This window comes from Martinezella sp. CNPSo 3959 (assembly GCF_057784355.1).
This window is the reverse complement of record NZ_JBXSOV010000007.1, coordinates 1-56860: the sequence shown is the minus strand read 5'-3', so window position 1 is coordinate 56860 and position 56860 is coordinate 1. Positions and strand designations below refer to the sequence as shown.

Annotated in this window: 50 protein-coding genes; 23 read left to right on the top strand and 27 right to left on the bottom strand. The window is 58.9% G+C overall.

Annotation, left to right across the window (positions count from 1 at the left end; all coding sequences use genetic code 11):
- The first annotated feature begins 35 nt into the window (after positions 1-35).
- The gene (locus tag AC13RE_RS16610) at positions 36-425 is read left to right on the top strand and encodes a hypothetical protein (RefSeq protein ID WP_041678188.1); all 390 of its coding nucleotides are present in this window, start codon (positions 36-38) and stop codon (positions 423-425) included.
- A 143-nt stretch (positions 426-568) separates the two neighbouring features.
- Here the strand turns inward: AC13RE_RS16610 and AC13RE_RS16605 are convergent, their stop codons facing one another.
- The 3 genes from AC13RE_RS16605 to AC13RE_RS16595 form a co-directional block, all read right to left on the bottom strand.
- The gene (locus AC13RE_RS16605) at positions 569-1012 is read right to left on the bottom strand and encodes a VOC family protein (RefSeq protein ID WP_488563743.1); all 444 of its coding nucleotides are present in this window, start codon (positions 1010-1012) and stop codon (positions 569-571) included.
- Between the two features lie 188 nt (positions 1013-1200).
- The gene (locus AC13RE_RS16600; protein WP_112422300.1) at positions 1201-1422 is read right to left on the bottom strand and encodes a hypothetical protein; all 222 of its coding nucleotides are present in this window, start codon (positions 1420-1422) and stop codon (positions 1201-1203) included.
- 277 nt (positions 1423-1699) lie between these two features.
- Positions 1700-2803: a helix-turn-helix domain-containing protein gene (locus AC13RE_RS16595; RefSeq protein ID WP_488563742.1), complete on the bottom strand. Its 1104-nt coding sequence runs from the start codon at positions 2801-2803 to the stop codon at positions 1700-1702.
- Between the two features lie 667 nt (positions 2804-3470).
- Between AC13RE_RS16595 and AC13RE_RS16590 the strand changes: the two genes are divergently transcribed.
- A complete protein-coding gene (locus AC13RE_RS16590; protein ID WP_488563741.1) occupies positions 3471-4508 on the top strand; it encodes a dipeptidase in 1038 nt (345 codons plus the stop codon).
- Between the two features lie 49 nt (positions 4509-4557).
- Here AC13RE_RS16590 and AC13RE_RS16585 read toward each other — a convergent pair whose 3' ends face one another.
- Genes AC13RE_RS16585 through AC13RE_RS16565 form a run of 5 tightly spaced genes read right to left on the bottom strand, consistent with a single transcriptional unit; the run spans position 4558 to position 10599 of the window.
- On the bottom strand, positions 4558-5955 hold the full coding sequence (locus AC13RE_RS16585; RefSeq protein ID WP_488563740.1) for an LLM class flavin-dependent oxidoreductase: 1398 nt from the start codon (positions 5953-5955) through the stop codon (positions 4558-4560).
- Positions 5956-5991: 36 nt separating this feature from the next.
- Entirely contained in the window at positions 5992-6969 is a 978-nt protein-coding gene (locus AC13RE_RS16580; protein WP_488563739.1) for an ABC transporter permease, read from the bottom strand.
- Between the two features lie 3 nt (positions 6970-6972).
- On the bottom strand, positions 6973-7992 hold the full coding sequence (locus tag AC13RE_RS16575) for an ABC transporter permease (RefSeq protein ID WP_488563738.1): 1020 nt from the start codon (positions 7990-7992) through the stop codon (positions 6973-6975).
- Positions 7982-9532 (bottom strand): sugar ABC transporter ATP-binding protein, encoded by a 1551-nt coding sequence (locus tag AC13RE_RS16570; protein ID WP_488563737.1) that lies wholly within the window; start codon positions 9530-9532, stop codon positions 7982-7984. Before AC13RE_RS16570 ends, AC13RE_RS16575 begins: the two co-directional genes overlap by 11 nt.
- Before the next feature lie 59 nt (positions 9533-9591).
- Complete coding sequence (locus AC13RE_RS16565; RefSeq protein WP_132718176.1) at positions 9592-10599, bottom strand: sugar ABC transporter substrate-binding protein; 1008 nt, start codon at positions 10597-10599, stop codon at positions 9592-9594.
- Between the two features lie 428 nt (positions 10600-11027).
- Here AC13RE_RS16565 and AC13RE_RS16560 point away from each other — a divergent pair, with 428 nt between their 5' ends.
- From AC13RE_RS16560 to ftsZ, 3 genes are all read left to right on the top strand, one after another.
- Positions 11028-12071: a substrate-binding domain-containing protein gene (locus AC13RE_RS16560; protein WP_488563736.1), complete on the top strand. Its 1044-nt coding sequence runs from the start codon at positions 11028-11030 to the stop codon at positions 12069-12071.
- Between the two features lie 73 nt (positions 12072-12144).
- A complete protein-coding gene (locus AC13RE_RS16555) occupies positions 12145-13350 on the top strand; it encodes an acyl-CoA dehydrogenase family protein (protein WP_488563890.1) in 1206 nt (401 codons plus the stop codon).
- Between the two features lie 373 nt (positions 13351-13723).
- Complete coding sequence (gene ftsZ, locus AC13RE_RS16550) at positions 13724-14731, top strand: cell division protein FtsZ (protein ID WP_488563735.1); 1008 nt, start codon at positions 13724-13726, stop codon at positions 14729-14731.
- Between the two features lie 82 nt (positions 14732-14813).
- Here ftsZ and AC13RE_RS16545 read toward each other — a convergent pair whose 3' ends face one another.
- Positions 14814-16031, bottom strand: coding sequence for an SfnB family sulfur acquisition oxidoreductase (locus tag AC13RE_RS16545; RefSeq protein ID WP_488563734.1), 1218 nt, complete (start codon positions 16029-16031; stop codon positions 14814-14816).
- 415 nt (positions 16032-16446) lie between these two features.
- On the opposite strand from AC13RE_RS16545, the gene AC13RE_RS16540 reads away from it, so the two are divergent.
- Entirely contained in the window at positions 16447-16911 is a 465-nt protein-coding gene (locus tag AC13RE_RS16540; protein WP_488563733.1) for a hypothetical protein, read from the top strand.
- A gap of 461 nt (positions 16912-17372) precedes the next feature.
- Here the strand turns inward: AC13RE_RS16540 and ampC are convergent, their stop codons facing one another.
- Together ampC and bla are read right to left on the bottom strand one after the other, a co-directional pair.
- Positions 17373-18560, bottom strand: a complete 1188-nt coding sequence (ampC, locus tag AC13RE_RS16535; RefSeq protein WP_488563889.1) for a class C beta-lactamase — start codon at positions 18558-18560, stop codon at positions 17373-17375.
- A 99-nt stretch (positions 18561-18659) separates the two neighbouring features.
- The gene (gene bla, locus AC13RE_RS16530; RefSeq protein WP_488563732.1) at positions 18660-19553 is read right to left on the bottom strand and encodes a class A beta-lactamase; all 894 of its coding nucleotides are present in this window, start codon (positions 19551-19553) and stop codon (positions 18660-18662) included.
- Between the two features lie 169 nt (positions 19554-19722).
- Here bla and AC13RE_RS16525 point away from each other — a divergent pair, with 169 nt between their 5' ends.
- Together AC13RE_RS16525 and cml are read left to right on the top strand one after the other, a co-directional pair.
- Positions 19723-20601, top strand: coding sequence for a LysR family transcriptional regulator (locus AC13RE_RS16525; RefSeq protein ID WP_488563731.1), 879 nt, complete (start codon positions 19723-19725; stop codon positions 20599-20601).
- Between the two features lie 280 nt (positions 20602-20881).
- On the top strand, positions 20882-22078 hold the full coding sequence (cml, locus tag AC13RE_RS16520; protein WP_488563730.1) for a CmlA/FloR family chloramphenicol efflux MFS transporter: 1197 nt from the start codon (positions 20882-20884) through the stop codon (positions 22076-22078).
- Positions 22079-22181: 103 nt separating this feature from the next.
- Here the strand turns inward: cml and AC13RE_RS16515 are convergent, their stop codons facing one another.
- Positions 22182-23204, bottom strand: a complete 1023-nt coding sequence (locus AC13RE_RS16515) for an LLM class flavin-dependent oxidoreductase (protein ID WP_488563729.1) — start codon at positions 23202-23204, stop codon at positions 22182-22184.
- Positions 23205-23564: 360 nt separating this feature from the next.
- Between AC13RE_RS16515 and AC13RE_RS16510 the strand changes: the two genes are divergently transcribed.
- The 8 genes from AC13RE_RS16510 to AC13RE_RS16475 all read left to right on the top strand — a co-directional run bounded on the left by AC13RE_RS16510 (position 23565) and on the right by AC13RE_RS16475 (position 32793).
- On the top strand, positions 23565-24065 hold the full coding sequence (locus AC13RE_RS16510) for an invasion associated locus B family protein (RefSeq protein ID WP_488563728.1): 501 nt from the start codon (positions 23565-23567) through the stop codon (positions 24063-24065).
- Between the two features lie 179 nt (positions 24066-24244).
- Entirely contained in the window at positions 24245-25174 is a 930-nt protein-coding gene (locus AC13RE_RS16505) for an ArsR/SmtB family transcription factor (RefSeq protein WP_095436627.1), read from the top strand.
- A 218-nt stretch (positions 25175-25392) separates the two neighbouring features.
- Positions 25393-26901, top strand: coding sequence for an arabinosylfuranosidase ArfA (arfA, locus tag AC13RE_RS16500; RefSeq protein WP_488563727.1), 1509 nt, complete (start codon positions 25393-25395; stop codon positions 26899-26901).
- A gap of 193 nt (positions 26902-27094) precedes the next feature.
- Entirely contained in the window at positions 27095-28996 is a 1902-nt protein-coding gene (locus AC13RE_RS16495) for an ABC transporter substrate-binding protein (RefSeq protein ID WP_488482713.1), read from the top strand.
- Positions 28997-29113: 117 nt separating this feature from the next.
- Positions 29114-30118, top strand: a complete 1005-nt coding sequence (locus tag AC13RE_RS16490; protein ID WP_113390417.1) for an ABC transporter permease — start codon at positions 29114-29116, stop codon at positions 30116-30118.
- A 3-nt stretch (positions 30119-30121) separates the two neighbouring features.
- The gene (locus AC13RE_RS16485; protein ID WP_015342901.1) at positions 30122-30979 is read left to right on the top strand and encodes an ABC transporter permease; all 858 of its coding nucleotides are present in this window, start codon (positions 30122-30124) and stop codon (positions 30977-30979) included.
- Positions 30980-30982: 3 nt separating this feature from the next.
- Positions 30983-31972 (top strand): ABC transporter ATP-binding protein, encoded by a 990-nt coding sequence (locus tag AC13RE_RS16480; protein WP_488563726.1) that lies wholly within the window; start codon positions 30983-30985, stop codon positions 31970-31972.
- Positions 31969-32793 carry an ABC transporter ATP-binding protein gene (locus AC13RE_RS16475; RefSeq protein WP_488563725.1) on the top strand — a complete coding sequence of 275 codons (825 nt, stop codon included), beginning with the start codon at positions 31969-31971 and terminating at the stop codon, positions 32791-32793. Before AC13RE_RS16480 ends, AC13RE_RS16475 begins: the two co-directional genes overlap by 4 nt.
- Before the next feature lie 10 nt (positions 32794-32803).
- Here AC13RE_RS16475 and AC13RE_RS16470 read toward each other — a convergent pair whose 3' ends face one another.
- Complete coding sequence (locus AC13RE_RS16470; protein ID WP_488563724.1) at positions 32804-33235, bottom strand: Lrp/AsnC family transcriptional regulator; 432 nt, start codon at positions 33233-33235, stop codon at positions 32804-32806.
- A gap of 138 nt (positions 33236-33373) precedes the next feature.
- On the opposite strand from AC13RE_RS16470, the gene AC13RE_RS16465 reads away from it, so the two are divergent.
- Positions 33374-34477 carry a saccharopine dehydrogenase family protein gene (locus AC13RE_RS16465; RefSeq protein WP_488563723.1) on the top strand — a complete coding sequence of 368 codons (1104 nt, stop codon included), beginning with the start codon at positions 33374-33376 and terminating at the stop codon, positions 34475-34477.
- 81 nt (positions 34478-34558) lie between these two features.
- On the opposite strand, the gene ydiJ is transcribed toward AC13RE_RS16465, so the two are convergent.
- Entirely contained in the window at positions 34559-37594 is a 3036-nt protein-coding gene (ydiJ, locus tag AC13RE_RS16460; RefSeq protein ID WP_488563722.1) for a D-2-hydroxyglutarate dehydrogenase YdiJ, read from the bottom strand.
- Here ydiJ and AC13RE_RS16455 point away from each other — a divergent pair.
- The gene (locus AC13RE_RS16455; protein WP_488563721.1) at positions 37593-37733 is read left to right on the top strand and encodes a hypothetical protein; all 141 of its coding nucleotides are present in this window, start codon (positions 37593-37595) and stop codon (positions 37731-37733) included. The two genes, ydiJ and AC13RE_RS16455, sit on opposite strands and share 2 nt — an antisense overlap.
- Here the strand turns inward: AC13RE_RS16455 and AC13RE_RS16450 are convergent.
- Genes AC13RE_RS16450 through hglS form a run of 3 tightly spaced genes read right to left on the bottom strand, consistent with a single transcriptional unit; the run spans position 37730 to position 41957 of the window.
- The gene (locus tag AC13RE_RS16450) at positions 37730-38965 is read right to left on the bottom strand and encodes a pyridoxal phosphate-dependent aminotransferase (protein WP_488563720.1); all 1236 of its coding nucleotides are present in this window, start codon (positions 38963-38965) and stop codon (positions 37730-37732) included. The genes AC13RE_RS16455 and AC13RE_RS16450 overlap by 4 nt on opposite strands.
- Before the next feature lie 5 nt (positions 38966-38970).
- Positions 38971-40503: an L-piperidine-6-carboxylate dehydrogenase gene (gene amaB / locus AC13RE_RS16445; protein WP_488563719.1), complete on the bottom strand. Its 1533-nt coding sequence runs from the start codon at positions 40501-40503 to the stop codon at positions 38971-38973.
- Between the two features lie 59 nt (positions 40504-40562).
- A complete protein-coding gene (hglS, locus tag AC13RE_RS16440) occupies positions 40563-41957 on the bottom strand; it encodes a 2-oxoadipate dioxygenase/decarboxylase HglS (RefSeq protein ID WP_488563718.1) in 1395 nt (464 codons plus the stop codon).
- Between the two features lie 104 nt (positions 41958-42061).
- Between hglS and AC13RE_RS16435 the strand changes: the two genes are divergently transcribed.
- Positions 42062-42964 carry a LysR family transcriptional regulator gene (locus AC13RE_RS16435; protein WP_488563717.1) on the top strand — a complete coding sequence of 301 codons (903 nt, stop codon included), beginning with the start codon at positions 42062-42064 and terminating at the stop codon, positions 42962-42964.
- 73 nt (positions 42965-43037) lie between these two features.
- Here AC13RE_RS16435 and AC13RE_RS16430 read toward each other — a convergent pair whose 3' ends face one another.
- Entirely contained in the window at positions 43038-43955 is a 918-nt protein-coding gene (locus AC13RE_RS16430) for an ornithine cyclodeaminase family protein (protein WP_488563716.1), read from the bottom strand.
- A gap of 37 nt (positions 43956-43992) precedes the next feature.
- Positions 43993-45240 carry an argininosuccinate synthase gene (locus AC13RE_RS16425; RefSeq protein ID WP_488563715.1) on the bottom strand — a complete coding sequence of 416 codons (1248 nt, stop codon included), beginning with the start codon at positions 45238-45240 and terminating at the stop codon, positions 43993-43995.
- Positions 45241-45367: 127 nt separating this feature from the next.
- Between AC13RE_RS16425 and AC13RE_RS16420 the strand changes: the two genes are divergently transcribed.
- From AC13RE_RS16420 to AC13RE_RS16405, 4 genes are all read left to right on the top strand, one after another.
- Complete coding sequence (locus AC13RE_RS16420; RefSeq protein WP_488563714.1) at positions 45368-45838, top strand: Lrp/AsnC family transcriptional regulator; 471 nt, start codon at positions 45368-45370, stop codon at positions 45836-45838.
- A 129-nt stretch (positions 45839-45967) separates the two neighbouring features.
- Entirely contained in the window at positions 45968-46717 is a 750-nt protein-coding gene (locus tag AC13RE_RS16415) for a nucleotidyltransferase family protein (RefSeq protein ID WP_488563713.1), read from the top strand.
- Between the two features lie 127 nt (positions 46718-46844).
- Positions 46845-47930: an LLM class flavin-dependent oxidoreductase gene (locus tag AC13RE_RS16410; protein WP_488563888.1), complete on the top strand. Its 1086-nt coding sequence runs from the start codon at positions 46845-46847 to the stop codon at positions 47928-47930.
- Positions 47931-48346: 416 nt separating this feature from the next.
- Complete coding sequence (locus AC13RE_RS16405) at positions 48347-49009, top strand: hypothetical protein (RefSeq protein WP_488563712.1); 663 nt, start codon at positions 48347-48349, stop codon at positions 49007-49009.
- Positions 49010-49159: 150 nt separating this feature from the next.
- On the opposite strand, the gene AC13RE_RS16400 is transcribed toward AC13RE_RS16405, so the two are convergent.
- From AC13RE_RS16400 to AC13RE_RS16365, 8 genes are all read right to left on the bottom strand, one after another.
- On the bottom strand, positions 49160-49999 hold the full coding sequence (locus tag AC13RE_RS16400; protein WP_488563711.1) for a mechanosensitive ion channel family protein: 840 nt from the start codon (positions 49997-49999) through the stop codon (positions 49160-49162).
- A gap of 120 nt (positions 50000-50119) precedes the next feature.
- Positions 50120-51589, bottom strand: coding sequence for a sensor domain-containing diguanylate cyclase (locus AC13RE_RS16395; RefSeq protein ID WP_488563710.1), 1470 nt, complete (start codon positions 51587-51589; stop codon positions 50120-50122).
- A gap of 216 nt (positions 51590-51805) precedes the next feature.
- On the bottom strand, positions 51806-52255 hold the full coding sequence (gene mntR / locus AC13RE_RS16390) for a manganese-binding transcriptional regulator MntR (RefSeq protein WP_488482729.1): 450 nt from the start codon (positions 52253-52255) through the stop codon (positions 51806-51808).
- A gap of 152 nt (positions 52256-52407) precedes the next feature.
- Entirely contained in the window at positions 52408-53478 is a 1071-nt protein-coding gene (locus tag AC13RE_RS16385) for an LLM class flavin-dependent oxidoreductase (RefSeq protein ID WP_488563709.1), read from the bottom strand.
- 84 nt (positions 53479-53562) lie between these two features.
- On the bottom strand, positions 53563-54417 hold the full coding sequence (locus AC13RE_RS16380) for an ABC transporter permease subunit (protein WP_488563708.1): 855 nt from the start codon (positions 54415-54417) through the stop codon (positions 53563-53565).
- Complete coding sequence (locus tag AC13RE_RS16375; RefSeq protein ID WP_488563707.1) at positions 54414-55202, bottom strand: taurine ABC transporter ATP-binding protein; 789 nt, start codon at positions 55200-55202, stop codon at positions 54414-54416. The genes AC13RE_RS16380 and AC13RE_RS16375 overlap by 4 nt, the downstream gene beginning before the upstream one ends.
- A gap of 55 nt (positions 55203-55257) precedes the next feature.
- Positions 55258-56238 (bottom strand): taurine ABC transporter substrate-binding protein, encoded by a 981-nt coding sequence (tauA, locus tag AC13RE_RS16370; RefSeq protein WP_488563887.1) that lies wholly within the window; start codon positions 56236-56238, stop codon positions 55258-55260.
- A gap of 332 nt (positions 56239-56570) precedes the next feature.
- Positions 56571-56780, bottom strand: a complete 210-nt coding sequence (locus AC13RE_RS16365; RefSeq protein WP_488563706.1) for a hypothetical protein — start codon at positions 56778-56780, stop codon at positions 56571-56573.
- Positions 56781-56860: the final 80 nt, after the last annotated feature.

Here is a 56860-nt window from a genome sequence, read left to right as displayed (position 1 = left end):
TTCATCCGCAAGACAGGAAATTGGGGGTAAGGAAAATGCTTGAAGGTTTGGTACGGATCTCGCGTGTCGCCGTGGTCGGATTGGCCGCGTTGCAGCTGATGACCTCTGCGGCATCGGCTCAGTATTACGGCGGCGACGACGGTTATGCGCCGCCGCCCTGGCAGCGCGATCAAGGTCGCGACTGGAGAGGGCCGCCGCGCGATCGTGGTTGGGATCGCGACAGAGGCTGGGATCGTGACAGAGGTTGGGACCGCGATCGGGGCTGTGACAGACGTGACCTGATGCGCGCTGCGCGCGCGGAAGGCTTTCGCCGCATCGATTCGGTTGATAGCAACGGGCGCCGAATTGTCGTCCGCGGCTGGAATGACGGCGGCCCCGACCGCATGGTCTTCGCCAATCGGCGCGGCTGCCCGGTTATCGACTGACGCTCAAAGTCAGCATGTGAGCGGAGCCGAGCTTGGATCGGCCTCCGCTTGCTTCGCGGCAGGGCATGCTTTCAACGGGCTGAAGTTGACGCATGTGCCGCTGAGGCGATCATCATTTCCAATGATCTTGCTTCACTCGGGCGTCAGGCTGCGGCGGCTCGTGGTTTTGCGGCAATGATATCGCCATCATGTTCCGGTTGAGCTTTGGCTGATGTTCCAATATCGGCAGCTGGTGACTTGACTTGGAATTGCCAATATATGCCCCAGGGGTCTGTCACTCCGCCGCGATCATCCGGGCGACCCTTCCCCAGCGCATAACGCAAACGGCTCGCCTCGTCTTCCGTCGTGCACTCGACGGTGACCGAAGAATTATGCTCCAGGTGGTCGAATGGCCCAGCCTCGAATCCCATGTAGGAACGGTTTCCGAGTTTGAAGCCCGCAAACTTTACGCTGCCGGCCGGTCCATTCGGTTGATCGGTCAATATGTTCGAGATCCAGCCGGCGGCCGAACCAGGGATAAGGGCCGTATAGAATTCTATCGCTCTTTCCATATCCCGGCGAAACCAAAGATGCTGCCTGATCTTCATCGTAGCGCTTTCATCAAATCCTGGATGGATGGCGATTGGCATAAAGGAGCTACGCCTGCCTTTCGCCGAATAAAAAATCATGCCGCCGATGACCCGCTTCTTATGGAACGGTGCCGCCGGCGGCATGCTGAAGAGTTGCTTCTACCGTTCGTGCTCACCCCTGCGGAGCGCGGACGGAGGCCGCAACACTATTTCTCCGCAACTCTACCGGCGAGAGCCATCACGTAGTCGTCGGCAATATCGGCCAAGGTCAAAGCGACCTCAGGCTCATTCCAGCCGGCGGCGACCACCGTTTGGACGAAATCGCGAAAGGCCAGTTCGAGGACCTCTTCGCGCTCGACTGCGCGGTATGAGTCATTGACGGGATGCTGGGGCTTGCTGATTTCTATTGTTTGGCGAGTAGATACCATTGCTGTTTTCCCTATGGCTTGCCCCGATGGACGCAGGGTACATTCACCAAACATTGGGGCTTTGGTGTCTGAGCGACTATTCCCTTTCGTTTTTAATGAGTTACCTGTCGCGTGTCGTTAGCCATGCATCCGGAAACTTGCAGCAGCGTCCATTTTCGCAATTGCTGAAGTGCGGTGTTTCTGCTTGTGCATGGATGAGTGCGCGACAGGACGCCGCGCAATAGAGCCTTTCGGCTGCGTTTTTCAGGAGATCTCGAGGTCCGCTATGCGGACTTATCTAGTGATAATAACCGAGGGTTTTCAGCCATTCGTCGAAAGAGTGGCTGTTGCCGGCAGGCGTCGGCGACACGATCTGCCCGACATAACGTGGAATGGTCAGATTTCTGGCCTCACGAGGGCTATAGCCGAATTCCTTGCCGAATGCCCGGCTGAAATGCGCTGCCGAGGAGAAACCTACGGCAAAGGCGATGTCGACGATCTGCTCGCGATTGGCGGGATCGCTGAGAGCCGCATGCGCTGACAGGAGACGGCGGCGCTGAATATAGTGGTGCACGCCGCCATATTGTTCAAATATCTGATAGAGCCTGGTGCGGGATACGCCAAGCTCGCGGCATATGCGTTCGGCGGTCAAATCGCCCGAGATCAGGTTGGCTTCGACGAACCGCCGCACCCGTTCCGTCAAGGCGAGGGCGCTATGCTGTTCTGTGCCGGTCGATTGAGCCGCTGAGGTCGAAATGGCAGCCACGATCATGTTGCGCACCGTCTGTACGACATGGGGTAGATCAGTGGCTGCAAGACGCGCGAGATTGTGTTCGACGCTATCGAGAAATTCGATTAGCATGTTGGTGAAGACGCCGGAGAGGGCAATATTGTTCTCGATTTCTACCGGTGCAGGAACGTCGAGCAACAACGCCCTCGGCAGAAAGAGCGAGAGGACCTTCGCCTCAGTCGAACGCCCTCGAAAAGGGTGTCCTAGCGAACGCAATTCCACCTTGCCCGGCTCGCCATCCAGAACATGGCCATCGACTTCCGTCCACGTCCGACCGCTGGACAATACGGAAATGTGCCAGTGATCGACGTGATTGGCTTTCACTTTCGCCTGCGAGCGCATGTAACTGTGAGGCGGCGCATCCTGCTGAACGACAAGCATGCCGCCCAGATTCCATGCTGTATGGTCTGCCGGAAAGCCGGCTTCCGGAGAGGCATTATCCGGCAGCCGGACGTCGGCCAAGGGAGCGACATAGGTCTGCCAAGCGGCAAATTGATCGCCTGGCTCCATACCACGTGTCGAAAATTTCAACGGCTGCAAGGCTGGCGGCGGCAGGGCGCCCTCCGTCGCTGCCTTCTCCGGCCGCGGAAAGCGCCGCCGTTCAGACTGCATGGATTTCCTGTCGCTACGCCATGACTCGTCCTGCGCCTCGTCTGATGCGGATTGGGATCGGTCTTCGCGTCGCAAATCAGACAATCAAGTCTCTCCGAATGCCGTCGGGCGGAAGATAAGCATCGCTGTCAACTCTCCATCCGCCATGCCGATAGGTTCCTGCTGCCTGCTTCCATCGAATAAGCCCGAAACTTGCTATGAATTGCTCTTTTCAGCGAGCCGATACGCGGCGATCCTGGCCTTATCCCGGGTTTTTTCACCTCAATACGGTTTTCATTTGCTGCGCCTTTTCGAAAAGGCAAGTCTCGCGGGTTAGCAAATCAATATTCCCGTTTCACTTGTCCCAATATACGGCACCAGTTCGCATCAATCTGTGCAGATGCGTTTGCTGGCCGGCGCGACAGAGGGTCGGCGTCTCCATTTCAGGAGCTTGAAACGAAAGCGCAAATCGCTCAACGCGTGCCCTCTGCAACGCTCAACGCAACTCTATCCGTTTTTATTGCACTCGACCTGACATGCCTTCCCCCCGTCTTACTTTTGCAGGAGTTTTTAGCCAGGCGTCTTGTGAGCGGCCAATTCGTTTTTTGCAGAGCTATGAATAATTTGCAGTTGCCCATTTCGCCAAGCTTGCCTAGGCAGATAGCAACTGCGGTGTTTGGAATGAGACATGACCGAATCCTCGATAATTCCCGTATTCGATGGCCATAACGACGTGTTGCTCCGGCTGCGTCGCGGCGGCTTGAATTCCAGCGATGCTTTCCTGAACGGCGAAGCTGCCGGACATATCGACCTGCCTCGCGCGCGTCGTGGCGGCCTTGCCGGCGGACTCTGCGCCATCTTTATCCCTTCGCCGGATCAGCCGAAGTCTGGAAATGCCGATTTTGCGACGCCCGCCCAGCCGGACGCGCTGAACGAAACCCTGGCCATGGCGCGGCTTTTGCTTGCGATCGAGGCCCGGTCGCAAGGAGCCGTAAAGGTTTGCCGTTCCGCCGCCGATATCAGGCGGTCGATTGCCGAAGGCCAGTTCGCCGCCGTTTTCCATATTGAGGGCGCGGAGGCGGTCGCGGCCGATCTCGATGCCCTATACATCCTGCATCAGGGCGGTTTGCGCACGCTTGGACCTGTCTGGAGCCGGCCCAATGTCTTTGCCTATGGGGTGCCTTTCCGGTTTCCCTCGTCGCCCGATATCGGCCCCGGCCTCGCTGATGCCGGCAAGGATCTGATCCGCGCCTGTAACGAGCTCAGGATCATGATCGACCTCTCGCACATGAACGAGCAGGGATTCTGGGATATCGCCAAATTGTCGAATGCGCCGCTGGTTGCCTCGCATTCCAACGCGCATGCCATCAGCCCGCACAGCCGCAACCTGACCGACAAGCAGCTTGACGCCATCCGCGATACCGGCGGTTTGGTCGGTATAAATTTCGGCGTGCTGTTCCTGCGTGACGATGGCGTCAGGAACACCGATACGCCTCTCGAAGTCCTCGTTCGCCATGTTGCTTACATTGCCGAGCGCATCGGCATCGAGCATGTCGCGCTGGGTTCCGATTTCGATGGTACGACCATTCCGGCAGCGCTCGGTGATGCGAGTGGCCTGCCGAAGCTGATCGACGCCTTGCGCGCGCATGGGTTTGACGCTCCCTCGCTTGCCAAGATCGCGCATCAAAACTGGCTTCGAGTCCTCGAACAGACATGGGGTGGCTAAGACGGGAATTGTCTCGTCTCAGCCAAAGACACGCACCTTTGTCTAAAGCCTATCCGACGCGTCTGGGAAGAGCGTTGGCTTCGCCAAGATTGCGATAGCCGGTCGCTGGATGCGGGGCTGCAAGCCGGGGTCCGCTGCCGCCAAGCTTCTCGCGCAATGTGCCTGTGCGATACTCGGTCTTGTAGACGCCGCGCTTCTGCAGTTCCGGCACCAGAAGATCGACGGCATCCTCGAAGCTTTCGGGGGTGACGGCATAGGCGAGATTGAAGCCGTCGACGTCGGTATCCTCGATCCATTCCTGCATCAGGTCGGCAACCGTCTGTGGCGAGCCGACAAAGACCGGACCGAAGCCGCCAATGCCGACCCAATCGGCCATTTCGCGCACCGTCCATTCCTTGTCGGGATCGATGGTGGTGAAGGTCTCGACGGCCGATTGCACTGCATTAGTATAGCGGTGGCGCAGCACCTCGTCGGGCGAGAATTGGCCGAAATCGATGCCGGTCCAGCCGGAGATAAGCGCCTGCGCCCCTTCGAGCGAAACATATTGACGGTATTCGTTGAACTTGCGTTGCGCCTCGGCATCGGTCTCGCCCAGGATCACCGTCTGTAGATTGAAGGAAAGGATTTCGCGGGGATTGCGCCCGATGCGCTCGGCTGCTTCGCGAACATTGGCGACATAGCGCTTCAGGACTGCCTTCGAAGGTGCCGCAACGAAAATGCATTCGGCATGTGCACCGGCGAAATCCTTGCCGCGGCTGGAGGCGCCCGCCTGGTAAAGCACCGGGGTACGCTGCGGCGACGGCTCGCTGAGATGAATACCGGGCACGTTGAAATGCTTGCCGGAATGGCGGATCGGGTGCACCTTTTCCGGTCTCGTAAAGATGCCGCTCTCGCGGTCGCGAATGACGGCGTCGTCTTCCCAGCTACCCTCCCACAGCTTGTAGCAGACTTCGAGATATTCCTCGGCCAGGGAATAGCGGTCGTCATGCTGCGTTTGGGCAGACTGCCCGATGTTGAGCGCGCCGCTGTTCAAATAAGAGGTGACGATATTCCAGCCGACGCGCCCTTTCGTCAGATGATCGAGCGTCGAGATGCGCCGCGCAAAGGTGTAGGGATGCTCGAAAGAGAGCGAAGCCGTCAGGCCGAAGCCGAGATGCTCCGTCTCATAGGCCATGGTGGGGATGAGCTGCAGCGGATCGTTGACCGGCACCTGCGCCGAATGCCGCAAGGCCGCATCGACGTTGCCGTTCAGCACGTCATAAACCCCGAGCACGTCGGCGATGAACAGGCCATCGAATTTGCCACGCTCCAGCGTCTTTGCCAGATGGACCCAGTAATCGAGATCCTTGTAGGTCCAGGATTTGTCGCGCGGATGGCGCCAAAGGCCCGGTGACTGATGTCCGACGCAGTTCATGTCAAAGGCATTGAGCCTGATTTCGCGTGTCATTTTGCTATTCCTGCGATTGTATCGTTCGGTGGGCGCTCAGGCGCCAACCGCTTTCTTGTTGACGAAGCTGAAGGCGAGCACGGCGAAGATCAAAAGGCCGGTGCCGACCTGCTGCCAATAGAAGTTCAGGCCCGTCAGCAGCAGGCCGTTGGCGACGATGCTCAAGAGCAGAACGCCAAGCACCGTGCCGGCGACGTTCGGCCGTCCCAGCGGCGAAAAGGTCGTGCCGATGAAAGTGGCGCCAATGGCGTTCAGCATGAAGCCGTTGCCGGAAGAGGGGATATAGACCGTCACGGTCGCCGTCAGGATCAGGCCGGCAAAAGCGGCAATCGTGCTGGCAAGGATAAAGGTCACGGCGACATGCTTTGCGAGACCGATGCCCGAATAACGAACGGTGCGCGGCTGAATGCCGATCGCAAGCACGACGCGGCCGAAGCGCATGCGGGCAAATAGCAGTGCCGCTGCCGCGATGATGACTGCTGCGATCAGAAGCGGCACCGGAAAGCCAACAAGCGTTCCATGCCCGATAAAGCGGAATGCTGCGGGAACACCGGAGGGCGGCAGATAGACCGGATTGCCGCCACCCGTCAGGAGTTGCTGAATGCTGCGGCCTATGAACAGTGTTCCGAGCGTTGCCAGGAACGGCGATACGCCGATTGCCGAGATGAGGATGGCATTGAAGGCACCGACTAGTGCGCCCGCGCCAAGACCCGCCAGGGCGGCCAGTGGTACCGGTAGACCAGCCAATATGCCGGAGACGAACGCAAAGCTTGCGAAATCGACTGCCGTTCCGACGGAGAGATCGATGCCGCCGGCGGCAACAGCGAAGGTCATGGCGATCGAGACAATGGCAAGCAGAGTGAAGTTATTGACAAGAATGCTCTGCAGATTGCCGACGCTGAGGAAGGTCGGCGCCACGGTCGAAAACAGCGCGAAGACGAGGACAAGGGCGACGATGAGCCCGTAGCGGGCAAGGCCAGCGAATGACCGTGTCGGGGCAATGGCAGCGGTCACGGTTCAGATCTCCCGTTTGCGAAGCAGTGTGGTGGCCGAAACCACGATGAGGATCAGAAGACCTTGAACGCCGCTGACCAGCGTGCTCGGCAGGTTGAGCAACTGGAAGCCATTGATGAGAAAACCGACGAATAGCGTCGAGATCAGCGTGCCGCCGATGGTCGGCACGAGCCGGCGGGAAAATACCGAGCCGAGTAATGCGGTGACGACGACGGGAAGCAGCATCTCGCCGGAGCCGGTGGTGCTGCCGCTGAGATAGGCGACGGAGAGGATGCCAGCGATTCCACCGCAGAACCCGCTCGCCACGAACGCCCCCGCAACCAGGCTCTTCAACGGCAGGCCGGCGGCGCGTGCGGCCTCGGGAAACTCGCCGACGGCATAAAGCCTGAGACCAAACGGGGTGAATTGCACGATCGCCGTGGCAATAATGGTAAAGCCGATCAGCACATAGGCGAGGATCGGAATGCCGAACCCGTCCGACGATGAAAGTGCGGTGAGAAGGTCAGTCGAGGCCGGAAGCACGGTATTCTGCGTCAGCACCAGCTCCAGCCCGGCGACCACATTCATCACGGCAAGCGTCGCGAGCAACGGCACAATGCCCGCAAAAACGATCGCCAGCGCATTGACGATGCCGATCGCCAGCCCGGTGGCCAGCGCCGCCGCCGCGGCGACCACATCGCTGAAGCCAAGCTGAATGAGGGTGGCGTAAACTGCCGCACTAAGCCCCATATTGGCGGCTAGCGAGAGGTCAATACCGCCGGTGACGACATTGGAGCCGCCGGCAATCAGGACGATCGTGAGGCCGATGGCAAGAACACCCGAAATGGCCGATTGCCCGAGCACGTTGCCGATATTGCCGACCGTCAGAAAATAGGGCGCCGTGGCCGCGAAAATCACCAGAATGGCTGCAAAGGCAAGCAGCGAACCGAACCGCAAGGCGGCAGCGGCAAGCTTGCCACTGGCCGGCGACGCCTTTGTCATCGAAGTTTCGGGCAGGGAGGCAAATTGAACGTCAGCCGACATGGCGCAATCCTTCCAAGGCACCGGTCGATGCCGACAGAACTTCGTCCGTTGTCGTCTCGGAGGAGATCAGTTCGCGCGTCACGCGACCGCGAAACAGCACAAGGATCCTGTCGGTGATGCCGACAAGCTCCTGAAGATCCGAAGACAGCACGATTACGCCGGCACCGCGGGCGGCAAGTTCGCCGATCAATGTGTAGATTTCGACCTTCGAGCCGATATCGACGCCGACGGTCGGCTCGTCGAGCAGGTAGATCTCCGAGTGGCGGCTCAGCCATTTGGCAATCGCCACCTTCTGCTGGTTGCCGCCTGAGAGGGTCTGCACCAGTGCCTCGCGCCCAGCCGTCTTGATCTGCAGCCGCTTGATCAGCTCGTCGGCGTCGGCGCTTTCTCGCCTTCTGCTGAGAAAGCCGAAACGGGTATAGCGGCCCAGGCTCGACAGTGTGATGTTTTCACGGACGCTGAGCTCCAGGCCTACGCCGTGGCCGCGTCTATCCTCCGGCACCAAGGCGATCTGATGATCGACAGCTTCGACCGGGTTGCGCGGCTTCAGGCCACGCGCATCGATATCGATCGTCCCTCCTGTTGCCGCCTGCAACCCGAAGAGAGTGCGAACCAGATCCTTTGCCCCCGAGCCGAGCAAGCCCGTAATGCCGAGGATCTCGCCGCGACGCAATGAGAGGCTGACATCGTGAAAGCGGCCAGTTGCCGAGAGATTCCTGACTCTGAGTATCTCATTCCCCAGTTCAACCTGCCGCTTGGGAAACATGTCGGCGATATCGCGTTCGACCATCAGCTTGGCAATCTTGCCTGCCGAGATTTCGCTTGCCCTCAGAGAAGCAACATCGACACCATTGCGCAGAACCGTAACATCGTCGCACAAGGCCTCGATTTCATTGAGATAATGCGAGACGTAGATAATGGTCACGCCGTCGCTGCGCAGGCGGCGGATGAGGCGGAACAGGATCTCAGCTTCCTGGCGCACCAGCGCTGCGGTCGGCTCGTCGAAGACAAGAATCTTCGGCTTATGTAGCAGCGCGCGGGTGATCTGGACGATCTGCCGTTCCGCCGTCGAAAGCTCACTGATCAACGCGTTCTTCGGCAAATCGACGCCGAAATAATTGGCAAGGAGTTCCGCTGCCCGCCGCTGCATGGCGCCGCGATTGAGGAAAGGCGTCTTGCCGAGGCGGGTCTCTCGCCCGAGAAAAAGCGATTCTCCGACAGTGAAGGTTGGAACCAGCAGCCGATCCTGGTGGATGAAATGAATGCCGAGCTCTTCGCACAGATGCGGCGTCAGACGGTCATAGGCCCGGTCCTCGATCTCGATCCGTCCCTCATCCGGGGTGTGCAGACCTGCCAGTAGCTTGATCAAGGTGGATTTGCCCGCTCCGTTCTGGCCGACAAGCCCATGGACGGTGCCGCGCCTGACGGCAAGCGACGCTCCGGCCAGCGCCTGCGCGCCGCCGAAGCGTTTGACGATGCCATCGAAGCGCAGGATGTGCGACGCGTTGTCTGCTTTGGTCGCATGATCGGCTGCGGTCATGAAATAGGCCCTTCGCCTTTTGAGAGCGATGCGGGGAATCCGCATCGCCGGTTTGCGGGTCAGCCGATGCCGAGCTTCTTGATCACGTCGGCGACATTGCTTTTGTTTGCCAGAAGGGCAGGGACATAGGTTTCGCGCGGCAAGGTCTGCCCCGAAAGCAGCTTGGCGACGTTGCGGATGGCCGTGCGGCCGATTTCCGCCGGCTGTTGGGCAGCATCTGCGCCCGCCGGTGAATTGGGATCGGCGACGAGCTGTAGGACTTCCGGGCTGCCGTCGACGCCGTAGGTGCGGATCTCGGTACGACCAGCGGCCGTGAGAGCCTGTGTGGCGCCGAGCTGGGGAATGTCCCAAGCCGACCAGATCGCCTTGATTGAGCCCTTCTCCGGATATTTGTTGAGGATCGCGGTGATCTGCGCGAAGGCGTCCTGAACCGTGTTGGGAATGACATCCCGAAGCTCAGGTTGAATGATCTTCACCTTCGGGAAGTATTTGACGACATTGACGAGCTGGTCATAGCGGATCGCGCAGGGCGTTACGCCATAAAAGCCGTTGAAGACGATGACATTGCCTTCGCCGCCGATATCGGAGACGAGCTGCAGCGCCAAGTCTTTGCCGATACCCCAATTGTCCGACGTGGTGTTATTGATCGAATTGGTGGAGCCGACATCGACGGTCAAAACGGGAATGCCGGCGTCGCGGGCCTTCTTCAGCCAGGGGTCGATGACACTCAGCGTGCCGAGGATCTGGACGATGGCGTCCGGCTTCTGCGCAATCAGCGTCTGAAGCTGCGAGACAAGCTTGCCGTCGTTGCGGCCGGCATCGACGGCAATCGGCGTGCCGCCCAGCCGCTTCACCTCATCAATCTGCGCATTGTAGGCCTGCAGGTCGAAATAGTGGTCGGTTCCCGTCGCGCTGATAGCGATCCGCTTGCCTTTCAACGACAATGCGTCGTCGGCAGCAGCGGCGGTCTTCGACAGAATGCTCGAGGCCGCGAGCGCCGTTCCGGCAACCGCCGTCAGTTTAAGAATATCCCGGCGTCCGAGGCCGGTCGTCTGTCCCTTGGTCATGAAAGCATCCTCTCCGGCAATTCATCAATGCCAATAGAATATAAAATAGGTAGATTTAAGCGAGTTGCGGGAGGAACGTTTTTCCAAAACTGGAGCGGCCGGGGAAATTTCCGTCATCTGCCTTTCTAATGTACAGATCGGGGTTCCACAGCCCCCGTGATGATCGTTAGCTTTATGGTCACTTTTCCGGATGCCGGTCTATCGCCCCTCAGCCATTGACCGCGTAGACTGCCCGCGAGATTGCGCGATCTTTTAGGCAAGCCCTTGCCGCCAAGTCTTCCCGTCGCGAACAAAGAATCTCCGAAGGCGGGCAAAATCAGATGATTTAATCTACTAAAAACATAGAGTTTCTATCTAAATAATTGCATGCGTCGCAGGGTCATCATTCCGTCAGACGACGCTTCCGATTGATCGTGAGGATCGCGACAATGAAATTTCTCACACGGCTTGCCCTAACGGCCGTTGCTCCTCTTCTTCTTACGCAGGCTGCGCTGGCTGGCGGTGTGAGTGGCGCTCCCGCCCCCTTTGATAAGGGCGGCGTGAAGGTCGCCTTGATCAGCTACATATCGGCCGGCGACTTCTTCCAGGCCTATCAGGCCGGCGCAGAAGCTCAGGCAAAGGCACTCGACATCGATCTGCGCGTCTTCCCCGGCCGCCAGGATGCGGCTGCGCAGCGCGAACAGATCCTCCAGGCGATCAATCTTGGTGTCTCCGCCATCGTTATCGATCACGGTCTGCCGGAATCTCTCGGCGATGTCGTTCAGCAGGCGCTCGACAAGGGCATCAAGGTCGTTGCCTTCGACGTCAATCTCAACAATCCCAAAATCCCCCAGGTCGAGCAGAGCGATCATGAGCTTGCCGATCTCGCCCTGAAGCAGGTCGTCAAGGACAACGGCAGCAGCTTCAAGGCAGGTTATGTCTATGTAGCGGGTTTTGCGCCGCTCGATCGCCGCAATGAAGTTTGGGACGCTTTCAAGAAGCAGAATGCAGGGGTTGTTGAAAAGGCTCGCTTCGGCAATGTCAGCGATACGACGGCGACCTCGACTGCGGACCAGGCAAAGGCGGCGCTGACGGCCAATCCCGACATATCAGTCGTTTTCGCACCCTATGACGAGTTCGCGCGCGGCGTGAAGCTTGCCGCGACGGATCTCGGCATCACGGGCAAGCTGAAGATCTATTCGGCCGATGTATCGACGGCCGACATTCAGGAAATCACTGAACCGGGTAGCCCGTGGGTTGCGACGGTCGCGACCAATCCAGCCGTCGTTGGTGCGGTTTCCATCCGAGCCGCCGCTTTGCAGGTGGCGGGCCAAGAAGTTCCGCATCAGATCACCGTCAAGCCGACGCTGCTGACACAGGAAGGACTTCGTGCCGCCAATGTCCGGACGATCGAGGAGCTGGCCAAGAAAGTTCCGGCCTTCAATGCAAGCGATGCGGTCACCGCCAGCTGGATACCGGAGAAGCTTTTCTAAGCAGCTGTCCACGATCCGCCGGCGAGAATTTCTTAATCTCGCCGGACTACGTCCATGAACCGGAGTTCATATGATGAGTCAGACCAACGTCGTCTTTGCGGGCAGCCGAAACGCCACGCGGGAAGACCTTTTCGCCCGAGCGGAAGAGATTGCCGCCGATCTTTCCCGGCGCGCTCCAGAACTTGATCGCGAAGGCCGTCCACCGCTCGGCGAAATCGTCAAATTGAAGAATGCGGGTCTGCTGAACGCCTTGCATGCGGCCCCGGTTGGCGGCGGCGGCCTCGATTGGGTGGATGGCTTGCGGTTGGTGCGCATCCTTGCGCGCGGCGAAAGCTCCATCGGCCAGCTTCTCGGCTATCACTACGTCAACAGCCAATATGTCTATTGGGCCTTCGAAGAGGCGCGTGCGCAGGAACTCGGCAGCAAGACGGTGGCAAACAGCCTCTACTGGGGAGCTGCCGTCAATCCGCGCGATCCGGGCCTCGTATTGACGCGCCGTGGCAATGGCTATGTCCTGAATGGTCGCAAATCCTTCTCCACCGCCGCCCACGTGTCCGATTACATCAATGCCAATGCCGCTCTCGATGACAGGATTGTCGGTTTTGCCGTTCCGACCAATCGGGCGGGTTACAAGGCCAATGACGATTGGGACAATTTCGGCCAGCGACTGTCGGACAGCGGCAGCGTCGAATTCCACGATTTTCCCGTCTATGAAGAAGATCTCGACAAGGTAGCTACCATCGGCGGCGAAGCGCCGGTGCTTGCGACCTTCAATACGCCCCTCATTCAGCTCGTTTTCGTAAACTTCTATCTCGGCACGGCTGAAGGCGCATTGCGAGAGGCGGTCGACTATGTCCGAACGACGACGCGACCGTGGATCACCTCCGGCGTCGAACGTGCATCGGACGATCCCTATATTCTCGAGCGTGTCGGCGAGTTCACTGCGGCCTTGAAGGCTTCCGCTGCGCTGGCCGACAGCGCTGCGGCAAGGGTGCAGGAGGCGCTTGCGAGAGGAAGCAGGGCAACGGCGCGCGAGCGCGGCGAGGCGGCAGCCGAAGCCTATGCGGCGAAGGTGCATGCGACCCATGTTTCGCTCGATGTCACCTCGCGCGTCTTCGAGCTCACCGGCGCACGCTCGACTGCGGAGAAATATCGTTTCGACCGCTTCTGGCGCAATGTACGGACGCACACGCTGCACGATCCGGTCTTCTACAAGGCCAAAGAAGTTGGCGAATTCGTTCTAAACGACCGGATTCCTGAAGTCAGTCTCTACAGCTGACACAAGGGCGAGGACGTGGCGCAGTCTAAAAAGGGCATAGGCTCATAATCTGCGCTGCGCTGGTGCTGACACCACCTGTGCTCAAGATCGGTCAGCGTCATTTATGTCTGGTGTGGTGTGGGCCAGTGTTGGAACACACCACAGCTTCAAGCAGGCTCGCCGATTGTGGCCTTCGCGCAATGCTGGATGATTGATGTTTCAATATCCGGCTTACAAATCCTGTGCTCAACTCATTATTCTGTGGAGGGTTGCCGGCGCATGCCGCAATCCGCACACGTTCCTCATTAGGATCTCTTCGCTCACGAATCGTTTTCAACCTCCAGAAGGGCAGGCGATCTCGATTGAGAATGAAATCGATCCAATGGAGTCCTTCATGGCTGACACGCGCGCACCACTTTCCGGGGTGATACCGAAGATTTCTGTCGTCGGTGTCGGCGGTGGCGGCGGCAACGCGATCAACAATATGATCGCGCAACAACTTCAGGGCGTTGAATTCATTGCGGCAAACACGGATGCGCAGGCGCTTGCGACGTCCAAAGCCACCAGGCGCATTCAACTTGGCGCACAGGTGACGGAGGGCCTCGGTGCAGGCTCCCTACCGGAAATCGGACGAGCCGCCGCCGAGGAATCCATCGATGAGATCATGGATCATCTCCAGGGCACGCACATGTGCTTCGTGACGGCCGGAATGGGCGGCGGCACCGGTACGGGCGCCGCGCCGATCATCGCTCAGGTCGCGCGGCAGGCGGGCATCCTCACGGTCGGCGTCGTCACCAAGCCCTTCACATTCGAAGGCAACCGGCGCATGCGCACGGCCGACGAGGGCATCGAGCGACTGCGTGAAAGTGCGGACACCGTTATCGTCATTCCCAATCAGAATCTGTTTCGCATTGCGGACGCCACGACCACCTTTGCAAATGCCTTTGTGACTGCGGACCGCGTCCTTTATGCGGGCGTCAGCTGCATCACGGACCTGATCATCAAGGAAGGTCTCATCAATCTCGACTTCGCCGATGTCAAATCCGTGATGCGGGGAATGGGACGTGCGATGATGGGAACGGGCGAAGCTTCGGGACCGGGCCGCGCGTTGAAGGCGGCAGATGCCGCCGTCTCCAATCCGCTTCTGGACGACATGAGCATGAAGGGCGCGCGCGGCGTGCTGATCTCCATTTCCGGCGGAACGGACATGACGCTGTTCGAGGTCGACGAGGCCGCCAGCCGCATCCGCGACGAAGTCTTTGCTGATGCCGATATCGTCGTCGGTGCGATCTTCGACAAGACCCTCGACGGGGTATTTAGGGTATCGGTCGTTGCAACCGGTCTGGAAAGTCTCGCGATGTCAGCCGGTCAGCCCATGGAAACCAATATGAATCGGCACTAATTGGCTTCAGCGTGGCGCTATGGATCTGTGCCTTTGATTATGTGAAAGCCCCGTCACCGGCGACGGGGCTTTCGTCTATCCGTTAAAGCGCGCCATTCTTCGGCGGGATGACGTCGTTGAGGTGATAATTGCCGACGACGTGATATTTCCAGCGGACGGGGTCATGAAGCGTATGCGTGCGCGCATTGCGCCAGTGGCGATCGAGATTGAGATCGAGCTTGACCGAGGCCGTGCCGGCAAGCTCAAACAAGATGTTGGTCGCTTCGATAGCGATTTCCGTTGTCAGCACCTTCGCGGCCGCCACCGCGAGTGTTGCCTCGACCACCCTCTTTTCTGTTGTCTCGACCTGGGCGGCATCGACCTTGCGGCCGGCGCGCTCGACGGTCGCGGTCGCGGCTTCCAGCCGGACGGCGATCTGCCCAACCTTGGCGATTGTCAGCGGATCGTCGCTCGCCCGCTCTACGCCGCTATCCATCCAGGGACGCGATCGGGTCTTCACGAAATCAAGCGTCTCGGCAAAGGCTGCCCGGGCAATGCCGAGATCGACACCAGCATGAATGATCTGACCGACGGAGCCGATTGTCGTCGGCCGTTCGAAGCCTTTGTGGTGAAGAACGACATGGTCGGCATTCACATAGACATTGTTGAGGACCGTGGTGCCGCTGCCGGTCGTGCGCTGCCCGAATCCATCCCAATCGTCAATGATTTCGATGCCTTCCGTTCCTTTTGGGACGAAGGCCATGACCAGCTTGTCGGCTTCGTCAAGCGCGAAGACGGTGACCCAATCGGCAAAAAGAACGCCGGTCGAATAGAACTTGCGACCATTGATGCGATAGCCCGGACCATCGCGGGTGATACGCGTATCATAATGCCCGACCGTCTTCGTGCCGCGCTCGGAAAGAGCGTTGCCGAAGCGATCGCCGGCCAATGCGCGCCCGAAGAAATAGCGCTTCTGATCTTCCGAACCATCGACGCGCAAGGCTTCAAGAATGTAGAAGTGGTTCTGTGGAATCTGTCCGATCGAACCGTCGGCCTGGGCGAGCGTCGCCGTGATCTCCGCCAAGGTGGCATTGGAGACATCCAGGCCGCCATACTCCTCGGGAACCGTAATTGCCAGGAGCCCGGATTGTGCCAGCGCATCCATCTCGGCAAAGGGAAGCAGCCTTTCGCTATCGCGCTCCGAGGCGGTGGCGGCAAAACGCTGGGCCAGCTCCCGCGCGACGGCCAGCGCCTGCTGTTCGGTCTCAAGCAAGGTGGCCTCAGGATGCGTAGCGTTGATATGGTGCAGTTGCGCGTTCATAGGCGGGCTCCGATTTCATTTGGCGCCACGATGCCGCATTCAAAGCCGGGCTTCGAGAAAAGGCATTTCATTTTTGGAGATGTGGTCGCTTCTTCATTCCTTTCTCTATAGAATTGATGGTCAATTGCTGCCCGAAACCATGCCGGCGTTGAAAACGATCGATACTCCTGGCTTTTATTGCCCTGACGGTGATCGATGGTCGGCTCGCAGCTCTATCGCCGGTGCCTGCCGCCCCAAGCGCGCACCTGTCCGATTTGTAAAGGATGCGGCATTGATGGCGGTAGGCTTTCCCATTTATCGGGCTATCGCGGCAATTCCGACAACTGGTATCGGATGGGGACTTTGCCGGCGTGCACCTGCACAAGCCTTTTGCAGGTGAGGCAAGAGGCATATCGCTCCGCTTGCAGGGAGCGATATGCCGTTCGTATCAGGAGGCCAGAGCGCGTCGCTCGGTTTTTGCCGGCATTGCTTTGCCGTGAACGCGCAAAGGTCGTTTGGCGGCGACGGGAGACATGCGTTGCGTATTGGTCTTCGCAGCTCCAAGCCAGCGAAGAATCGCGTCGAAGCCGGGCTGGGCAGCCCGCTTGAACTCGGGGCTCATTTCCTCGTCCATGCCGCAAAGAGAGGCTATTTCCTGGAAATCCACACGTCCTGCCCGAAGGGGAGGGCGCGACTGGAAAACGATAAGGCCGATCATGAAGCCTTTGATATTCTCGAAGCTACGCGGCTGAAGCAGCGGCTTGAGCCGCAGATCGCAAAAATCCGAAATCTTGCGCTGGAAAACGTCAGAGGCAGAGCTTTTTTTTATGGGCATTATTCATTCCTTGCAGGCGACATCATCCAATGGTCGGGGTGTGGCCCGCTAAAGCACGGAGGTTAAGGAAGCGCAAACAACCGACCGATTGGCCGCTTTCAATTCTACGATGAGCCGGGATTTGGCAAGTGGCAGATTGGTCACGCTTCGGTCAACTCCGCTTCGGGTGGAATGCGATGTTGGCAAGATCAGAGCTTCTTCGGTCGCGCCGCTAAGATCATGAAAAAACTGTAACTTGCCTCCCGCGCCATTGAGAGCGACATTTTCCTTGCGCCGGATATATGAGGTGAAAGACATGTCAGTCTTAGAAATATTGGTCAGACGCCGGATGCAGGAAGAATATGCAAAGGGTACAACACCAGAGCGCATTACCCGCCTTCTGCAGGAATTCTTCAACGGAACGGAAGCCTCCCAAGCTGATGTTGCCGCGCAACGGTCCTCCGGCAATCGATAAATGACGGTGGCCGGCCTCGATGCTTCGCAGGGCCGGCCGTTTGTTGAGGCAATTAAATCCTCATAACAGCACTTTACTGGACCGCATTGGATCCCTGCATGTCCTCGACGGCGGTCAGGATTTTGTAGGCTGCCGCGACGCGCGCGGGGATCGGAAAATTCCTGTTTGCAAGCAAAACGATACCGACCTGTCTGCTCGGTATGAAGGCCGCGTATGCGCCAAAACCGTTCGTTGAACCCGTCTTGTTGAGCAGGACATCCTTGCGCGGCTGCTGAGGCGGGTCGAGCCGGATGACTTTATGGGGCTCAAATGCCATGTCTGACGAATTGCCGGCAAGCAGCCGGGCAAGCGTCGTTGGATAGGCATAGATCTCCCAACCGAGGGCCTGCGTCGTGTTGTCGACACGGTAATAGCCGACATGCGTCGCGTCGATTGCCTGCTGAAGCTTATCGTCGAGCTTTGCTTCGCCCATATTCGCTTCAAGAAAGGCAAGCATATCGGAGCTGGTAGTCTTGATGCCATAGGCCTGCGTATCGAAAACGCCGCCGTTGACGCGGATCGGCTTGCCCTGCTTGGAATAGCCATAGGCATAATTGGCCATCTCAGCCGGTGGAACGCGGACATAGGTGTGACGGAGGCCAAGACCAGGAAGAATTTTTTCCTCCATCAGCTTATCGAACGGCTCTCCGACGGCCTGCGCTGCCAGGTAACCGAACAGGCCGATGCTGGGATTGGAATATTGCCGATACGTACCGGGCGCAAAGGTAGGATGCCATTTGCGATAATAGGCAACCATCTTATCCTGATCCGTCACGTCGCTGGGAAACTGCAGTGGCAGACCGCCGGCCGAATATGTGGCGAGATCGAGCAGGCTGATCCTGTCGAAGCCGCTGCCCGCAAGTTCCGGCATATATTTCGTCGCCTTGTCGGAAAAGGACAGCTTTCCGTGGACTTGAGCGTAGGAGCCGAACGCTGCCGTAAAGGTCTTGCTGATGGAGCCGAGCTCGAAGATCGTGTCGTTCGTCACCTTCTGGCCGCTCTCCCTCGAGGCGACGCCATAGTTGAAGATGTAACGCTTGCCTTTGACGGTCAGTGCGATGGCCATGCCCGGCACGTTGTTTTCCTTCATCAACGGGCGGATGATCTCGTTGACGGCTCGCTCCAGCCGATCCTGGTCATTGCCATCGGCGGCATGTGCGCCGACCCCATAGAAAAGGCAGCTGGCGACGAAGCCGAGCTTCTGCAAAGAACTGGTACGTATATTCAAGATGATATCCTCATTGTGATGATCGACCGTGCAGAATCGTACGGTCGAAAAAGAGGTGATGATTGGCGGCGGTGGTAATCCGGCGCCCCGATCTCAGATCGCCGTAGCGATCCGGCCGATTTCGGCAATGATGGCATTGCGTTCGTCAGCTGCGATGGCGGGGATCTCGCAATAGGCCGTCACGATGATGGGCGCGCGCTTCGTTGGCCATAGCACCGCGATGTCGTTGGCATTGCCGTGCTTGTCGCCGTTTGTTCCGGTCTTGTCACCCACTAGCCAATCCTTCGGAAGCCCGGCGCGCAGGCGGGCGTCACCCGTCTTGTTGGTGATCAGCCAAGCCGCAAGCTGCAATCGCGAGGCGGGCGTCAGCACATCGGTGAACAGAAGCCGCCGCAGGTTTTCCAGCATCGCCGAAGCTGTCGTCGTGTCGCGCTCATCGTTCGGAGTGTCGTGATAGTTCAGCGTGGGCTCGGTGCGGTCGAGGCGGGTGATCTCGTCGCCTATGCTGCGGCAGAAGGTCGTAATTGCCCCTGGGCCGCCAAAGCTCGCGAGCAGCAGATTAGCCGCGGTATTGTCGCTGAGTGTCACTGCCGCTGCGCAAAGTTCGCCAACGGTCATGCCATTTTCTCCGGCATTGGGTTCGGTTGCCGGAGAATAGTCGATGAGATCGCTCTTCTTGTAATGAATGCGTCGGTCGAGCTTCTCTTCTCCCTTGTCGACGCGGGCAAGCACGAGAGCTGCCGCCAGCGCCTTGAAGGTGCTGCACATCAGGATGCGCTCGCCGGCGCGGTGCTCGATGCGCCTGCCGCTTGCCACGTCGAGAATGCTGACACAGATGCGGCATGGATGCTTGCTTTCGAGCGCGGCAAGCTGCGCCTCGCTTGTATTATCGTCTGTAGTACGTCCAACCGAGCTTAGCCCTGCCAGAACAGGCAGCGCAAGCAAGCTGCCGGCAAGGCTTTGCCGCCGCGACAATAAGATCGTCATCTTGTTTCCACTTCGATTTTGCGTTGGGCAACGGTGCGCCTATCAGCCCGTGGACGTCATTGGGGTCTGGCAAATCACCGTGCGATGCGGACTATGGCTCTGGTTTCTACCCTAGACAAACGATCAATTCTGGGCTTAGACATGAGAAAAACTTGGCCTTAGGACACAAATGGACATTTCCCAGCTGCCACTGAACGCGCTGCGGGTTTTCGAGGCCTCGGCGCGGCATGGCAGCTTCACGCGGGCTGGCCTGGAGCTTCGGGTCACGCAGACGGCGATCAGCCATCAGGTCAAGGCGTTGGAAGACGTGCTGGGCGTGACCCTCTTCAAGCGCCTGCCACGCGGCCTCGCGCTGACCGACGAGGGGCATGCGTTGCTGCCGGTCCTGACGGACGCCTTCCGCCGCATGAGCGCCACGCTCAGCCAGTTGGAGGAGGGGAATTTCGCCGAGATCCTAACGATCGGCGTTGTCGGGACTTTCGCGATCGGCTGGCTCCTGCCGCGCCTTGGCAGTTTCAAGGCACAGCATCCCCATGTCGATCTGCGCCTGAAGACCAACAACAACCGAGCCGACATGGTGCTCGACGGACTGGATTTCTTCCTGCGCTTCGGCGACGGCGCCTGGCATGGAACGGAGGCGATCCATCTTATGGATGCGCCACTCTCCCCAGTTTGCACGCCGGATATCGGCGCGCGATTGCGCACGCCTGCCGATCTCGTCGATGTCGAACTGTTGCGATCCTATCGGGTCGATGAATGGTCGCTCTGGTTCAGGGCGGCGGGCCTGCCGCCACCGCATCTTCGTGGCTGGATGTTCGATTCGTCGCTGACGCTAGTAGAGGCTGCAGCACGCGGCGTCGGTGTCGCGTTGGTGCCGGTCGCCATGTTTTCCCATGACATCGAGGCCGGACGCATCATGCAGCCGTTCCAGATTACGGCGATGACCGGCAGCTATTGGCTGACGCGGCTAAAATCGCGGGCGGAAACGGCATCGATGAAGGTGTTTCGCCAATGGCTGTTGGCTGAAATCGAGGAGATGCCGGGCTAGACGAGCGGCAAAACGGCCCCGAACCTGAGACTGGAGCCGTTTGGAATGAACTGCTGGTTGCAGCGGTGCTCATTACACATCGTTGTCACGTTCGATGTCATCTGCTATGCGCTATGGTCATCACGTATATCGCCAAGGAGCATTTGGCATGGGGAATTCCAAGTCAGCAGATAGATAAGCCGCAACAGCTTTTTGTTGTTGCGGCGTGCTGTCGAACTCATTCCGACCGGATCCCTAGTGGCAGACGCCGCCCGATTTCTCTTTCGAGCGGAATTTTCTCATGTCTGACATACGCCCGTCCTGGGCTTACTCGCTGCCGGCTGCACTGCTGCTGATGGCGCCTTTCGACATCCTCGCTTCACTGGCCATGGATATCTATCTTCCCGTCGTGCCTTCGATGCCCGACATTCTCGATACCACGCCTGCGGTCATCCAGCTGACGCTGAGCCTCTATATGATCATGCTGGGTCTCGGGCAGGTGGTGTTCGGCCCTCTTTCGGATCGTATCGGCCGCCGCCCGGTCCTGCTTTCTGGCGCGCTTGTGTTTGCCGCATCTTCCTTTGGAGCAGCTCTTGCAGGGAGTGCTCCCATCTTCGTTCTGTGCCGCCTGCTGCAGGCCATCGGCGCGTCGGCAGCCTTGGTCGCGACCTTCGCGACCGTGCGGGATGTTTACGGCAATCGCCCCGAGCAGGCCATTATCTATGCCACATTCGGATCGATACTCTCCTTCGTGCCGGCGCTCGGTCCGATAGCTGGAGCGATTATTGCGGAGCGGTTCGGGTGGCGCGCCGTCTTCATATTGCTTTCGCTTCTGGCATTGGCCGCGACCTTTCATGCCACGGCGAAATGGCATGAAACGAGACCTCAAGGCTTGACCGGGCCGCGCCGACTCATCTGGCCGATCTTCAAAAGCCGGTCGTTCTGGACCTATACGCTTGCCTTCAGCGCGGGAATGGGGACGTTCTTCGTGTTCTTCTCGATCGCTCCGCGCGTGCTCATCGGCAGGGCCGGCTATTCCGAGCTCGGTTTCAGCATTGCCTTTGCAACGGTTGCCGTCGTGATGATTGCGGCGGCACGCTTCGCCGGATGGTTTGTCGAAAGATGGGGCGTCGCAGGCTGCGTTGGACGGGGTATGGGGTTGCTTCTTATCGGTGCGGCAGCTCTTGCGCTCGGCCAACTCGATGGGGTGCCGTCCTTCGCAAGCTTCGTGCTTCCGATGTGGATCATGGCGGTCGGCATCGTCTTTGCGGGATCGGTGACGGCAAATGGAGCGTTGGCGGAATTCGGCGATATCGCTGGCTCGGCCGTGGCGTTCTATTTCTGTATTCAGAGTCTGATTGTAAGTGTTGTCGGAACGCTGGCGGTCGCCGTGCTGGATGGCGATAGCGCATGGCCGCTTGTGGGTTTCTCCGCTGTCATGGCGCTGTTGGTATTGGCAGCACTTCATAGGCTGCAGCGTCACACCGCCTTGGCTTGATCCGCCAAGCAAGTGCCCTTCACGGGGTAAAATCTGAAACGACCGCCCGCGAAGGTGAGCTTCGCGGGCAATCAGTTTTGTCTCGTCCTGCTCCAGAACCCTCCTAGCGCCACCCCAATGCCGGTGCGACGTGCGTCAGGATGCTCTCGATCACATGGGCGTTGTAGTCGACCCCAAGCTGGTTTGGCACCGTCAGCAGCAGGGTGTCGGCCGCGGCGATCGCTTCGTCCTTTGCCAACTCCTCGATCAGCACATCCGGTTCAGCGGCATAGCTACGGCCGAAAATGGCGCGTGTCTTCTCATCGATGAAGCCGATCTTGTCAGCATCCTTGCCGCTCTGGCCGAAATAGGCGCGGTCGAGATCGTTCACCAGCGCGAAGATGCTCCGGCTAACCGAAACCCGCGGCTCGCGTTTGTGCCCGGCTTCTTTCCAGGCCTCGCGATAGAGCCTGATCTGGTCTGCCTGCTGGACGTGGAAGGGCAGGCCGCTTTCATCATCCTTCAGCGTCGAGCTCTGCAGGTTCATGCCGAGCTTCGCGGCCCATACGGCCGTAGCATTGGAGCCGGCACCCCACCAGATCCGCTCACGCAGGCCCTCGGAATAGGGTTCCAAGCGCAACAAGCCTGGCGGGTTGGGGAACATTGGCCGAGGGTTGGGCTGTGCGAAGCCTTCGCCGCGCAGCAGATCGAGCAGCACTTCCGTATGCCTGCGGCCCATATCGGCATCGCTTTCGCCCTCCATTGGGGCATAGCCGAAGTGGCGCCACCCGTCGATCACCTGTTCGGGCGAGCCGCGGCTAATGCCGAGCTGCAGCCGGCCGCCGGCGATAAGATCCGCAGCGCCGGCATCCTCGGCCATGTAGAAAGGATTTTCATAGCGCATGTCGATGACGGCGGTGCCGGTTTCGATGCGGCTGGTCTTGGCGCCGACAGCTGCCAGCAGTGGGAAGGGTGAGGCAAGCTGACGTGCGAAATGATGCACTCGGAAATAGGCGCCGTCCGCACCCAGCTGTTCGGCCGCGACGGCTAAGTCGATCGATTGCAGCAGCGTATCGGCAGCCGAACGGGTTTGCGACTGGGACGAGGGCGTCCAGTGGCCGAATGAAAGGAAACCGATCTTCTTCATGGTGCAATCCTACTATATCCGGTTAGCACGGCCTGATTCCGCATCACTTATATCCATGCAGACACATAGCGCGTCCAAGGCGCCGCCTGTTTGCGTCTTCATGGCGTGGCTTGCAAAGGCCGTAGGTTCAGGCGGCTATATGTGCATGGATGCAGCGGATGGAACAGCGCAATCTGTGAACTGATCGTCAATGCCGACGAGGTTGTGTTCTTCCCATATAGGGTTTCCTGCGTGTTTCCTAACATGAACAAATTTTAACGAAGACATTAACAATCAGATAACGCACCGCACCGAAACTGCCGCGCGTGTGAGTGCATCTCTCGCTTTCAATGTCCTTGAAACAAGAAATGGCAGGAAACCATGTTTGCAAGAAATTTCGCCCCCGCTCTGGTCTTCGTCGCATTCAGCGCCGGTATCGCGCATGCGGAAGTGCCCGTCCGTATCGATCAATTCGATCATTGGGGCGCATATTCTTATAAGTCCGGCGACAATGTGAATTGCTATGTTCTATCGAGGCCGGTCGCGCAGCAGCCCGCCAGTGTCGACCATGGCGACAATTTCTTCATCGTCTCGCGTCTGTCTCCCGGCGATAAATTGGTTCCGGAGGCCGCAATGGGTTATGACCTGAAAGACGGTGCTCAGATGACGGCGACGGTCGGCGACCAGACATTCCCGATGTTTACGAAAGACCGGCACGGCTGGGTAAGGAATGAGGCGCAGGAGCCGACCATGATCACTGCCATGAAGGGAGGTGCGCAGCTGCAACTGCAGGCAACCTCCAAGCGAGGTACTGAAACCAGTTATTCCTACTCGCTGTCAGGCATTACCGCTGCTCTGAAGCGGATAGAGACATGCCGGTAAAACTGGAGGCTGAGCGGCGATCTGGGATTCCGTCCTGCCAAGTTGCATAGCTCGCGAGCTGGCCGGCGTCTTCTCATCGCGCGCAGAAGGCGCCAGGCCGGGCCATTTCGAGTAATATCTCTTGTGAAATCAAAAATCCTGATATAAATGAAATCTATTGATGGGGAATTCAGGATTTTATGCAGCGCGGCTTTCTGACAATTTATGCGGGTGAGAACGCTGCGGTTTTCCGGGCGCTATCGGCGCCGGCACGTGTCGACATGTTGAAGCTGCTCTGCGCAAGGGGCTCGCTGAATGTCAACGAGATCGCCCGGGAGCTTGATCTGCCGCAATCGACTGTCGCCACTGGTATCATGATCCTGGAGGAGGCCGGTCTTGTCGAGACCAAGGCTGCAAAGGCGCGCAAGGGTTACCAGAAGATCTGTACCGCGCTTTACGACGAGATCCTGCTGAGCTTCGAGGATCAGGCCTTCAAACATGATGAGGACGTGATCGAAGTCGCCATGCCGATCGGTCTCTATACGAGCTGCGAGACGCATGCGCCTTGTGGCCTGTGCTCGACCGAGGGCGTCATTGGCCTGCTGGATGTCCCTGACTATTTCCTTGATCCGCAGCGCATGCAGGCAGGTCTTCTCTGGTTCGGGCGTGGCCATGTCGAATATAAATTCCCGAACAATGCCAAGATCTTGAACAGGAATGTCAATGCCATCGAATTCTCGATGGAATTGTCCTCCGAAGTGCCTGGCACCAATCCGGACTGGCCGTCCGACATCACTGTGTGGATCAACGGCGTCGCCGTTGGTACATGGACGTCTCCGGGCGATTATGGCGATAAGCGCGGGGCTTTTACGCCAAGCTGGTGGAAGCTCGAAGGCTCTCAATACGGCAAGCTCAAGACCTGGCGAATCTCCAAGAAGGGCACCTTCATCGACGGAGTTGCCTCTTCCGATGTGACGATCGATGATCTTGCTATCAGTCAGCATTCGTCGATCCGCCTGCGGATCGGGATTGCCGACGATGCGCGCAACACCGGTGGCATCAATATTTTCGGCCGCGGTTTCGGCAACTATGGCCGCGATATCCTTATGCGCATCGATTTGGCGCAATAGTATCATAACTTTTGATATATAGCATATCGGCAGAGTTAAATTCCCATAAGTCGTATTTTTCGTAAACGCCTGATTTTGTGGAGTATTTCGCCAATTCGCGAGTGTTGCCTTCATGGCTTTTGCGATGTTTACCGCCTCAAGTGCGTTGACGACCTTCCAAAAGTGTATCAAGATCAAGGTATAAGAACGAAATATCTGATATATATGGGAGGAAGGCCGTGAAGGCGCATGTGATCGTCCACCGTGATTTCCGAATCGCCGACATCGATGATCGGCTTTACAGCTCTTTTCTGGAGCATCTAGGCCGGGCGATTTATGGCGGCATCTACGAGCCGGGCCATCCGACAGCGGATGAGAATGGATTTCGCAAGGATGTGATTGAGCTTGTGCGCGAGCTCAACTCGCCCTACTGCCGCTATCCCGGTGGTAATTTCGTTTCGGCCTATAATTGGGAAGATGGCGTCGGGCCGCGATCCGAGCGCCCTGTGCGTCTCGATCTTGCCTGGCGGACACGCGAGAGCAACCAGATCGGCGTCAATGAATTCGTCGATTGGTGCAAGAAGGCCAATACCAAGCCGATGCTTGCCGTCAATCTCGGCTCGCGCGGGCTGGATGCGGCGAGAAACTTCGTTGAATATTGCAATCATCCGGGCGACACATACTGGTCGGATCTGCGGCGCAAGCACGGCTGGGCCGATCCGCATGGGGTGAAACTGTGGTGCCTCGGCAATGAAATGGACGGTCCCTGGCAGGTGGGTCACAAGTCGGCTTACGAATATGGACGCCTCGCCGACGAGACTGCCAAGGCCATGCGCGGCTTTGATAAATCGCTCGAACTCGTCGTCTGCGGCTCGTCCAATTCCGACATGAAGACCTATCCCGATTGGGAGGCTGAGGTTCTGGATCAGTGCTACGACAGCGCCGACCACATCTCGCTGCACATGTATTTCGCCAACCGCGAGAGAAACACGCTGAACTATCTGGCCAAGGCCGAGAAGCTGGATCGCTACATCGTCACTATCGGCGGCGTCATCGACTATATCAAGGCGAAGAAGCGGTCGAAGAAGACCATCGGCATTTCCTTCGATGAGTGGAACGTCTGGTATCACTCCAACCAGCAGGACAAGGAGATCCTTGCCCGCGATGAATGGCCGGATGCGCCGCATCTGCTCGAGGATGTCTATAATTTCGAGGACGTGCTGCAGGTCGGCGGCATTCTCAATACCTTCATTCGCCGCTCCGATCGCGTTCGCATTGCCTGCATCGCCCAGCTTGTCAATGTGATCGCACCGATCATGACGGAGGATGGCGGCCCGGCATGGCGGCAGACGATCTACTATCCGCTCTATTTCGCCTCGAAATACGGTCGCGGCTATGCGCTGCGCCTCGTCACGGATGGTCCGACCTATGACAGCGACGAGGCCGATGATGTGCCTTATCTCGATGTGTCGGCCGTACACGACGAGATGGGAAAGATGGTCACGCTCTTTGTCGTCAACCGCCATCCCGACAGCGCGCTCGATCTAGATACACGTCTCGAAGGCTTTGCCGGAGCCCGGGTCGTCGAACAGCATGAAATCGTCAACAACGATTTGCAGGCAACCAACACCGCAGCGCATCCGAACGCGGTCGTCCCAACCAATACGGGCGACGCCAAGATCGAGGACGGCCGGCTTCGTGCCACGCTGAAGCCGCTGTCCTACACGGTAATCCGGCTGGCGGTGTGATGTCTTGCCGCCGGGGTAATGTGCACCGGCACCGAAAACGGACAAATGGTCGCGAGGAGGCGACTGACGACCCGTTGCAGGCCCGGACCGCCGCACGCTGCTTTGAGCGGCCGGCCGGGAAAAGGGGTGAAAATTGCGGTCTGCTCACTTTCGCTTGAGTGTGCCGCGCAGTCGATAAAAATGGGAGGAGATCATGAAGCAGTGGAAGAAGCTTGCCTTCGGCGTCGCGCTGGCCACGTTCGGCCTCATCGCGGCAGCCAAGGCTCAGGACTATACCGCCTTGCCCCGCAAGGAGACCTTGATTGTCGAAAACCCTGAGGGAACGATCAAGAATCCGGGCTGGTTCAACATTTGGGTCAATGGCGGCGGCGGCGTTTCGACCGGCCTCCAGCAGCTGACAATGGACACGCTCTGGTACATCGATCCGGAGAAAGGCCTGGGCGGCTCGGCCTGGGACAACTCACTTGCTTCCGACAAGCCGCAATATAATGACGATTTCACCCAGATGACGGTGAAACTGCGCAAAGGCCTCTATTGGAGTGACGGCGTCGAATTCACCGCCGACGATGTGGTCTACACCGTCAAGACCCAGATGGACCATCCGGGTATGAACTGGAGCGCGGCCTTCTCGGTCCAGGTGGCAAGTGTGGAGGCGCCGGATCCTTATACGGTCGTCTTCAAGCTTAAGAAGCCGAATTCCCGTTTCCACGCCATCTTCACCGTTCGCTGGAACGGCGCGTGGATCATGCCCAAGCATGTCTTCGAAAAGGTCGCCGATCCGGTTCGCTACGACAATGCCAATCCCGTTTCGCTTGGCGCCTACAAGCTGAAGGCGTTCGATCCGCAGGGCAAATGGTACACCTGGGAGAAGCGCGACGACTGGCAGCGCACCTCGCTTGGCCGTTTCGGCGAGCCGGCCCCGAAATATGTCACCTATGTCGATCCCGGCCCGCCGGATAAGCGCACCATCGCGCAGCTCGAGCACAATCTCGATATCATTCACGACAACACGCCGGAAGGCATGTTCACGCTGAAGGAAAAGTCGAAGACCGTCGATAGCTGGTTCCCAGGGTTCCCCTTCGCGCATCCGGATCCGACGCTGCCGGCTGTGATTTTCAACAATCAGGATCCGCTGTTCCAGAATGCCGATGTGCGCTGGGCGCTGGCACTGCTCATCGATATCAAGGCTGTCGATATGGCGAGCTATCGTGGCGCGGCCACGCTTTCCGCGCTCGGCGTTCCGCCGACGGCGATCGCCATGACGGATTATCAGGCGCCGATGCAGGATTGGCTGAAGAATTTCGAAGTTGACACAGGCAAGCGCAAGATAAAGCCCTATGATCCCACGATCGGTCAGCAAATCGCCGATATCCTGCGCAAGCAGCCGAAATACAAGGATCAGATCCCGACCGATCCGGCCGCCATCAGTGCTGCCTTCGGTTACGGCTGGTGGAAGCCCGATCCGCAGGCCGCCGCTGAGCTCTTGGAAAAAGCCGGCTTCAAGAAGGTGGGCGGCAAATGGATGACGCCTGACGGGCAGCCGTTCAAGATCCGACTGACGGTCGAAGGCGATACTCGCTCCGTCTTTACCCGTGCGGGCACTCTGATCGCCCAGCAATGGGCAGCCTTCGGGATCGATTCCAAAGCTGCTCCATCCACCAGCGTCTGGCAGGCGGGATTGCAGCCCGGCAACTATCAGGTTGCGATTGCATGGAGCGTCGAGACCTGGGGTGGCGATCCCGATCTGTCCTTCTTCCTCGACAGCTGGCATTCGGAGTTCGTCGCCAAGAAGGGTGAGAACCAGGCACCGCGCAACTGGCAGCGTTGGTCCAATCCGGATCTCGACAAGATCATCGAAAATATTCGCCGCGTCAGCGCCGATGATCCGAAGGGCATCGAACTTGGCAAGGACTATCTGAAGCTGGTCGCGCAGCAGATGCCGACCATTCCGCTGATGTCCTATAACGTCTTCACCTCGATGGATACGACCTACTGGAAAGGCTATCCGACCATTGCCGACCCCTATACGGACCCCGTTCCCAATTGGGCGAACTCCCGGTTGATGATGGTCAAACTGAAGCCGGCACAGCCCTGATTTCTCCCGACCCTGATGCGGCAACCGCCGCATCAGGCACCTTTCGCCGGACACTAGGCAGGTCCGGCGAATCTTTTGAATTGATGATGAAGCGCAAGCAGCGAGGAAGACGGCGGCATGACGTCCTATCCAGTTTTCGTATTGAGACGATTTGGCCAATTCCTGCTCGTTGTCTTCCTCGGCATTTCCGCGACGTTCTTCATCACCCACATGACGCCGATCGATCCCGTCGAGGAAAGCATCGGGACCATCCAGCAGATGGGCCAATCCGATCCCCGCGCTGTCGAGCTGATGCGTCAATCGTTGCGTGAGCTTTATGGTCTTGAGGGCTCCATCTGGCAGCAATATCTGCATTTCTGGGGGCGTCTTGCGACCGGCGATCTCGGGCCGTCGCTTTCGGCCTTTCCCACGCCCGTTTCCGCCATCATCGCGAGGGCGCTGCCCTGGACGATCGGTCTGATGACCGTTTCCGTCATCCTTACGTTCATTCTCGGTAACATGATCGGTGCACTCGCCGGCTATTATCGCAAGAGCTCGGTGCTGAAGGCCGTTAGCCTGGTCTTCATCGCCATGCAGCCGATCCCCTATTACATCCTCGCCTTCGTGCTCATCATTCTCTTCGGCTATGTCTGGCCGATCCTGCCGATCAATGGCGGCTATGAGATGAACACCAACCTGCAACTGTCCTTCACGCTGGTGCTCGATATTCTTCGCCATTCCATCCTGCCGGCGCTGTCGCTGATCCTCGTCGGGACGGGCGGCTGGCTCATCGGCATGCGGGCGCTGGTCTCCAATATCATCACCGAGGATTATGTCGTTTTCGCCGAGCTCGGCGGCGTGCCGAAGCGCAAGATCCTGCGCTCCTACATCGCCCGCAATGCCATGGTGCCGCAGTTTACCGGCCTTGCCATGTCACTCGGCGCGGTCTTCAATGGTACGGTCATCACAGAAATCGTCTTCGGCTATCCCGGTATCGGCAATCTCCTGATTTCGGCCGTGCATGCCGGCGACTACAGCCTCGTCCTGGGGCTCAGCGCGCTATCGATCGTTGGTGTCGCTGCGGCCGTATTCATCATCGACATATTGGGTCCGCTGATCGACCCGCGCATAAAGGTGGAGTAGGCCATGCTGACGATCGTTCGCGACCTTGCTCGCCAGAATATGGAATTCCTTTTCGGTCTTCTGTTGCTCGCCATCATCGTCGGGCTGGTGATCCTGTCTTATTTCTCGCCCTATGGCCCAGCCGATCTTTATCTGCTGCCGCCCGACATGCCGCCGGATGGGCAATACTGGCTGGGTACGACATCGCGCGGCCAGGATGTCTTCTGGCAGCTCACGACGGCGCTCCGCAACACGCTCTATTTTGGCATCGGCGTCGCCATTCTCTCGCGCATCATCTCGCTTGTCGTGGGGCTGGTGGCTGGCTATGCCGGAGGCGCCGTCGATCGAGTGCTGATGGCGATCAATGACAGCATCATGGTCATTCCGCAGTTTCCGCTGCTGATCCTGTTCTACTTCGTGCTCAAGGATGAAATGACCTGGACGGTGCTCATCATCGTCATGGCCTCGCTTGGCTGGTCCTATGACGCACGCCTGATCCGCTCGGTGGCGATCAGCCTGAAGACGCGGCCTTTCACCACACAGAGCGTCTATTCCGGCATGAGTATGCGCAAGATCCTCGTCGAGGAACATCTGCCCTATGTGCTGCCGATCGTCTTTGCCACGACGATGAACAACATGATCTGGTCGATCGGCATGGAGATCACGCTCGCGGTGCTCGGTTTCACCGATATCGAAACGCCGACCATGGGCATGATGATCTATTGGGCCAATGCGCATTCGGCGCTGATCGCCGGAACATGGTGGTGGGTTGCAGCGCCGGTCGCCGCCATCGTGGTGCTGTTCATGGCGCTCTTCCTGCTGTCGATGTCAATGAATGAATATAACGACCCCCGCAGTCGTTTGAACCGGATGGGAGGCTGAGGCATGGAGGCTGTCGTCGAGGTCAACAACCTCAAGGCTTATTACCGGGCCTTCCTTTATGGCGTCGATCGCGAGGTGCGGGCGGTTGACGATATCAGCCTGTCGATCGGCCGCGGCGAGATCTATGGCGTTGCCGGTGAATCGAGCAGCGGCAAGACGACGCTGATCAAGACGATCGCGGGCGCGATCCGGCCGCCGCTTCGTGTCGTCTCGGGTGCCGTCAAATTCCATTTCAACAATGGAACGCAGGACATCTACGCCATGACGGCCGAGCAGCGGGCATCGCTTCGCTGGCGGCATCTCTCCTATGTCATGCAGGGGTCGATGAATGTGCTCAATCCCGTGCGCCGCATCCGGCACTCCTTCACGGATTTTGCCTTCCGCCACATGAAAGCCGATCGCGGCACGTTCTTCGATCGGGTTGGCGCTCACCTTCAGCGATTGAAGCTGGATGCCCACCTCCTCGATGCCTATCCGCATGAATTATCGGGCGGCATGCGCCAGCGCATGACGATCGCGCTTGCGACCATCCTGACGCCGGAATTCATCATCGCCGATGAGCCGACGACGGCGCTGGATGTCATCGTTCAGCGTGACGTGCTGCAAATGATCCGCGAGATGCAGCGCGAGATGGGGTCCTCCTTCCTGTTCGTCACCCATGACATGGGTGTTCACGCCGCCGTTTCCGATCGTATCGGCATCGTCTATGCCGGTCGGCTGGTGGAGGAGGCGCCGACGCGCAAGCTTTTTCATCTGCCGCTCCATCCCTATACGCAGCATCTGGTCGCAAGCCTGCCGCGGATCGGGGATGCCTCGACGCGGCCCTCGCTGGAAGGACGGCCGCCCAATCTCGCCATGCCGCCGGAGGGATGCCGTTTTCATCCGCGCTGCCCGAAGCGCATGGACATCTGCAGCCGCGAAGTGCCGCCTATGGTCACCGTCGAGCCGGATCGGCGTGTCGCCTGTTTCGCGGTGACGGGAGGAGCGCGATGAGCGATCTTCTTTCACTTGCGCATGTCAGCAAGATCTATCGTCAAGGCGGTATGCTTAGCCGCCGTCATATCACGGCGGTTCGCGATGTCAGTCTGAGTCTGGGAGAGGAGCCGGAAATCCTCTCCATCGTCGGTGAGTCGGGCTCGGGAAAATCCACCATTGCGTCGATGATCCTCGGCCAGACGGCGCCGACATCGGGCAGCCTGAATTTCCGCGGCAGACCAGTGGCCATTCATGGCCGCTCCGAGCGGCGCGCCTTCATGCGGGAGGTGCAGCCGGTCCTTCAGAATCCGTTCGAAGCGTTTAACCCCCTCAAGAGGGTTGATCGATATCTTTTTGAAACGGCAAGGAATTTCGCGCCGATAGGCCCAAGGCCAAGCCGAGCCGATGTCGAGCGTATTGCCGACGAGGCGCTTGCCCATATCGGCTTGACCCTTGCCGAGGTGAAGGGGCGATTTCCGCATGAGCTTTCGGGCGGGCAGCTGCAGCGAACCGCCATTGCCCGCGCGCTCATACCGCAGCCCCGTTTGCTGGTAGCCGACGAGCCGGTCTCTATGGTCGATGCTTCGCTTAGAATGGCGATCGTCAATCTCTTCGGTCAGCTGAAGAAAGACCTCGGGCTGTCGATCATCTACATCACCCACGATCTGGCGACCGCCTACTACATCAGCGATCGCATCATCATCATGAAGAAAGGTGAGATCGTCGAGCAGGGTGGCGCGCGCGCTGTTCTCGACAATCCGCAGCATCCCTATTCGCAGGCTTTGAAAGAAGCAGTGCTTTCCACTACGCCCGAGATGGAGCCGGCGACGCTTAGCTGATCTGCCGGCTTCAACGCGAGATCCGGGTCGAAAGAATGATGGAAGACAGGGTGCGTTCGACTCCGTCGATCGTACCGATGTCGTCGATCAGCTGATCCAGCTCGGAGATCGAGGGTGCTGCGATGATCGCGATCAGATCGAATGTGCCGCTGACCGAATGAAGCGTTGTTACCTCGGGGATAGCATTCAGCGATGCCGTCACGGCTGACAATGCTTTCGGCGCGATCGTGATCAGCACATGCGCCCGAATAAGGCCGGAGAGATAGGTCTCCGACAGCCGCACACCATAGCCCGCAATCACACCCTCCCGCTCCAGCCGTTCGAGCCTCGCCTGAACGGTGGTGCGCGACAGCGACAGCTTTTTGGCGAGAGTCGCGACCGGCATCCGGGCATTCTGGCCGAGCAAGGCGATCAGTTCGCGGTCCTTATCGGTCACCTGCATGGCGGCTCCTGCATTTTGCAAATTCTATTCGTCAGTTTGTATAGTTTTGTACAACGAAATGCATTTTTTGTCGCTATGAATCGTTCAACTCCTACCTACACTTATAAAAATCTTATCAATGAAATGCAGGGGAGTCATATGAAAGACATAGTGGTCATCGGCGCAGGCAAGATCGGTGGGGCGATCGCTCTGATGTTGGCCGAAACGGGCGATTACACGGTCGTCGTCGCCGACCGCAGCCAGGAACAGCTGGACAAGATCGACCACCATCCTGCGATTTCCACCGCCGCCGTCGATATCGCCGACCGCGCCGGGCTCGTCGGCGTTCTGAAGGGCAAGTTCGCCGTCTTGTCGGCAGCACCGTTCCATCTAACTGGTTTCGTCGCGGAAGCGGCACTTGAGGCCGGCGTTCATTATCTCGACCTCACCGAGGATGTGGCCACGACCAAGAAGGTCGAGGAACTGGCCCAGGGTGCAAACACCGCCTTCATCCCGCAATGCGGCCTGGCGCCGGGCTTCATCTCGATCGTCGCCAATGATCTTACCAAGCATTTCGACAGCCTCGACAGCGTGCGCATGCGCGTTGGCGCGCTGCCGCAATATCCATCCAACGCTCTAAACTACAATTTGACCTGGAGCACGGACGGCCTCATCAACGAATATATCGAGCCCTGTGAAGCGATCGTCGAAGGCAAGCTCGTCACCGTGCCGGCCATGGAAGAACGCGAGGAATTCTCGCTCGACGGCGTCACCTATGAAGCCTTCAACACGTCCGGCGGCCTCGGCACGCTCGCCAAGACTTTGGCCGGCCGCGTGCGGACGATGAACTACCGCACCATCCGCTATCCCGGCCATCAGGTCATCATCAAGGCGCTGCTAAACGACCTCAACCTCAAGAACCGGCGCGATGTGCTGAAGGATCTGTTCGAGAATGCGCTGCCGGCAACCATGCAGGACGTCGTCGTTGTTTTCGTCACAGTCTGCGGTTGGCGCGAAGGCCGCTACATGCAGGAAACCTATGCCAACAAGGTTTATGCAGGCATCGTCGCGGGCAAGAAGATGAGCGCCATCCAGATCACCACCGCAGCCGGCATTACCACCGTGCTCGATCTGCTGGCTCAAGGCAAACTGCCTGCGAAAGGCTTCGTCTGCCAGGAAGAGATCGATCTCGGCGATTTCCTCGCCAATCGCTTCGGGCAGGTCTACAGCCTGGAAAAAATCAGGATGAGAGAAGCCGTCTAAGCGGCTACTTTATTTGATGTTTTGTATGTGGCGCCTTCGGGCGCCACATGTATTTCGGCTGTTGAGGAAACTTTCTGAAGGCTAATCAATCAGCCGTTCGAGGATTTCGATCGGGTGCGGGATGATCTGATGATCGATCTTTGCAACCTGCGAACGACAGGAAAAGCCGGTCGCCATGACAACGGCTTGATTGCCGCTTTCGGCGATCTTGTCCTGCCAGCTCATTGCATAGAGTTTTTCCGAGAGGGCGCGATTGCGGACCTCATGGCCGAAGGTGCCGGCCATGCCGCAGCAGCCTACATCGGCCATGTCGAGCTTGATACCCAATTTCCCGAAAAGCACGGACCATTGCTTGAGAGCAGCCGGCGCATTCGTTCTCTCCGTGCAGTGGGCAAGCAGCGTGAAGCGTTCGTGCGGCACAGCCTCTGATGCTGGTATTCGGTCGAGATTCGCGGCGAGCCATTCCTGAAGCAGCAGCACCGGCGCGCGCAGCTTGGCGGAGGGCAGGGCGACATATTCGCTGCGATAGGTCAGCGTCATCGACGGATCGATGCCGACAAGCGGGATGCCCATTTGCGAGATGCGATCGAGATAGTCACGCGATTTCGCCGCCGCCTTCTCGAAGCGGCCGAGATAGCCGTGTACATGCAGGGCTTTGCCATTCCGCTGCGAAGCGGCGAGCAACGGTTTGAAACCCATCTTTAGGGCGAGCTTGAGCGCGGCGATGGCGACGGCTGGATCGAAATAGGTGGAGAAGACATCGGCTACAATGACGACCGCTTGGGCTCGCTCCTCTATGGAGAGCTTTCTCAACCGTTCAGGAGTAGCAACCTGCACGTTGAGACGAGCGGCTTCCCTTTCCAGCGATACTGCAGGCATGGCGGGAAGCGCGGTGAGACCGGCAAGCCGCATCAAGCCCTGGCCGGCGGTAGATCCGGTGAGCAGGTTGTAGCCGGGCTTGAAGCGCGCCATTAGCGGCAGAGTCGTCTCGATGGCAGCCACGATCGGGTCCTTGAAGGGCCTAAGGTATCGGCCGTAATAGAGTTCCAGAAATTTCGATCGGAAGGCCGGGACGCTAACCTTGACGGGACATTGGCCGGCACAAGCCTTGCAGGCGAGGCAGGTATCCATTGCCGCCCGCACCTCATGGGAAAAATCGTCTCGATTGGCTGGGTTAAGCGAGTTGACCGCTCGCCGCAGGAGATTGCCGAAATGGTTGGTGCGGCGTTGAGCTTCGGCCTCGCGTCGCGGATCGAACTGCCGTTCAGCCAGCAGGCGCAGCCATTTGCGCATCAATGCCGCGCGGCCCTTCGGCGAATAGCGCCGATCACCCGTTGCCTTGAAGGAGGGGCACATCGGGCTTGTCGCGTCGAAATCGAAACAGGCGCCGTTCCCGTTGCAATAGGCTGCATTGTCGAAGGCGGCACGGATGTCGTTGCCGATGATACGATCGAAGTCGCCACGCAGTGACACTTCGTCGATCTTCAGCAACGGGCGGGATGAGCCGGATGCGATCTTGCCGGGATTGAGGCGATCGCTGGGGTCGAATGCGCGCTTGATTTCCTGCAGACTGGGATAGAGTTCGCCAAAATATTCAGGAACATATTCGGAGCGCACGCCCTTGCCATGTTCGCCCCAGAGCACGCCGCCATATTTGCGGGTGAGGGCAACGACGCCGTCGCTGATCTTGCGTACGAGTGGCTGGTGGTCGGCGCGGGTAAGATCGAGCGCCGGGCGGACATGCAGCACGCCGGCATCGACATGGCCGAACATGCCGTAATCCAGCCCCTCGGCATCAAGAAGGGCTCGGAATTCCCTTATATAGGCAGCCAGATGCTCGGGCGGAACGGCGGTGTCCTCTACGAACGGCACTGGCCGCACTGGTCCTTCGACATTGCCGAGCAGGCCGACCGCGCGCTTGCGCATTGACCAGATTGCTTCGATCTCGGCCTTCTCGCGTGCGATTGTGTAACCCTTATGGCGTGCTGAAGAGCGGTCATCAAGTGCGGTGGTGACATCTGCGAGCTTGCGCTCCAGCTCATCGCGATCGTCGGCCAGCACCTCGACGATATTGATGCCGTTGGCCGAGCCGGAGGCGTCCTCCGGAAAGAAGTGGGCGATGCCGCTCCAGACGATGTCACCCTTGGCGAGACCCAGCACTTTTTCGTCGACCGTTTCGACCGAGGCGACCTTCAATGCGACCAGCCGTCTGGCATCTTCGAGCGCAGTGTTGAAATCGCCATAGCGGATGTTGATGAGGGCCGATTGTGCCGGGATCGGCAGCACGTTGAGTTCGGCCTCGGCAATCAAAGCAAGTGTGCCTTCCGAGCCGCACAGTACCGCATTCAGATCGAAGCGGCCGTCCTCTCGCCGGATATGGGCGAGATCGTAGCCGGTCATGTAGCGGTTAAGCTTCGGAAAGGTCGCCGCGATCAGCTTGCTTTTGTCCCTGGCGATCGCGTCGACCACCCGGTGAACTTCACCGATCCGATCATCACGCGCCTTGATCTCGTTCAGCTCGGTCTCGGCTAGCGGGCGCGACCACCAGTCGCTAGCGTCTGAGAGCACCACATGCAACCCGAGAATATGGTTGCTGGTCTTCCCGTAGAGACACGAGCCCTGGCCGCAGGCATCGGTGGAAATCATGCCGCCGATCGTGGCGCGGTTGGAGGTGGAAAGCTCGGGCGCGAAGAATAGCCCGTGTGGTTTCAGCGCCTTATTGAGCTGATCCTTGACGACACCGGCCTCGACACGGGCGATCCTTCGAACCGGATCGATCTCCAGAATGCGGTTCATATGCCTGGAGCAGTCGACGATAATGCCCGAGGTCAGGGACTGCCCGTTCGTCCCGGTGCCGCCGCCGCGCGGAGCGATGACAAGATCGGAAAATGCGGGCTCGGATATGGCTTTGGCGATGAGTTTCAGATCTTCGACGCCGCGCGGATAGAGAATTGCTGTCGGCTTGACCTGATAGATGGAATTGTCGGTCGCGGCGACCGTCCGCGCGCCATCATCCGTCTCAACATCTCCTTGAAAGCCGAGTGCTGATAGTCGACGGGCGAAGGCGCCGGTCTGATGTTGCAAACTGTCTTTCGCCGAAACGAGGCGTGGTATCATGATGCGAAGACTTCCGGCGTTTTACGCGATGATTGAAGCATTCCCGCTTTTAAACGGAATTATGGAAATGCTCTATCTCTTTGTTTTCACGCAATTCCGGATGGGCAGCCATCTTGCGCGTCTGCCGCCGCTGTTCTAGCGTCGGAGCGCCGCGCAGGCCTTTTCGATACGGTCGAGGGCTTCGATGAGATCGGCTTCCGACGTCGCGTAGGAAATGCGGAAATAGGGCGACAATCCGAAGGCCGAGCCGGGTACGACAGCGACATGGGCCTCATCGAGCAGATAGGCGCAGAAATCCGCATCCGTCTCGATCATCTTTCCCGATGGCGTTGTCGTTCCAAGCACGCCGGCGCAGCCGGAGAATGTGTAGAAGGCGCCTTCCGGCATAAGGCAATCCAGGCCCTCAATGGCGTTGAGCCTTCCGACCACCAGATCGCGCCGACGCTGGAAACTTGCCTTGCGACCCTCAAGAAAATCCTGCGGGCCATTCAGTGCGGCAACGGCCGCTGCCTGGCTGACGGAAGAGGGGCAGGAGGTCGCCTGGCTTTGGATGACCGCCATCGCCTTGATGAGAGCCTTGGGACCGCCAGCATAGCCGATACGCCAGCCGGTCATGGCATAGGCCTTGGAAACGCCGTTGACCGTCAGCGTCCGGCTCTTGAGGCTCGGCTCGAGGGCGACAGGCGTGGTGAACTCAAAGCCCACATAGACGATATGCTCATACATGTCGTCGACCATCAGCCAGACATGCGTATGGCGCAGCAGCACCTCGATCAGCGGCAGATAATCGGCCTTGGAATAGGCAGCACCTGATGGATTCGATGGCGAGTTGAGGAGCAGCCAGCGCGTCTTGGACGTGATCGCCTGTTCGAGCTGATCAGCCTTCAGGCGGAAGCCGGCGGCAGCGTCGCAGGGGATCAGAACAGGCACGCCGCCGCAGATCTCGACGATATCGGAATAGGAGGTCCAATAGGGCGTCGGGATGATGACCTCGTCGCCCGGATTGATCGATGCCATGAAGGCGTTGAACAGGATCTGTTTCGCGCCCGTCGCCACGGTGATTTCGTCGAGCGCGTAGTCGATGCCGTTCTCGCGCTGGAACTTTCCGGCGATCGCCTTCTTTAGCTCCGGCGTGCCGTCGAGCGCGGTGTATTTCGTTTCGCCGCGATCGATGGCGGCCTTGGCCGCTTCCTTCACGTTGTTGGGTGTATCGAAATCCGGTTCGCCCGCACCAAGAATGATAACGGGCAGGCCGTCACGCTTCATCGCGCTGGCGCGCGCTCCTATCTGAAGAATGGTGGAAACGCTAATGGAGGCGATCCGCGAAGCGGGCTTGAAGCCCGCCTCCTCGATTTTCGTGGCGATCGTCATGGAGCTTACTCGATGTCGAAGGAGACACCCTGCGCCAGCGGCAAGGCCTTGGAGTAGTTCACGGTGTTGGTGGCGCGGCGCATATAGGCCTTCCAGGCGTCGGAGCCGGATTCGCGGCCGCCGCCGGTTTCCTTCTCGCCGCCGAATGCGCCACCGATTTCAGCGCCTGAGGTGCCAATGTTGACGTTGGCAATCCCGCAATCTGAGCCGTCGGCTGCCAGGAAACGTTCGGATTCCTGCATGTCACGCGTGAAGATCGAAGATGAGAGGCCGGCGGCCACGGCATTGTGCTCGTCGATAACGGCGTCGAAATCGTCATAGGGCATGACATAGAGGATGGGCGCGAAGGTTTCTTCCATGACCGGGCCAGCCTGCTTCGACATTTCCACCAGCGCCGGCTTTGCGTAATAGCCGTCGGCATGGCCGACATCGACACGCTCGCCGCCGGTGACGGAGCCGCCATGGGCCTTCGCTTCGGCAATGGCCTTCTGCATGTTGTCGAATGCGGCCTTGTCGATTAGCGGGCCGACGAGAGCGGAAGACTGCAGGGGATCGCCGACTGAGACGCTCTGATAAGCCTTCTTCAGCCGCGGCACGAGCTGATCGTAGACGCTTTTGTGAACGAAGAGGCGGCGCAGCGTCGTGCAGCGCTGGCCAGCCGTACCCATGGCGCCGAAGGCGATGGCACGCAATGCCATGTCGAGATCGGCCGACGGGCAGACGATGCCGGCATTGTTGCCGCCGAGTTCGAGAATGGCGCGGGCAAAGCGCTTGGCGAGCCGCGGCCCGACTTCACGGCCCATGCGGGTCGAGCCGGTTGCGGAGACGAGCGGCACCTTCGGATGGTCGACCAGGATTTCGCCGATCGCGCGATCGCCGATCAACACCTGCGACAAGCCTTCCGGGGCATCGCCGAAGCGGGCAAGTGCGCGGTCAAGGATCGCCTGCGAGGCAAGCGCGGTCAGCGGCGTCTTTTCCGACGGCTTCCAGACGACGGCATCTCCGCAGATCAGCGCCAGCGCCGCGTTCCATGACCAGACCGCAACCGGAAAGTTGAAGGCGGAGATGATGCCGACGACGCCAAGCGGATGCCAGGTTTCCATCATGCGATGGCCCGGACGTTCGGTCGCGATGGTAAGGCCGTACAGCTGGCGGGAAAGGCCGACGGCGAAATCGCAGATATCGATCATTTCCTGGACTTCGCCGAGGCCCTCGGAGCGGATCTTGCCGGCTTCGATCGAAACCAGGCGGCCGAGATCGTCCTTGGCGGCGCGCAGCTCTTCGCCGAGCAGGCGCACCAGTTCACCGCGCTTCGGGGCCGGCACGAGGCGCCAGGCGCGGAACGCTGCATGCGCCTTCTCGATTTTCTTTGCCGCTTCATCGGCCGAAACGGTCTTGAGGCTGCCGATCTTCTCGCCGGTGACCGGGGAATAGGAGGGCATGTCGCCTTGCGTGTAGAGCGCTTTGTCGACGCCGAGCTTTTCGAGAATGGCGGCAGCTTCGGCTGCAACGGAAGGGGTCTTGGCTGCAATGTTCATCGTTTGAAACTCCACTTGTCTTGATCCGGATGGCGCGCGGCTTTTATTGCCGCATCACCTCACTCGGCGGCGTCTTGTTTGGATAATGCCCGCACGCAGGCGTCGATAGATGCCTGTTCGATGCCGGCGTAATGGTCGAATTCGTTCAGCACCTTCATGCCGAGATCGGCTTCGAAGCGCTGCTGGTTCGGGCTGGCGACGAAGTCCTGCTGCGCACCATCGCCGAGATTGGACTGGAAAATGCCGGCAGCACTGACGGGGAGGAAATCCTCGTAGACGATCGGGTCGAACTGGACGAGGCCCTGATCGATCAGCGCGTGGATATCCCCATGGCTCGTTGCGGCAGTCTTGCCCTTGGCCGTCAGCGAATAGGTGAAATAGCCGAGCCCTTCGGCGCGGATTGCCGCCCAGTCATCCGGGAATTCTGCAAAGCTCTGAGCGAGCGCGGCTTCATAGTCGCGCGCGTTCGATCCATCTGCGGCCGGGCGTACGATCTTGCGCGACTGATCGAGCAGCCGGTCATAAAGCGCGCGGCCCTTCGGCGTCAGCGCGACGCCACGTTGCTCGATCTCGCCGAAGCGGGCGGTATGCGAGCCCGCTTCCCAGACGCCATCGGCGTTGCGGAAGGAGACCGGCTCTTCGAGCGCCTTGAACGAGGTCTGGCGCAGCAGGATCGGGCAGTCGCGCGTCGGCGGCCCCTCGACGACAGCTTTGGGGGCGATGTCGTACTCCGGCATCAGCGCCTGGACGCGATCAATATCCAGCGTGCGCGGCGTCAGATGGTTGATATGCGGCCCCTTGAAGGACACGACATCGGCAATCAGGCGATGGGCATCATGGAGGCGATGGTACATGCCGGCATCGACATTGGCCTCGTCATGCCAGCGGAAGGTTTCCAAAACCTCGCGGACGAAGCGCTGGGCGTCTTCCTTATTCAAGCCGCCTTCGCGTTCAGCCTTTTCGGTGAGTGCGACGGCGCCATCGGTGAAAATCTGGCGTTTGGCCAGAATCTCTGCGGCCGCCTTGCGAAGATCTTCATCGGCGATGAGATCGAGCCGCAGCAACGAGGTGAAGACGCGGAAGGGATTGCGCTTCAGCTCCGCATCGCCGATCGGGCGAAACGCAGTCGAATGAACTGGCACGCCGGCGGTCGAGAGATCGTAATAGCCGACCGGGTACATGCCCATGACGGCGAAGACGCGGGCCATCATCGCAAGTTCCGCCGCGGTGCCGAGCCGGATGGCGCCGTGCCGTTCCTCGGAGATGCGATCGAGATAGTCCGTCGCCTCAAGGCGTTCCTTCAGCTTTGGCTGTGCGGCCAGCGTTTCATCGTTGACGCGGGCGACCAGCTCCATGAGCGTGCCGTAGGCGGGAACTTCTTCGCGATACATCGCCGACATGGCGGCGGAAAAAGCGCTGCGAATATCGCTGGTCGAGATGTGGTCAGGCTTCATGTGTGATCTCTTCCTGAAAGACTATGTCATTCCTATCTGGCAGAATATCTCTTGTTCGACGGCTGGTCTTGTGAGAGAAAATTCTAACTTGATGCGAAAATGGAATGACCATGCGCCGCCGCCTCATCCCTGACATCGTCAATCTGCAGGCATTCGAATGCGCCGCACGCCACCAGAATTTCTCGCGTGCGGCCGAAGAACTCAATCTGACGCAAAGCGCCGTCAGCCGTCAAATCAGCGATCTGGAGCAGCAGACGGGCCTGAAGTTATTCGAACGTGTTCGTCAGCGCGTCGTACTCTCCGAGGCCGGGCTTCGGTTATTGCCCGAGGTGAAGGATCTGCTCTTGCGTTCGGAGCGGCTGATGATCGGCGCCGTTGCCGCCGGTCAGATGAAACTATCGCTGAAGGTCGCGACCTTGCCGACTTTCGGTACGCGTTGGCTGGTGCCGCGCCTCGGCCGGTTTCTCGACGAACATCGCGATGTCGCCATCACGGTGGAATCCCGGTCCAAGCCCTTCAATTTTGAGGAGGATAATTTCGATCTCGCCATTCACTACGGTCTGCCGGCATGGGCGGGAGCCGTCGCGACTTTTCTTTGTAACGAAACCGTGCTGCCTGTTGCCAGCCGGGAACTTGCCGGGCGATTGCGCCTCGTCTCACCGGGGGAACTATCGGGAGCCCCGCTGCTGCATCTGACGACGCGTCCGAAGCTCTGGGCGCAATGGTTCGATCTGCAGGAGCTGCCGACGGAGAATGCCTATCCCGGCGCCCGCTTCGACCAGTTTTCCATGATCATCGCAGCAGCCATCGCCGGGCTCGGTGTGGCGCTTCTGCCCACCTATCTCATCGAGGATGAGCTCAAGGCCGGCACGCTTCTGCCGCTGTTTAATCTGCCGATGCCGACCGAAAACAGCTATTACGTCGTCATGCCGGAAAAAAAGCAGACGAATGAGACGGCGACATTATTTCGGGATTGGCTGTTGGGTGAGGTCACGCCGCAGCCGTAGGTGACGACGCCAAAGGGTTGTATTGAGTAAAAAGGTAAGGTCACTAGATGTAGCCACGCCTTTTCCAAGGTGGTCAGATCGCGTCGAGTATGGCCGATGCTACGATGACTTCCGTACCTGCGAGGCCAACCGAACAGAAGAGCGTCGTGTCGAGGAGCGACGTTCGACCGGCCGTATGGCCGGCGACTATTGCCGCAAGATCGAGCATTCGCTCTTCATGCATGGTCCCGGAAAGGAAAAATGGAGACTCATAGGCGCGCGTTTGCTCAGGGGAATCCGTGGCGATGACGTTGGCCATATCTGCGACGTCCAGGCCGAGTTCATGTCCCTTGAGCGTTTTCGGGCCGATTGTATTGATATGGACGCCGGCTTTTAAATCCGAAGCATCGATCACCGGCATATCGCTGCTTGTTGCGCATAACACGATATCAGCATCGGCCACGGCTTTTGCGGCACTTGTAACCGGTTCAATGGCAATGCCGAGTTCCAATTGCATCTCTTCAGCGAAGGCGGCGCAGTTTCTCGGGTTTCGGCTGAAGACGCGGGCAGAGCCTATGTCGCGAACGGCGGCAGCGGCCATGAACTGTGTTCGTGCCTGCGCACCACTGCCAATGATGCCGACCGTGCGGGCGGTCGGAGCGCTGAGGTGGCGGATGGCCAGGCCTCCGATTGCCCCGGTCCTGATCTGTCCGAGTCGTTCGCCCAATATGACGCCCTGCAGTTCAGCCGTGTCGGCACGCCAAACGGCGACGACCTGTGAATGCTGTCCGCCATCAAAAGTCTCATAGGCACGAAAGCCGGCAAGCGGCCGCTCGCCATCGATGCCGCCGACCGTAAACACGATATCTCCACGATCGGGAAAGCGGACGTGATGCCGGGGTGGGGACACCATCTTGCCCGCCGCCTTGGCTCGGAAAGCTGCTTCCAAGGCATCGATCGCCCCACGCATGGCTGCGCCGGGGCATAAATCCTCGTCTTTCAATATCTTCATTGCGGATCGGCCTCGTTATGCCAGCCACTCTGCAACCTCAAGTGCAGTTGAGGTCAATAGCAGAGGCGGCCATCCTGGCGTTTCGCATTGCCCAGCTTTTCAGGCGCAAGCCATTGAGTTTGATGAAGCCCTCGGCGTCGTGGTGGTCGTATGCTCCGGAACTCTCCTCGAAGGTGACGAGGTCGGTCGAGTAGAGCGATGCGGGCGAGGTGCGAGCGATCACACAGGCTGAGCCCTTATAGAGCCTGAGCGTCACTTCGCCGCTGACATGGATTTGGCTCCGGTCTATCAATGCCTGCAGCATTTCCCGCTCGGGCGCATACCAAAATCCATTGTAGATCAGCGCAGCATAGCGAGGCATGATCTCGTCCTTCAAATGTGCAGCGGCGCGGTCGAGCGTGATGGATTCGATCCCGCGATGGGCGGCGAGCAGGATCGTGCCGCCTGGAGTTTCGTAAACGCCGCGCGATTTCATCCCGACGAAACGGTTCTCGACGAGATCGATCCTGCCGATCCCATGCCTGCCGCCCAATTCATTGAGCTTCGTCAGGAATGCCGCTGGTGCCATTGCTTCGCCATTCAGGGAAACTGCATCGCCCTTTTCAAAACCGATGACGACGATTTCCGGCTCGTCGGGTGCCTCCAGAGGAGCGACGGTGCGCTGGTAGATATGTGATGGCGCGATCTCGGCCGGGTCTTCGAGGACCTTGCCCTCGGTAGACGTGTGCAGGAGATTTGCATCGGTCGAAAAGGGAGCCTCACCACGCTTGTCCTTCGGCACTGGAATTTGGTGCGCTTCGGCGTATTCGATCAGCTGGGTGCGCGATTGGATGGCCCACTCGCGCCATGGCGCGATGATCTTGATCGATGGATCGAGCGCATTGGCCGCAAGTTCGAAACGCACCTGGTCATTGCCCTTGCCTGTGGAGCCGTGGGCAATGGCATCGGCACCCACCTCGCGTGCGATATTGATGAGATGCTTGGCAATCAGCGGGCGGGCGATGGAGGAGCCTAGGAGATATTGCCCCTCATAGAGCGTGTTTGCCCGGAACATCGGGAAGACGAAATCCCGAACGAATTCTTCGCGGACATCTTCGATCCTGATATCTGTCACGCCCAATTGCTCGGCCTTTCGGCGGGCGGGCTCAAGCTCTTCGCCCTGGCCAAGGTCGGCGGTAAAGGTCACGACTTCGCAGCCGTAGGTTTGCTGCAGCCATTTCAGGATGATGGATGTGTCAAGTCCTCCCGAATAGGCCAGCACGACTTTCTTGAGCTTTTTCGACATCGGCTTCCGTCTCCATGTTGACGGCTGAAACGATAGGCCAATCTCCGCGCAATGAGCTTGCAAAGAGTTCAAGAATAAGAAAGAATTTGGCATATTCTGCCACTGGATAGAGAACGAGAGCTATATTGTGTCATCGACTCTGGATGAGATAGACCGGCGTATTCTCAAGGTGTTGCAACGGGATGGACGCATTTCCAATGTCGATCTCGCGAAGGAAGTGGGGCTGTCGCCGTCACCCTGTCTTCGCCGCGTGCGATTGCTGGAGGATGCCGGCATCATCGATCGCTATGTTGCCGTGCTGGACCCGGCAAAGGTGGGTGCGGGCCTCACCGTGTTCGCCCGCGTCTGGTTCAAGACGCAGGATGCGCAAGTCACCCTGCAGTTTGCAGAGGCTGTCAGGCGGTTTCCCGAAGTGATGGAATGTTATCTGACTACCGGCGAGTGTGATGCCATATTGCGCATGGTCACGACTGATCTACACAGCTATTGGCGGTTTCAGGCCGACCACTTGACTCGCATCCCGAGCGTATTGAACGTCAAGACCGATGTTCCGATGGAAACATTGAAACGAAGCTTCGAGTTGCCCTTGGCCTCGTAGCATTGCAGCCAGCTGTCGGCTAATTATGGCGGCGACGAACTGCCGTTCAGCTTACCGAGCCGATGCTTGCCTGCTCGGACTCTGGCGGGCATATCGGACCCGCAAGACAATTGATGTTTGGAGAGCGAAATGAGCATATTCGAAACGGCGATGCAGGCGACACGCCCGGTGCTCGCAAGCCGTTTTCCGGGCTATTCCTTTGCCTTTGCCTCAGGGTCGATCATACGAGGCGAGGGACGAAAGGGCTCCGACATCGATATGGTCGTGGTCTTCGATCGGCTCGAAACCGCCTGGCGCGAAACCTTTATCGAGGGCGACTTTCCATTCGAAGTGTTTGTTCACGACCCGGAGACGCTCAGCTGGTTCTTTAAGAGCGATATTGCGCGCGGCCACCCTGTCATCATTCATATGGTTGCGACCGGCCAGATCCTCGGGCCAAATCCTGACAAGGGGCAGATCTGGAGGGACTATGCTGCCAGCATTCTCCACGCCAGCCCACCGGAGCTGGAAGGTGAGAAGCTGAATGCTCTGAAATATCAGATCACCGATCTTCTCGATGACCTTCATGGTGAGCCGGCGGCTCCGGAGGTACAAGCGATTGCCGCGCAACTCTACCAGCCTTTGGCCGACCTTATGCTGCTGGGACGAGGAAGATGGTCGGGCAGGGGCAAATGGATTCCCCGCCTACTTCGTGAGGTGGATCGGGACTTGGCCGATCACTTCGACGATGCCTTCAGACGGGCTTCAGCGGGAGAGGTGGAGGTATTGTGCGACCTCACATATAGCGAATTGGACCGGCATGGCGGACCGTTTTTCGCCGGTGACAAGCGTATCGCGTCGCAACAAGCGAGACGAAAGAGCCTTGTGCCCGGTGGTTGATTGTTAAGTGCTGGTCGAAAAATTTTAAGCTTGAAATTCTTCAGGGCAACGCTAACACATTCCTATCGGGTCGCTGCAAATTGCAGGATAGACGCGAGGTGAACTGGGGGAGGAAGCCGCCTTGAAGATGCATCCGCTGAAGGGGCCGAACCGGCTGAAGCTTGGTGTTTTTTCTGCCAACGCGGATGGTGGCCTTGCCATTACAGACGTGCCGGAGCGCTGGGCCGCCGGCTGGCAGGATAATCTGACCGCCGCACAGATCGCTGACCGGGCTGGGCTCGAATTCTTTCTGCCGATTGCCCGCTGGCGCGGTTTCGGCGGCAAGAACCGCGTGCGCGAATGGTCGTTCGAGACCTTCACCTGGGCTGCCGCGCTATCGGCCGCGACCGAGCGGATCGGCCTTTTCATGACGGTGCACGTGCCGCTCGTCCATCCCCTTTATGCTGCCAAGTCGCTTGCGACTGTCGATCACATAAGTCAAGGGCGGGCGGGGTTGAACATTGTCTGTGGCTGGAACCCGAAAGAATTCGGCATGTTCGGCGTGCCGCTGGTCGAAAAGGGCTACGAACAGGCAGCCGAATGGCTCGAAATCGTCGAGAGGCTCTATGCCTCAGATGAGCCCTTTGACTATGCCGGCACCTATTACAATCTGAAGGAAGCCGTCAGCCGCCCGGCAAGCCTGCAGGCGCCGCGGCCGGTGACGATGAATGCGGCTTTCGGCGGCCCCGGCAGAGACTTTGCCGCCGCCCATTGCGACTATCTCTTTACCACCTTTACCGAGATCGATGACGCTGGAAAGCATGTGGCCGACATCGCAGCGCGGGCGGAGGGCAGAGGCGGGCAGGTTGGCGTTTACACCGTCTGTCACGTCGTCTGCCGCGAGACACAGACGGAGGCGGAGGACTATTACACCCGCTATGCCGTAACGATGGCCGATCACGCTGCTGTCGATCAGCATATGGCTGGCAAGAAAGAGTTCTCGCAGTCCCATGACCGCGAGGCCTATGAGCGCTACCGGCAGCGCTTTGCCGGTGGAGCAGGCAGCTACCCGCTGATCGGCACGCCGCAGCGTATTGCTGAAGAGATGATTGCCATCGCCGAGCAAGGCTATGCCGGCATCGCCTTGTCCTTCGTCAACTATACGCAGGAACTGCCTTATTTCTGCGATCTGGTGCTTCCGATTTTGAAGAAGGCTGGACTCCGGGTGGAGTGAAGCACTGCCGCGGTGCTTGCATTGTCGCCGCTCGCGGGAATGTGATTATCCTTTGATGGCGACATAGTTGTCCGCCAAAGGCTGGTTTTTCAGGCTACTCGCCGCAATGTCGCTTTCATGCGGCGGTGTCGCGGGTGCGACATGTGTGCAACGCAGCAAAAAACTTGAGGTCAAGGGGTTTACAAGCGTGGCCCCGGATGGGATTCTTTTAAGCGAAGGGTGCTGCTTGATTGGAAGCAGCGTTGTTCCCTTCAACCGGATGCCGTCATCCTTGGCTCCGATGTGCCGCAATTTTGCCGGTGCCTAATCGAACAGAATCAATCCCAAGCCGGAATGCGGCGTCGCTCCGTGTCTGGCTGTTGCCTTGGTATGCCTGAACATCGTCAGGTCAGGGCATAGAGAATGCGGGCTTTAACATGGGCTTCAAGTCAAAACGCGTCCTCCGCGGCGTTCTTGGTCTTCTTGCGAGTGTCAGCTTGCCGCAGGTCACCAAAGCCAGCGATCTGATGATCTGGTCGCCGGTCAAGGTCGCACCCAGAACATACAAGACCACTCTCGGTTTCCGACTGCCGATGGCCTGGGATGTCAGCGCCGGCATGGATCTCGGACTTGGTAGCGCAGCCACCGGCGTGATCTTGCGCAGCAGCAGCTTGGCGACCCTCTGGGGGACGGCAATCGACGATCACAAGCGCTTTTCCACCGTATGGCGCCGCGAGGTGTCGTTAAGGGTCGATGCGCTCAACAGCACGGGAACGCTTTGCCTCGAACGCTCGCGGAGCTGGACGGTGTCGGAAAACCTGGACATGAGCACGTCGAGGTCACTGAACGTCAACTACGCGGGCACGCGGAGCGCGGCAAACTCCATTGTTGCGACTCAGGCCGTTACCGTTGCCGTTCCCTGGACAGGAACTTCGATCTCCGCGATCGGCAATCTGAAGGACGTAGGCAGTGCCTTTTCCAGCACGGTCTCATTTCGGCAGCCCTTGGCGCCGAACCTGAATTTCTCAGCGTCTTTTGCTGATCCGCAAACTTTGACGCCAGCTGGCAATGTCCGTCTGGACTATCGCATCAAATGGTAGGGTAATCGCAGAGTTCGGATGATGCGGAACAAATGCCGCTAGCGGAAGTTTAGACCTCGCAAGAAATCGATCTTGCTTGAGGCGTCGTGCCTCGCAAAGCCTGCCGCTTGCTCAGCTCCCTGCCGGCGGCAGGCTTGGCTTTCGTGGAGATCATTCGTCGGATCCATCCACGTCGGTGGCCGTTTTGATTGTAATGTCCGGTTCGGCAAGGCGAGCTTTCAGCTTGGACACCACGTCATGCCGGACATCCGACCAGGACGATGTAACTGTCCAATATTCTATGTCGAGCACGGCTTGATCGGCCGACAGATCATCGAGGTAGACCTTCGGTGCAGGCGCGGCCTTGATGCGCTGATCCGCTTTCAGGATGTCGAGGATTGTCTTGCGGGCAAGATCGATGTCGATTTTCTCACCCATGGCAACGGACAATTGCTGGCGGCGGTCCGGCTCGCGGCTGTGGTTGAGAATGGGCGTATTCCAGAGCGTCGAGTTCGGCGCCATGAGGTAGAGACCGTCGGCCGTCCTCATCTCCGTCGCGAAGAGCCCGATCTCCTTGATATAGCCTTTGACGTTCGTCGTCTCGATATATTCGCCAACCCGGAACGGCCGCAGGATCAGCAGCATGATGCCGGCGGCGATGTTTTGAAGCGTGCCCTGCAGCGCGAGGCCGATCGCGAGACCGGCAGCGCCGAGAGCGGCGATGATGGAGGCGGTCTGCACGCCGAACTGGCCAAGCACGGTGATGAAGACAAGGATAAGCAAGCTATAGTGCAGCACATTCTGGAAGAAGATCGCCAGCGTTTCGTCGATGCCGCGAATGCGCGAGATGACGCGATAGGCCGAGCGGCTGATAACGCCTGCAAGAAGCCAGCCGCCGATCAGGAGAATGACTGCGCCAAGAAGCGAGAAACCATATTGAACCGCGAGTGCCGAGGCCTGGTCGAGCGCGGTGCGTGTTGCAACGACGAAATTGGCCGCTTGATCGTCCATGTCAAAACTCCATCTTTCCCCGAGAGCCAAATGAGACGTTGCAATCTTTGTTCCCGGTGATCGGGTCTGCGAAAACAAGTTGTCGCAAGGGATTATAGGGCTTTAGCTGAGTGCTGGGCGTCAGGCGCCGTTCTTTGCCCGATGTGGGCGCGTGGTAGCCGCCGCGGCGTAGTGAGCCTTCTTCTGCTCGTACATGCCGAGATCCGCGCGCTTGATCATAGCTTCCATGGTCTCGCCAGGCTGGCTCGTTGCAACGCCTACGGAGACATTGAGCGGCGCGCTTGAATAGAACTGATTGTTGATCTTCAGCAACTCGTTGATCGTTTCAACCATTGCGGCGGCCGTGATTTCATCGGCGCCCGGTAAGAGAACGGCAAATTCGTCGCCGCCGATGCGCGCCGCGTGATTTGGCAGCGAGACGACGCTGTTGAGCACCTCACCCATGCGGCGCAACAGCGCGTCGCCGGCATCGTGGCCGCTCTCGTCATTGGCTTCCTTCAGCCCGTCGAGATCGATGATGATCGCAGAGACAGGCCGAAGCGATTTGCGCTCCAGCCGGTTGAGCTCCTCCATATAGAAGGCGCGGTTGAAAAGCCGGGTGAGCACATCGTGCTTGCCGAGATATTCGAGATAGGCTTCCGCTTTCTTGCGGGCGGTAATATCCGTCAGCGCCACCTGCACGAGCGACCAGTCGTTCTCGTAACCGGGAAATACGGAAAATTGCAGGAGGACATGGCGCTCCGATCCATCGAGAGCGTAGTTCAGCACTTCGCGCTGATGGAAGAGGCGTCCGTTCCACAACTCCAGCAATTGCCCGCGAAAATGCTTTTCCATATCGCCGCGGAACACTTCACCGATCCGGTGGAGCAAGGTCTGGCGATCCGGCGCACAGAAGAGATCGAGCGTTGCCTGATTGACGTCAAGGACGCTGATTTCGCTCATGCATTGCTGGACGAATTCCGGATGCACATCGAGAAAGACCTGAAAGTCGACGATGCCGCGGTCGCGGATTTTATCGAGCAGGATTTTTACGCGGCTGAAATCCTCGACCCAGAGGGAAACGGGCGAATGTTCGAACATGCCTTCCGCATAGCGGCGCTGCCGCTCTTCCTGCCGTCTTGCCTCCTCACGAGCGGTCACGTCTTCCGTGGTCAGCAACAATCGGCTCCAGGAGCTCTCGTGACCCGGTAGGATGATGCCGCGCAGCTGGATGTCGAGCCTTTTGCCGCCGAGCGAGTAGTTGACCGCGGTGCCGGAAAATTCGGTCTTGCCCTCCCAGAGCGCCACAAGTTCGTTCACATGGCTTTGCAGCATCTCGTCCCGGAATACCTGCGAGAGATTTCCGACAAGCGTTTCGAAGGAAGGCGCCTCGAAAAGCTCAAGCGTCCTGGCGTTGACGGCAAGAAGTCTGATCTTCTGCGAGCAGGTCGCAACGCGCTGCAAATCGGCAAGCAGATAGGAACGCAGGTCCGTCACGCCCTCAGCGCGCCAGAATTCGAACTGCTCCTTGACGCCGCTGAAGTCCTCCAGCCACATGGCGACGGGGGCAAGATCGAAAATGGTGCTGCTGAAGTCCTGGGCGTTCATCATGATTCCCTGCGCCGGCAATAAAAGTCAGTATTCGTAATACAAAGGCCAGCAGTTCGCTAAATTCTGGTTAGCAAGCATTCGTAAAAGCTTGCGTTGACATCAAGTAACGGGTCAAGCCGAACGCTGCGTATCAATTTCTTTTCAACTCATCTTGTTGAAAATATGCCCGGAAGAGGCTCTGGCTTGATTGCAATCGGTTTTGTCAGCTGCAAGCAGTCACGTCCTCAAGAAGCGCTCGAAGGCTTCGAGTGTCCTTTGGCTGACGTGATGTTCAATTCCTTCGGCGTCGTTTCTTGCCGTATCGGGATCGACGCCGAGACGGCAGAGGACCGCTTCCACGATCTCGTGACGTCGGCGGGTTGCCGCGGCCAGGCGCTGGCCTTCTTCAGTCAGAAAGACGCCACGATAGGGGCGTTGAGTAACGAGATTTTCCTCGGCCAGGCGCTTGAGCATCTTGGCGACCGTCGGCTGCGTTACTCCCAGCCTCTGTGCAATATCGGTCTGGCGTGCCTCGCCGGCATGTTCTATCAGATCGGCGATGAGCTCGACGTAGTCTTCCATCAATTCCGTGCGTCGATCTTCGCGGCTTTTCTGGAAGGCCTCGGCGTGCGTCTCGATCTCGGTCGACGACAGACGGCTTTCCGCGGCGGCAGGCAATTTCGTCAAGGCGGCTCATCTCCCCATGATTAAGAACCGTGTAATGATGTTTAGCCTCGACTATAAATAATTCAGCGACGTTATGAAACCCCGACCGCCGATTTCGGCCGCCTGTGAAATCGAAATAGTCCCGCCTAAGTTGATATGGTGTCTGAGAGACTTCAGCCGCGTAAAAGCGTCAGCAGCTGCTCGCCCTGCCGTTTGATCTCCGGCAGATACGGCGTGTCCGAGAGAACGAAGTGCGTGATGCCGAGATCGCGATATTTGCGCAAGGAACGGGCGACATCCTCTGCCGAGCCGACCAGCCATGTGGTGCCGGCGCCGCCACCGCCGAACTTGCCGGGCGCGGTATAGAGATTGTCATCAAGCACGTCGCCACGCGCAGCGAGATCGAATAGCCGTTTCTGGCCCACAGCGATCGATTGCCGGTGATCGTTCCAGCCGACACCCTTATTTTCAGCCATCTCGGCGACTTTCGCCTCGGCATCGGTCCAGGCCTGCTCCGTCGTGTCACGCACCAGCGTCGTTATGCGCAGCCCGAATTCCAGTGGCGGCAGATCGCGATCAAGATCTCGACTGAGTGTCTTGAGCCGGCTGATCCGCTCAGCGATGTCGGCGAGCGGCTCGCCCCAGAAAAGCTGCACATCGGCCTCCGTTGCTGAGACACGCTCTGCCGCATCGGAAGCACCGCCGAAATAGAGTTTCGGATGCAGGCGTTTGCCGCGAGGCTCGATGCGGGGCGCAGCCGTGGATTCGCGGACGCGAAAGTGTTCTCCCTCATAGGTGACATTCTCTTCGGTCCAGAGCCTGCGGGTGAGCCGCATGAATTCCTTGGTGCGGCCATAGCGGTGGGCTTGATCGCCCTCGCTGTCGCCATAGGCGGCAAGGTTGTCCTTGCCGGAAACGATATTGACGCGCACCCGTCCGCCGCTCAGCTGATCCAGCGTGGCGGCGGCGGAAGCAAAATGCGCCGGCCGCCAGTAGCCGGGGCGGATTGCGATGAGCGGCTCGAAGCTGGTGGTGCGTGCGGTAAGTGCGGCCGCGACGGTGAAGGTGTCGGGTCGGCCCCAGCCGGTGCCGATTAATGCGCCCTTCCAGCCGTGATCTTCCAGGGCTTTGGCATGGCAGGTCAGGGTCTCCAGGCTGTTATGATTCTCGACGGCGGAATCGCCGCGATGGCCCGGTTTGACATCATTGGGGATGTACCAAAGAAATTCGCAATTGCTGCTCATGCTGTGCCTGTCAGTCTTCTGAACCCAACGAGGGACTTGATGGTGAGGAAAGCCGTAAGCGATCTCGGCTTCCGGCCGTTGCGACTAAAGCTTGCCCTTCCAGGGAACGAGGACCGCCTCGAGGATGCGAATGGCGGCGGAAAATGCGAAGGCGCAGACCGCGATGATGCCGATCCCGACGAAGACGACGTCGGTGGCAAGAAACTGCGATGCCGACATGATCATGAAGCCGATGCCGCGTGTCGAGGCGATGAGCTCTGCCGCCACCAGGGTTCCCCAGCCGATGCCGAAGGCGATCCGGATGCCGGTCAGGATTTCCGGCAAGGCCGAAGGCAGGACGACATTCAGGAAAAGCTGCAGCCGGTTTGCCCCCAGTGAACGCGCGGCATTGACCCGCTCCAGCGGCAGCGAACGCACGCCGGCCTGAGCGGACAAGCATATAGGCGCGAACATGGCGAGCACGAGAAGGGTGATCTTCGAGGTTTCGCCGATTCCAAGCCATATGATCATCAGCGGCAGATATGAAAGGGGAGGCAGCGGCCAATAGAATTCGATGGGCGTATCCAGAATTCCCTTTGCCCAGCGGTTGAGGCCCATCAGCAGACCGACGGGAATGCCTATCCCGATCGCGATGGCCGCAGCAACGACGATACGAAACAAGCTCGCCAATATATGTTCGGAAAGCGAGGCGCCGGCATAGCCATCGCGGTAGACGACGCCGATCTGCGTCAGCACCTCGTCAGGTCGAGGCAGGAAGAGGTGCGACACCAGCCCGAGCTTGGCGACGAGCCACCACAGCGCCAGGCAGGCGACCGCCGTGGCGATGCTGATGGCGATGGTGGGTTTTTCACCAACGCCGAAGCCGGGAATGCGAACCAGCTTCGGGTGTGTTTCCTTTTCAGGTCCGGCGATTGGTCGCGTTTCGATAATATCGCTCATGCCGCACTCCTGACGTGATCGGCGCTGTGAAGGATCGCGCGAATCTCGTCCCGAAGATTGCCGAATTCGGGAGATGACAGGATCGCTCTCGTATCGCCGCTGGCGGCAAAGCGATGTACGAAATCGAGTTCGAAACGCGCAACGACACGCCCCGGCCTCGGAGACATGACCAGAACCTCCGTTCCGAGGAAAAGCGCCTCCTCTATCGAGTGGGTAATGAAGAAAATGCGTTTGTCGGTTCTGGCCCAGACGGAGACCAGCAGTTCCTGCATCTGCTCGCGCGTCAGGCTATCGAGCGCGCCGAAGGGTTCGTCCATCAGCAATATATCGGGATCGGTGGCAAGTGCCCGGGCAATGCCGACGCGCTGGCGCATGCCGCCCGATAATTCATAGGGCAGAGCATTGGCAAAGTCGGTGAGGCCCACCAGCTGCAAAAGCTCGGAAGCGCGATCGCGGCGTTCCCGCTTGCCGAGTCCGGCAAATTGCAGGCCGAGAGCCACATTGTCGATGACGGACTTCCATGGCAGCAGCGAATCCTTCTGGAAGACGACGCCTCGATCGGCACCTGGCCTGGAAACGGGCCTTCCGTCGAGCGTGATCTTCCCCTCGGACAATGGCAGGAAGCCGGCGATCGCATTGAGCAGGGTGGATTTGCCGCAGCCGGACGCGCCGAGCGCAACGACGATACCGCGCTCCGGAATGTTGAATGAAACGCGATCGAGCGCGTGAACGGTTCTGCCGTCACGCGCTGCAAAGAAGACGCTGGCATGGTCGACTTGAAGCATGGGCTCTCTCGATATTGCGACGCCGGCGCGACAAGCGCGCCGACGCCAGGGAGGATCAGTTACTTGCGCTGACAAGCGCGTCGGCGGTGACGAACGCACCATAGTTCGGCAGGACTTCGGAGACTTTTCCCTGGCTCTTCAGGAAGGCCGCAGTGTCCTTCAGGATCTTGGCAGCGCCGGATTGGTCGCCACCGCCGAGCCATGCTGCCGATGCCTGCACATCGGGCGTCAGCAGCGTGAGGTTCTTGAGCGCGGCGGCCTGCTGGTCCGCCGTGCCGCCGAGCAGCTTTGCGAGCGCCTTGGCATTGTCGCTGTCCGGCCCCCAGGCGGCCTTGTCCGCGGCGAACGAGGCGTAGTATTTGTTGATCACCGAGGCATAGTCCTTCAGGAATTTTGGATTGTCTGCGGCAAATTTCGAGGTTGCGACCCAGGCGGAAAACGTCGGGGCACCCTTGTCGGCCACGTCCTTGGATGTCACCAGCACCTTGCCGTTCTTCTTCAGCTCGGTGAGTGCCGGGTCCCAGACGAAACCGCCGTCGATATCGCCGCGATTGTAGCTTGCGACGATTTCCGGCTGCGGAACGGCGAAGACCTGTACGTCCCTTTCGCTCAGACCAAGGGACTTGATGAGAGCGAGCAGCTGATAGTGGTCGGTGGAAACGGGCGCTGCCGCGAGCTTCTTCCCCTTCAGATCGGCAAGCGTGTTGATGCCGGAGCCATTGCGCACCACGAGCGCTTCATCGACGCCGGAGATGGACGAGAGGTAGAATGCCTTCACCTCCAGCCCGCGCGAGGCGGCAGCGGCAAATGGGCTTGAGCCGACATAGCCGATCTGGACGTCGCCGGATGCAATGGCGGCGAAGATCTCAGCTCCGGAATTGAATTTGCGGAAATCGATCTCATAGCCGGTCTCTTTGGCGAACTCGCCGTTGGCGATCGCGACAGAGGAGGGCAGGGCATCGGTCTGATAGGCGACGACGACCTTCTTGTCGGCAGCGGCCGCGCCGACCGCCATCGAAATGCTGGCGAGACCCATCACGGCCGCAGTGATCAGTGTGTTGAACTTCATAACTAGTCCCCTTGGCCGGATCAGATCTGCCGGCGGTTCCGTGAATGCAATGCGCAGAACCTAGCGAAATCGGGGAGTGGATCGATAGAAATAGCAAACTATTTTTATAGACTATAATAGGAATTGTTTGTCTGAATTCGTACGGACTGCGACCGTGGCATCTTTCCAGCAAAAGAAACAACCGGCAGCCATCAATATATGAACTGTAGCGCCTACCCTGGTGAGGACAACCTACCCACGTCTCAATAGCGAAAGAGCCGAAATTTAAGGTCGCTTGTGACGTGACCCGGATGGGGCCATCAGGTCATCCGCCGGAGCAATGCAATCAAAGCATCTGTGTTGTCATTGGTTTCAAGCGAAAGCAGGTGCTTGTCCGCAAGCTCATCAATCGCGAGAACGACCTCGCGTTCAGACCATCCCGCCATGATCGCAGCGCTCACCAATTCTCGATAAGCGGCTTGAAGCGCGTCCTGGCAGCGAATGTCCCGATCAGGGTCATCATCGGTCACGAATGGTCGTGCGATATCTGGCATGGCCGAAAGGTGAACTGATTTGCGGGTTTTGGCAATCTATTGCATGCAATCGCCGT

Excerpts from the sequence above, each read along its gene's own strand:
- cml (WP_488563730.1), top strand. The coding sequence starts at position 20,882 with ATGTCTGACATACGCCCGTCCTGGGCTTACTCGCTGCCGGCTGCACTG.
- bla (WP_488563732.1), bottom strand. The coding sequence starts at position 19,553 with ATGACGATCTTATTGTCGCGGCGGCAAAGCCTTGCCGGCAGCTTGCTT.
- AC13RE_RS16430 (WP_488563716.1), bottom strand. The coding sequence starts at position 43,955 with ATGAAGATATTGAAAGACGAGGATTTATGCCCCGGCGCAGCCATGCGT.
- AC13RE_RS16375 (WP_488563707.1), bottom strand. The coding sequence starts at position 55,202 with ATGCTTCAAGTCGACCATGCCAGCGTCTTCTTTGCAGCGCGTGACGGC.
- AC13RE_RS16465 (WP_488563723.1), top strand. The coding sequence starts at position 33,374 with ATGAAAGACATAGTGGTCATCGGCGCAGGCAAGATCGGTGGGGCGATC.
- AC13RE_RS16555 (WP_488563890.1), top strand. The coding sequence starts at position 12,145 with ATGAGTCAGACCAACGTCGTCTTTGCGGGCAGCCGAAACGCCACGCGG.
- amaB (WP_488563719.1), bottom strand. The coding sequence starts at position 40,503 with ATGAACATTGCAGCCAAGACCCCTTCCGTTGCAGCCGAAGCTGCCGCC.
- AC13RE_RS16560 (WP_488563736.1), top strand. The coding sequence starts at position 11,028 with ATGAAATTTCTCACACGGCTTGCCCTAACGGCCGTTGCTCCTCTTCTT.
- AC13RE_RS16485 (WP_015342901.1), top strand. The coding sequence starts at position 30,122 with ATGCTGACGATCGTTCGCGACCTTGCTCGCCAGAATATGGAATTCCTT.
- AC13RE_RS16435 (WP_488563717.1), top strand. The coding sequence starts at position 42,062 with ATGACCATGCGCCGCCGCCTCATCCCTGACATCGTCAATCTGCAGGCA.
- ydiJ (WP_488563722.1), bottom strand. The coding sequence starts at position 37,594 with ATGATACCACGCCTCGTTTCGGCGAAAGACAGTTTGCAACATCAGACC.
- AC13RE_RS16510 (WP_488563728.1), top strand. The coding sequence starts at position 23,565 with ATGTTTGCAAGAAATTTCGCCCCCGCTCTGGTCTTCGTCGCATTCAGC.
- AC13RE_RS16490 (WP_113390417.1), top strand. The coding sequence starts at position 29,114 with ATGACGTCCTATCCAGTTTTCGTATTGAGACGATTTGGCCAATTCCTG.
- tauA (WP_488563887.1), bottom strand. The coding sequence starts at position 56,238 with ATGGGTCTCGCCAGCATTTCGATGGCGGTCGGCGCGGCCGCTGCCGAC.
- AC13RE_RS16505 (WP_095436627.1), top strand. The coding sequence starts at position 24,245 with ATGCAGCGCGGCTTTCTGACAATTTATGCGGGTGAGAACGCTGCGGTT.
- AC13RE_RS16415 (WP_488563713.1), top strand. The coding sequence starts at position 45,968 with ATGAGCATATTCGAAACGGCGATGCAGGCGACACGCCCGGTGCTCGCA.
- AC13RE_RS16450 (WP_488563720.1), bottom strand. The coding sequence starts at position 38,965 with ATGACGATCGCCACGAAAATCGAGGAGGCGGGCTTCAAGCCCGCTTCG.
- AC13RE_RS16565 (WP_132718176.1), bottom strand. The coding sequence starts at position 10,599 with ATGACCAAGGGACAGACGACCGGCCTCGGACGCCGGGATATTCTTAAA.
- AC13RE_RS16585 (WP_488563740.1), bottom strand. The coding sequence starts at position 5,955 with ATGACACGCGAAATCAGGCTCAATGCCTTTGACATGAACTGCGTCGGA.
- AC13RE_RS16610 (WP_041678188.1), top strand. The coding sequence starts at position 36 with ATGCTTGAAGGTTTGGTACGGATCTCGCGTGTCGCCGTGGTCGGATTG.
- AC13RE_RS16385 (WP_488563709.1), bottom strand. The coding sequence starts at position 53,478 with ATGAGCAGCAATTGCGAATTTCTTTGGTACATCCCCAATGATGTCAAA.
- AC13RE_RS16475 (WP_488563725.1), top strand. The coding sequence starts at position 31,969 with ATGAGCGATCTTCTTTCACTTGCGCATGTCAGCAAGATCTATCGTCAA.
- AC13RE_RS16455 (WP_488563721.1), top strand. The coding sequence starts at position 37,593 with ATGATGCGAAGACTTCCGGCGTTTTACGCGATGATTGAAGCATTCCCG.
- AC13RE_RS16590 (WP_488563741.1), top strand. The coding sequence starts at position 3,471 with ATGACCGAATCCTCGATAATTCCCGTATTCGATGGCCATAACGACGTG.
- AC13RE_RS16400 (WP_488563711.1), bottom strand. The coding sequence starts at position 49,999 with ATGGACGATCAAGCGGCCAATTTCGTCGTTGCAACACGCACCGCGCTC.
- AC13RE_RS16575 (WP_488563738.1), bottom strand. The coding sequence starts at position 7,992 with ATGTCGGCTGACGTTCAATTTGCCTCCCTGCCCGAAACTTCGATGACA.
- AC13RE_RS16545 (WP_488563734.1), bottom strand. The coding sequence starts at position 16,031 with ATGAACGCGCAACTGCACCATATCAACGCTACGCATCCTGAGGCCACC.
- AC13RE_RS16480 (WP_488563726.1), top strand. The coding sequence starts at position 30,983 with ATGGAGGCTGTCGTCGAGGTCAACAACCTCAAGGCTTATTACCGGGCC.
- hglS (WP_488563718.1), bottom strand. The coding sequence starts at position 41,957 with ATGAAGCCTGACCACATCTCGACCAGCGATATTCGCAGCGCTTTTTCC.
- AC13RE_RS16600 (WP_112422300.1), bottom strand. The coding sequence starts at position 1,422 with ATGGTATCTACTCGCCAAACAATAGAAATCAGCAAGCCCCAGCATCCC.
- AC13RE_RS16570 (WP_488563737.1), bottom strand. The coding sequence starts at position 9,532 with ATGACCGCAGCCGATCATGCGACCAAAGCAGACAACGCGTCGCACATC.
- AC13RE_RS16605 (WP_488563743.1), bottom strand. The coding sequence starts at position 1,012 with ATGAAGATCAGGCAGCATCTTTGGTTTCGCCGGGATATGGAAAGAGCG.
- AC13RE_RS16470 (WP_488563724.1), bottom strand. The coding sequence starts at position 33,235 with ATGCAGGTGACCGATAAGGACCGCGAACTGATCGCCTTGCTCGGCCAG.
- AC13RE_RS16425 (WP_488563715.1), bottom strand. The coding sequence starts at position 45,240 with ATGTCGAAAAAGCTCAAGAAAGTCGTGCTGGCCTATTCGGGAGGACTT.
- ftsZ (WP_488563735.1), top strand. The coding sequence starts at position 13,724 with ATGGCTGACACGCGCGCACCACTTTCCGGGGTGATACCGAAGATTTCT.
- AC13RE_RS16380 (WP_488563708.1), bottom strand. The coding sequence starts at position 54,417 with ATGAGCGATATTATCGAAACGCGACCAATCGCCGGACCTGAAAAGGAA.
- AC13RE_RS16395 (WP_488563710.1), bottom strand. The coding sequence starts at position 51,589 with ATGATGAACGCCCAGGACTTCAGCAGCACCATTTTCGATCTTGCCCCC.
- AC13RE_RS16525 (WP_488563731.1), top strand. The coding sequence starts at position 19,723 with ATGGACATTTCCCAGCTGCCACTGAACGCGCTGCGGGTTTTCGAGGCC.
- AC13RE_RS16515 (WP_488563729.1), bottom strand. The coding sequence starts at position 23,204 with ATGAAGAAGATCGGTTTCCTTTCATTCGGCCACTGGACGCCCTCGTCC.
- AC13RE_RS16405 (WP_488563712.1), top strand. The coding sequence starts at position 48,347 with ATGGGCTTCAAGTCAAAACGCGTCCTCCGCGGCGTTCTTGGTCTTCTT.
- AC13RE_RS16595 (WP_488563742.1), bottom strand. The coding sequence starts at position 2,803 with ATGCAGTCTGAACGGCGGCGCTTTCCGCGGCCGGAGAAGGCAGCGACG.
- AC13RE_RS16540 (WP_488563733.1), top strand. The coding sequence starts at position 16,447 with ATGCCGTTCGTATCAGGAGGCCAGAGCGCGTCGCTCGGTTTTTGCCGG.
- AC13RE_RS16410 (WP_488563888.1), top strand. The coding sequence starts at position 46,845 with ATGCATCCGCTGAAGGGGCCGAACCGGCTGAAGCTTGGTGTTTTTTCT.
- AC13RE_RS16495 (WP_488482713.1), top strand. The coding sequence starts at position 27,095 with ATGAAGCAGTGGAAGAAGCTTGCCTTCGGCGTCGCGCTGGCCACGTTC.